Origin of the sequence: Micromonospora nigra, from assembly GCF_900091585.1 — a bacterium.
Classification (GTDB): Bacteria; Actinomycetota; Actinomycetes; order Mycobacteriales; family Micromonosporaceae; genus Micromonospora; species Micromonospora nigra.
Window position 1 is genome coordinate 747,723 of sequence record NZ_FMHT01000003.1, and the last position, 57,671, is coordinate 805,393.

General features: G+C 71.1%; 41 protein-coding genes and 2 pseudogenes (2 of these 43 cut by a window edge). 25 read left to right on the forward strand and 18 right to left on the reverse strand.

Annotated elements, in window-relative coordinates:
- The 11 genes and pseudogenes from GA0070616_RS02795 to GA0070616_RS02845 all read left to right on the forward strand — a co-directional run.
- A protein-coding gene (locus GA0070616_RS02795) for a saccharopine dehydrogenase family protein (RefSeq protein WP_091075716.1) crosses the window boundary here: on the forward strand, nt 1–555 show its final stretch. 594 nt of this gene lie to the left of the window's left edge; only the last 555 of its 1,149 coding nucleotides appear in the window; the start codon falls outside the window, past its left edge; its stop codon occupies nt 553–555.
- Between the two features lie 10 nt (nt 556–565).
- Nucleotides 566–1,867 (forward strand): lysine N(6)-hydroxylase/L-ornithine N(5)-oxygenase family protein, encoded by a 1,302-nt coding sequence (locus GA0070616_RS02800; protein WP_091075718.1) that lies wholly within the window; start codon nt 566–568, stop codon nt 1,865–1,867.
- A gap of 31 nt (nt 1,868–1,898) precedes the next feature.
- The gene (locus tag GA0070616_RS02805) at nt 1,899–3,881 is read left to right on the forward strand and encodes a class I tRNA ligase family protein (protein ID WP_091075720.1); all 1,983 of its coding nucleotides are present in this window, start codon (nt 1,899–1,901) and stop codon (nt 3,879–3,881) included.
- A gap of 12 nt (nt 3,882–3,893) precedes the next feature.
- Nucleotides 3,894–5,207 (forward strand): aspartate aminotransferase family protein, encoded by a 1,314-nt coding sequence (locus tag GA0070616_RS02810; protein WP_091075722.1) that lies wholly within the window; start codon nt 3,894–3,896, stop codon nt 5,205–5,207.
- A 68-nt stretch (nt 5,208–5,275) separates the two neighbouring features.
- On the forward strand, nt 5,276–5,869 hold the full coding sequence (locus GA0070616_RS02815; protein ID WP_091075725.1) for a sigma-70 family RNA polymerase sigma factor: 594 nt from the start codon (nt 5,276–5,278) through the stop codon (nt 5,867–5,869).
- Between the two features lie 20 nt (nt 5,870–5,889).
- On the forward strand, nt 5,890–6,924 hold the full coding sequence (locus GA0070616_RS02820) for a hydroxyacid dehydrogenase (RefSeq protein ID WP_091075728.1): 1,035 nt from the start codon (nt 5,890–5,892) through the stop codon (nt 6,922–6,924).
- A complete protein-coding gene (locus GA0070616_RS02825) occupies nt 6,921–8,189 on the forward strand; it encodes an adenylosuccinate synthase (RefSeq protein ID WP_091075732.1) in 1,269 nt (422 codons plus the stop codon). The genes GA0070616_RS02820 and GA0070616_RS02825 overlap by 4 nt, the downstream gene beginning before the upstream one ends.
- A gap of 22 nt (nt 8,190–8,211) precedes the next feature.
- Entirely contained in the window at nt 8,212–8,781 is a 570-nt protein-coding gene (locus tag GA0070616_RS02830) for a phosphoribosylaminoimidazolecarboxamide formyltransferase (RefSeq protein WP_091075736.1), read from the forward strand.
- On the forward strand, nt 8,778–9,746 hold the full coding sequence (locus tag GA0070616_RS02835; RefSeq protein ID WP_091075739.1) for a PfkB family carbohydrate kinase: 969 nt from the start codon (nt 8,778–8,780) through the stop codon (nt 9,744–9,746). Before GA0070616_RS02830 ends, GA0070616_RS02835 begins: the two co-directional genes overlap by 4 nt.
- Before the next feature lie 379 nt (nt 9,747–10,125).
- Nucleotides 10,126–10,572: pseudogene (locus tag GA0070616_RS02840) on the forward strand (amidohydrolase family protein); the annotation flags it as partial.
- 412 nt (nt 10,573–10,984) lie between these two features.
- Nucleotides 10,985–12,409 carry an MFS transporter gene (locus tag GA0070616_RS02845; RefSeq protein ID WP_175439965.1) on the forward strand — a complete coding sequence of 475 codons (1,425 nt, stop codon included), beginning with the start codon at nt 10,985–10,987 and terminating at the stop codon, nt 12,407–12,409.
- A gap of 58 nt (nt 12,410–12,467) precedes the next feature.
- Here GA0070616_RS02845 and GA0070616_RS02850 read toward each other — a convergent pair whose 3' ends face one another.
- Both GA0070616_RS02850 and GA0070616_RS02855 read right to left on the reverse strand, forming a co-directional pair.
- Nucleotides 12,468–13,511 carry a methyltransferase domain-containing protein gene (locus GA0070616_RS02850; protein WP_091075743.1) on the reverse strand — a complete coding sequence of 348 codons (1,044 nt, stop codon included), beginning with the start codon at nt 13,509–13,511 and terminating at the stop codon, nt 12,468–12,470.
- 51 nt (nt 13,512–13,562) lie between these two features.
- Nucleotides 13,563–14,873, reverse strand: coding sequence for a flavin-containing monooxygenase (locus GA0070616_RS02855; protein ID WP_175439966.1), 1,311 nt, complete (start codon nt 14,871–14,873; stop codon nt 13,563–13,565).
- Between the two features lie 202 nt (nt 14,874–15,075).
- Between GA0070616_RS02855 and GA0070616_RS02860 the strand changes: the two genes are divergently transcribed.
- Genes GA0070616_RS02860 through GA0070616_RS02875 form a run of 4 tightly spaced genes read left to right on the forward strand, consistent with a single transcriptional unit; the run spans nt 15,076 to nt 20,327 of the window.
- Nucleotides 15,076–16,503, forward strand: a complete 1,428-nt coding sequence (locus GA0070616_RS02860) for an aldehyde dehydrogenase family protein (protein ID WP_091075750.1) — start codon at nt 15,076–15,078, stop codon at nt 16,501–16,503.
- A 32-nt stretch (nt 16,504–16,535) separates the two neighbouring features.
- A complete protein-coding gene (locus GA0070616_RS27945) occupies nt 16,536–18,215 on the forward strand; it encodes a radical SAM protein (RefSeq protein WP_175439967.1) in 1,680 nt (559 codons plus the stop codon).
- Between the two features lie 19 nt (nt 18,216–18,234).
- The gene (locus tag GA0070616_RS02870; protein WP_091075754.1) at nt 18,235–19,545 is read left to right on the forward strand and encodes an FAD-dependent oxidoreductase; all 1,311 of its coding nucleotides are present in this window, start codon (nt 18,235–18,237) and stop codon (nt 19,543–19,545) included.
- Between the two features lie 47 nt (nt 19,546–19,592).
- The gene (locus GA0070616_RS02875) at nt 19,593–20,327 is read left to right on the forward strand and encodes a phosphorylase family protein (RefSeq protein ID WP_175439968.1); all 735 of its coding nucleotides are present in this window, start codon (nt 19,593–19,595) and stop codon (nt 20,325–20,327) included.
- A 97-nt stretch (nt 20,328–20,424) separates the two neighbouring features.
- Here the strand turns inward: GA0070616_RS02875 and GA0070616_RS02880 are convergent, their stop codons facing one another.
- The 5 genes from GA0070616_RS02880 to GA0070616_RS02900 are packed head-to-tail and all read right to left on the reverse strand — an operon-like array spanning nt 20,425 to nt 25,349.
- Complete coding sequence (locus GA0070616_RS02880) at nt 20,425–21,438, reverse strand: NAD(P)-dependent oxidoreductase (protein ID WP_175439969.1); 1,014 nt, start codon at nt 21,436–21,438, stop codon at nt 20,425–20,427.
- Nucleotides 21,435–22,832, reverse strand: a complete 1,398-nt coding sequence (locus GA0070616_RS02885) for a xylulokinase (protein ID WP_175439970.1) — start codon at nt 22,830–22,832, stop codon at nt 21,435–21,437. The genes GA0070616_RS02880 and GA0070616_RS02885 overlap by 4 nt, the downstream gene beginning before the upstream one ends.
- Nucleotides 22,829–23,545: a class II aldolase/adducin family protein gene (locus tag GA0070616_RS02890; protein ID WP_245712633.1), complete on the reverse strand. Its 717-nt coding sequence runs from the start codon at nt 23,543–23,545 to the stop codon at nt 22,829–22,831. The genes GA0070616_RS02885 and GA0070616_RS02890 overlap by 4 nt, the downstream gene beginning before the upstream one ends.
- Nucleotides 23,542–24,525 carry a zinc-dependent alcohol dehydrogenase gene (locus GA0070616_RS02895; protein ID WP_091075768.1) on the reverse strand — a complete coding sequence of 328 codons (984 nt, stop codon included), beginning with the start codon at nt 24,523–24,525 and terminating at the stop codon, nt 23,542–23,544. The genes GA0070616_RS02890 and GA0070616_RS02895 overlap by 4 nt, the downstream gene beginning before the upstream one ends.
- Nucleotides 24,522–25,349 carry a sugar phosphate isomerase/epimerase family protein gene (locus tag GA0070616_RS02900; RefSeq protein ID WP_175439971.1) on the reverse strand — a complete coding sequence of 276 codons (828 nt, stop codon included), beginning with the start codon at nt 25,347–25,349 and terminating at the stop codon, nt 24,522–24,524. Before GA0070616_RS02900 ends, GA0070616_RS02895 begins: the two co-directional genes overlap by 4 nt.
- A 120-nt stretch (nt 25,350–25,469) precedes the next feature.
- Between GA0070616_RS02900 and GA0070616_RS02905 the strand changes: the two genes are divergently transcribed.
- Entirely contained in the window at nt 25,470–26,684 is a 1,215-nt protein-coding gene (locus tag GA0070616_RS02905; protein WP_217628176.1) for a beta-ketoacyl-[acyl-carrier-protein] synthase family protein, read from the forward strand.
- Nucleotides 26,685–26,723: 39 nt separating this feature from the next.
- Nucleotides 26,724–27,752 carry a 3-oxoacyl-ACP synthase III family protein gene (locus tag GA0070616_RS02910; protein WP_139128834.1) on the forward strand — a complete coding sequence of 343 codons (1,029 nt, stop codon included), beginning with the start codon at nt 26,724–26,726 and terminating at the stop codon, nt 27,750–27,752.
- Nucleotides 27,753–27,855: 103 nt separating this feature from the next.
- Here the strand turns inward: GA0070616_RS02910 and GA0070616_RS02915 are convergent, their stop codons facing one another.
- Genes GA0070616_RS02915 through GA0070616_RS02930 form a run of 4 tightly spaced genes read right to left on the reverse strand, consistent with a single transcriptional unit; the run spans nt 27,856 to nt 31,870 of the window.
- Entirely contained in the window at nt 27,856–28,755 is a 900-nt protein-coding gene (locus tag GA0070616_RS02915; RefSeq protein ID WP_091075782.1) for an SDR family oxidoreductase, read from the reverse strand.
- On the reverse strand, nt 28,752–29,936 hold the full coding sequence (locus GA0070616_RS02920; RefSeq protein ID WP_091075786.1) for a cytochrome P450: 1,185 nt from the start codon (nt 29,934–29,936) through the stop codon (nt 28,752–28,754). The genes GA0070616_RS02915 and GA0070616_RS02920 overlap by 4 nt, the downstream gene beginning before the upstream one ends.
- A complete protein-coding gene (locus GA0070616_RS02925; protein WP_091075790.1) occupies nt 29,933–31,579 on the reverse strand; it encodes a class I adenylate-forming enzyme family protein in 1,647 nt (548 codons plus the stop codon). Before GA0070616_RS02925 ends, GA0070616_RS02920 begins: the two co-directional genes overlap by 4 nt.
- A 3-nt stretch (nt 31,580–31,582) precedes the next feature.
- The gene (locus GA0070616_RS02930) at nt 31,583–31,870 is read right to left on the reverse strand and encodes an acyl carrier protein (RefSeq protein WP_091075794.1); all 288 of its coding nucleotides are present in this window, start codon (nt 31,868–31,870) and stop codon (nt 31,583–31,585) included.
- 304 nt (nt 31,871–32,174) lie between these two features.
- Here GA0070616_RS02930 and GA0070616_RS02935 point away from each other — a divergent pair, with 304 nt between their 5' ends.
- Entirely contained in the window at nt 32,175–33,215 is a 1,041-nt protein-coding gene (locus GA0070616_RS02935; RefSeq protein ID WP_091075797.1) for an inorganic phosphate transporter, read from the forward strand.
- Nucleotides 33,216–33,250: 35 nt separating this feature from the next.
- Here the strand turns inward: GA0070616_RS02935 and GA0070616_RS02940 are convergent.
- The 4 genes and pseudogenes from GA0070616_RS02940 to GA0070616_RS02955 all read right to left on the reverse strand — a co-directional run.
- Nucleotides 33,251–33,406: pseudogene (locus GA0070616_RS02940) on the reverse strand (nucleotidyltransferase family protein); the annotation flags it as partial.
- Between the two features lie 992 nt (nt 33,407–34,398).
- Nucleotides 34,399–35,514, reverse strand: coding sequence for an McrC family protein (locus GA0070616_RS02945; RefSeq protein WP_175439972.1), 1,116 nt, complete (start codon nt 35,512–35,514; stop codon nt 34,399–34,401).
- Between the two features lie 73 nt (nt 35,515–35,587).
- Nucleotides 35,588–38,392 (reverse strand): McrB family protein, encoded by a 2,805-nt coding sequence (locus tag GA0070616_RS28430; protein ID WP_091075804.1) that lies wholly within the window; start codon nt 38,390–38,392, stop codon nt 35,588–35,590.
- A gap of 297 nt (nt 38,393–38,689) precedes the next feature.
- Nucleotides 38,690–39,553, reverse strand: coding sequence for an IS5 family transposase (locus GA0070616_RS02955; protein ID WP_091075810.1), 864 nt, complete (start codon nt 39,551–39,553; stop codon nt 38,690–38,692).
- A 380-nt stretch (nt 39,554–39,933) separates the two neighbouring features.
- On the opposite strand from GA0070616_RS02955, the gene GA0070616_RS02960 reads away from it, so the two are divergent.
- From GA0070616_RS02960 to GA0070616_RS02990, 7 genes are read left to right on the forward strand one after another with little or no spacing between them, the layout of a single operon-like run.
- On the forward strand, nt 39,934–40,539 hold the full coding sequence (locus tag GA0070616_RS02960; RefSeq protein WP_091075813.1) for a vWA domain-containing protein: 606 nt from the start codon (nt 39,934–39,936) through the stop codon (nt 40,537–40,539).
- Nucleotides 40,536–41,918 carry a protein kinase domain-containing protein gene (locus GA0070616_RS02965; protein ID WP_091075816.1) on the forward strand — a complete coding sequence of 461 codons (1,383 nt, stop codon included), beginning with the start codon at nt 40,536–40,538 and terminating at the stop codon, nt 41,916–41,918. Before GA0070616_RS02960 ends, GA0070616_RS02965 begins: the two co-directional genes overlap by 4 nt.
- Nucleotides 41,908–42,549, forward strand: coding sequence for a hypothetical protein (locus GA0070616_RS02970; protein ID WP_091075818.1), 642 nt, complete (start codon nt 41,908–41,910; stop codon nt 42,547–42,549). Before GA0070616_RS02965 ends, GA0070616_RS02970 begins: the two co-directional genes overlap by 11 nt.
- Before the next feature lies 1 nt (nt 42,550).
- Nucleotides 42,551–45,220, forward strand: coding sequence for a DEAD/DEAH box helicase (locus GA0070616_RS02975; protein ID WP_175439973.1), 2,670 nt, complete (start codon nt 42,551–42,553; stop codon nt 45,218–45,220).
- The gene (locus tag GA0070616_RS29100; RefSeq protein ID WP_091075824.1) at nt 45,201–46,808 is read left to right on the forward strand and encodes a hypothetical protein; all 1,608 of its coding nucleotides are present in this window, start codon (nt 45,201–45,203) and stop codon (nt 46,806–46,808) included. Before GA0070616_RS02975 ends, GA0070616_RS29100 begins: the two co-directional genes overlap by 20 nt.
- Complete coding sequence (locus GA0070616_RS29105; protein ID WP_091075826.1) at nt 46,744–49,173, forward strand: AAA family ATPase; 2,430 nt, start codon at nt 46,744–46,746, stop codon at nt 49,171–49,173. The genes GA0070616_RS29100 and GA0070616_RS29105 overlap by 65 nt, the downstream gene beginning before the upstream one ends.
- A gap of 1 nt (nt 49,174) precedes the next feature.
- Nucleotides 49,175–51,028: a DUF2357 domain-containing protein gene (locus GA0070616_RS02990; protein WP_091075829.1), complete on the forward strand. Its 1,854-nt coding sequence runs from the start codon at nt 49,175–49,177 to the stop codon at nt 51,026–51,028.
- A 422-nt stretch (nt 51,029–51,450) separates the two neighbouring features.
- Here GA0070616_RS02990 and GA0070616_RS02995 read toward each other — a convergent pair whose 3' ends face one another.
- From GA0070616_RS02995 to GA0070616_RS03005, 3 genes are all read right to left on the reverse strand, one after another.
- The gene (locus GA0070616_RS02995; protein ID WP_245712634.1) at nt 51,451–52,584 is read right to left on the reverse strand and encodes a TIGR02679 domain-containing protein; all 1,134 of its coding nucleotides are present in this window, start codon (nt 52,582–52,584) and stop codon (nt 51,451–51,453) included.
- 68 nt (nt 52,585–52,652) lie between these two features.
- Nucleotides 52,653–57,020, reverse strand: a complete 4,368-nt coding sequence (locus tag GA0070616_RS03000) for an SbcC/MukB-like Walker B domain-containing protein (RefSeq protein WP_091075836.1) — start codon at nt 57,018–57,020, stop codon at nt 52,653–52,655.
- On the reverse strand, nt 57,017–57,671 hold the 3' portion of the coding sequence (locus GA0070616_RS03005; RefSeq protein ID WP_091075839.1) for a TIGR02678 family protein. The gene runs 512 nt beyond the window's last position; only the last 655 of its 1,167 coding nucleotides appear in the window; the start codon falls outside the window, past its right edge — the gene reads right to left on this strand; the stop codon is at nt 57,017–57,019. The genes GA0070616_RS03000 and GA0070616_RS03005 overlap by 4 nt, the downstream gene beginning before the upstream one ends.

Consider the following 57,671-nt stretch of genomic DNA (forward strand, 5'->3'; position numbering starts at 1 on the left):
GAGGAGCGCCACTTCGACGGGATCGGCACGTTGCAGGCGTACCACGACGGGATGGTGCCCTGGCTGCGAACACACCCGGCGCTGAGCGAGGCGGACTGCACCCAGAAGACGGTGCGCTGGCCCGGGTTCGGCGAGGCGGTCACCCGGCTGGCCCAGCTCGGGCTGCTCGGCGAGGAACCGGTCGACGTGGACGGTGCCCGGGTGGTCCCGCGCCGCCTGGTGGAACGGGTGCTCGCCCCGCGCGTGATGGCCCGCCCGGCGGACACCGACCTGGTGGTGCTGGAGGTGATCGCCCACGGCGCCCTCGGCGGCCGGCCGCACGGGCTGCGCGTCCGGCTCACCGACACGCACGATCCAGCGACCGGGCTGGCCGCGATGACCCGGTGCACCGGCTTCGCCCTGGCCGCCGCGAGCCTGCTGCTGGCCGGCGGCGAGGTGGGCGGCGCGGGCTGGCAGATGCCGCATCTCGCGATCCGCGGCGCCGCCCGCGGGCGGCTGCTGGACACGCTACGCCGGCACGGCATCCGGATCGCCGAACTGTTTCCCGCCGCGTAGGAGGCACACGATGAGCGGACCCTCGCCGACGCTCGACCTCGTCGGGATCGGGATCGGGCCGGCCAACCTGAGCCTGGCCGCGCTGTTGGCCGACCGCGGCGGGCTGCGCAAGGTCTTCCTGGAACGCAAGAAGTCGTTCGAGTGGCACAGCGGGATCATGGTGCCGAACGCCCGGATGCAGGTGCACTTCCTCAAGGACCTGGTGACGCCGGTCGACCCGACCAGCCCGTACACGTTCCTGTCGTTCGCGGTCGAGGAGAAGCGGTTGTACCGGCTGCTGGTCAGCGGCCGGACGCACATCCCACGCCGGGAGTTCGAGCAGTACTGCCGCTGGGCCGCTGACCGCATCGACGACTTGCGGTTCGGGGTGGCGGTCGACACGGTGGAGTTCGACGGCGACGCGTTCCTGCTGCGCAGCAGCCACAGCACGATGCGGGCGAGGAACATCGTCATCGCCACCGGCTTGCAACCGTGGCTGCCGCCGTGCGCGGCCGGGCATGCCCCGGACCGGGTGCTGCACGCGGCGAACCTCCTGGACGTGCCGCGCAACCTGGCCGGCCGCCGGGTGGCCGTGGTGGGTGGCGGGCAGAGCGGCGCCGAGGTGGTGCTGCATCTGCTGCGTGCTGGCGAGCAGCGCCCGAGCCGCCTGCTCTGGGGCACCCGCCGCGGCAACCTGTTCCCGCTGGACGACAGCCCGTTCGTCGAGGAGCACTACCTGCCGAACTACAGCCGCTACTTCCATGCCCAGCCGCCGGAGCGGCGGGCCCTGCTCAACGAGCAGCAGCGGATGTCCAGCGACGGTGTCTCCGCCGGCCTGCTGCGCGAGATCTACCAGCAGCTGTACGACCTGGAGCTGGTCGAGGGCGTCGCCCGGCCGTGCGACGTGATGGTCGGCCACCAACTGCTCGGCATCGACCAGCAGCGCCACGACCTGCTCACCACGTGGCGCTCGGCGGACGGCGAGCTGGTGCGGCGGCACGTGGACGTGGTGATCTGCGCGACCGGCTACCGGCACGGGCTGCCGCCAGTGCTGCGCGGGCTGCGCGACCGGATGCCGGACGAGCTCCCGCCGGTCCGCGCCGACTTCAGCCTCGAATGGGACGGCCCGGCGGACAACCTCATCTTCGTGCAGAACGCGGCCCGGCGCGACTTCGGCGTGGCCGACCCCAACCTGAGCCTGCTCGCCTGGCGCAGCGCGACCATCGCGAACAGCCTGCTCGGCGAGAAGCGCTTCGACACCGGCCAGGTCAGCGGCGCGGTCGACTGGGTGCACGCGGACGACCAGCTGATGACCGGCACCCACGGCGACTGAGCCGCACACCAGGCACGGAGAGGAAATCTCGATGATCGTCACCGGCATCCCGCGTTCGGTCGCGGACCTGAACGCGCCGGACTTCATGCGCAGTGCCCCGCCCGGCTGGACCACGGACGCACCGCCGCCGTTCGCGGTCACCCGGGTCACGCTACGCCCCGGCGAGATCACCGCCGCGCACAGCCACCACGACACCGAGGTGTGGATCATGCTGGCCGGGCACGGAGAGGTACGGTCGGACGGCCGGGTCGCGGCGGTGACGGCCGGGGACACCGTCACGCTGCCCCCGCTGGAACGGCACACGCTGCGCAACCTGGCGGACGACGAGCCGCTCACCTTCCTCAGCGTCTACTGGGAGGACATGCCGCGGCTGGCCGCCGCCCACGCCCCGCGCCGGGCCGCGTCGGTGGCGCGCGACGAGCGGCCCGTGCTGCTACTGCCGTCGTTCCCCACTCCGAACGGCGAACTGCATCTCGGACACATGGCCGGGCCCTACCTGGGCGCGGACTTCGCGCGGCGGGCGCTGCTCGCCGCCGGCACCCCCGCGCACCTGCTGCTGGGCACGGTCGGCCACCAGAGCCAGGTGGCCGCCGCGGCGCGCGCCGCCGGCGTGTCATTCCACACCCTGGCGGAACGCAACACCGACGGCATCATGGCCGGGCTACGGGCGGCGGGCATCGAGTGGGACGTGTTCGTCCGACCCCGCGACGAGGTCTACCCGGCGCTGGCCCGTCAGGTGTTCGAGCGGTTGCGCGACACCGGGGTGGTCGTCCGGCGGACCGTGCCGACGAACTTCTGCCCGGCGTGCGAGGTGTTCCTGTTCGAGGCGTTCGTGGCCGGTGCCTGCCCGCACTGCGGGTCACGGGACACCGCGGGCATCGAGTGCGAGAAGTGCGCACTGCCGTTCGCGGACGCCGACCTGGTCGACGCGTCCTGCGGCACGTGCGGCACGGCCGCCGAACACCGGCCGCTGGAGCGCTGGCTGATGCCGCTGGAACCCCTGCGGGACCGGCTCACGGCCTATCTCGCGTCGGTGCGGACCGGGCCGCGGATCGCCGCGTACGTCAGCCGCATCCTTGCCGGGCCGCTGCCGGACCTGCCGGTGAGCGTGGTCGCCGCCGACGGCATCGAACTGCCGGACAGCGGCGGGCAGCGGATGTACTCGGCGTTCGAGCTGGCCGCCCGGTTCCTCACCGCGGTCGACCGGCTGGCCCGCGATTCCGGCGCGGACGGCTGGCAGTCCTACCTGGATGAGCATCGGCCACGGACCGCGCTGTTCTTCGGCTTCGACAACGCGTACCTGCGCGCGGTGGTGTTCCCGGCGGTGCTGGGCGCGTTCACCGACCGGATCGACCTGCCGGAGACGCTGATCGGCAACGAGTTCTATCTGCTCAACGGCGCGAAGTTCTCCACCGGCCGCGGGCACGTGATCTGGGGCCGGGACGCCTTCGACGACAAGACCCAGGACCGGCTGCGGCTGTTCCTGGCGGCCACCCGGCCGGAGCACCGGCGCCGCAACTTCTCCACCGTCGACCACGACGCGTTCGTGCAGCGCGAACTGGTCGGCCGGCTGGACGACTGGCTGGCCGGGGTCGGCAAGCGGGTGGCCGGGCGGTTCGCCGGTCGCGCGCCCACCGCCGGCACCTTCTTCCCGGCCGCCGAGGAGTTCGCCGGCCGGATCGCCACCCTGCACACCGAGATCACCGCCGCACTGGCCCTCGACCGGTTCTCGCCGGCCGGCGCGGTCGCCGCCCTGCTGGCCTTCCTGAAGCCGGCGCGGCGGTTCGCCGAGGACGCCGAGGACCTGCTCACCGCGCCCGCGTTGGACGGCCCGGCGCGGACCTGTGTCGCCCTCGAACTGATGGCCGTGCGCAGCCTGGCCCAGGTGCTGCGACCGCTGGTGCCGGCCACCGCGGACCGACTCGCCGAGCAGATCGGCACCGTCGGGCCCACCGCCGAGCCGCGCTGGGTCACGCCCGGCACCCCCGTCCGTGTCAGCCCCCTGTTCTCCTGAGGAAGGACCCAGATGACCACCTCCGCGTACGATCTGCCCGGCGTCGCCACCGCCAGCACCGTCGCCTCGGCCGAGCTGAACCGGCGGGCCCGCGCGGTGATGCCGGGCGGGAACAGCCGCACCGCGGTCTACAGCAGCCCCTATCCGATCTACGTGCGGTACGGGCACGGCGCCCGGGTCGTCGACGTCGACGGCACCGAGCGGCTGGACTTCCTGAACAACAGCACCGCGCTGATTCACGGGCACGCGCACCCGACGATCGTGCGGGCGGTAGCCGAGGCGGCGGCACGGGGCACGTCGTTCGGGATGCCGACCGAGACCGAGGTTGCGTTCGCCGAGGCACTGACCGCCCGCAACGAGACGTTCGAGCACGTGCGGTTCACCAGCACCGGCACCGAGGCGGTGATGATGGCGGTGCAGGCGGCCCGCGCACACACGCTACGGCCGAAGCTGGCGAAGATCGCCGGGGCGTACCACGGCGCGTACGACGCGACGGCCATCAACAACGACGGCTCGGGATCGCTGATCACGCACGCCACCCTGGGCATCCCAGCCGGGGTCTCCGACAACACGGTGATCATCCCGTTCAACGATCCGGAGGGCGCGCTGGAGGTCCTCGGCCGGCACGCCGGTGAGCTGGCCGCGATCCTGATAGACCCGCTGCCGTGGCGGATCGGCCTGGTGCCCGCGTCCGCGGAGTACCTGGCCGCGCTGCGCGGGTTCTGCGACGAGCACGACGTGGTGCTGATCTCCGACGAGGTCGGCTCGTTCCGGATCGGGATGGGCGGCGCGATCGCCGAGTTCGGGTACGCCGCGGACCTCACCGTGCTGGGCAAGGTGATCGCCGGTGGCATGCCGATCGGCGCGGTCACCGGCCGCCGCGACGTGATGGCCGTGTTCGACCCGAGCGCCGGATCGCCGCCACTGCCGCACTCCGGCTCGTACAACGCGAACCCGGTAAGCATGAGCGCCGGCCTCGCGTCGCTGGCGCTGCTGACGAGCGACGAGATGGACCGGATCAACGGCCTCGGCGCGGACGTGCGGGACCGGATGCGGCAGATCCTGGCCGACCACACGCCGGGCGGCTGGACGGTCAACGGCAACGGATCACTGTTCCGGGTGCTCGGCCCGAACGCGACCGGTGCCGACGGCCGCCCGGTGAACGCGGTGAACCTGTTGTCCCGCGCGCTCCTGCGGCACGGCGTGCACATCGGTGACTCGGGGCTCGGCTGCGTGTCGACGGCGATGGAGCCGGACGACGTCGACGCGTTCGCGCGGGCGTTCACCGCCGCCGCCGACGACGTCAGGGCCTGCCTCGCGCAGTAGCTGAAGTCCCGTTGGTGTTCGTCCGGCCCGGGACCGGGCGGTCGATTCCCCGAGGAGGAACAAGCCCCATGGGTGGGACAGTGCAGGAATTCGAGAGCCATCGTCGCCGGCTCCTGGCGATCGCGTACCGCTGGGTGGGTTCCACGGTCGAGGCCGAGGACATCGTGTCGGAGGCGTGGATCCGGTGGCACCGGGTCTGCGACGTACGCGATCACGGTGCGGTGCTGTCCACCATCGTCACCCGGCTGTGCAGCGACCACCTCAAGTCGGCCCGGATCCGTCGGGAGAAGTGCAGCGGCACGACCCTGCCGGAGCCGGCCGGTCCGACCTCGGCCAGCCCGCAGCACAAGCTGGAACGCGACGAGGAGATCGCCCTGGTCGCCCGGCAACTGCTGGAACGGCTGAACCCGGCGGAACGGGCGGTCGTGGTGTTACGGCACGGCTTCGAGTACACCTATCGGGACGTCTCGGCGATCACCGGCATCCGCGAGGCGTCCTGCCGCAAGCTCTACAGCCGCGGGCGGGCCCGGCTCGCGGGTGACCGCCGGTTCCGGATCGAACCGGAGAAGCAGGCCGAGCTGGCCCACCGGCTGGTCGCGGCGAGCCGGTCCGGTGAACTGCACGCCCTGGAGCGGTTGCTGGCCGCGGACATCAAGAACTGACTTCCGAAGGAGTTCTGTCGATGCGTCTGAACGTCCTGATCGTCGGTGCCATGTACCACCCCGAGGCCGAGGAGCTGCTGGAGCGGCACTTCGCCGTGACCCGGGTCGAGCCGGAGGAGCTGGCCGCGTCGCCCGCCCTGCGCACCGCGCACGGGCTGGCGGTGCGCTACCCCACGCAGATCACCGCGGAGATCTTCGACGCGGCGCCGGAGCTGGTCGCGGTACTCTCCAGCGGGCGCGGCGTCGACAACATCGACATCGCGGCCGCGAGCAAGGCCGGGGTGGTGGTGGCCAACAATCCCGGCCTGGGTGGCCGACCGGTCTCCGAACACGCGCTGGGGCTGCTGCTGTCGGTCACCCGGGACCTGGGCGCGGTGGCCCGCGACGGGATGCCCGGTGCGTGGGAGAAGCGGCTCAGCACCCGGCGCGTCGAGCTCGGCGGCAAGACGCTGGGCATCGTCGGCTGCGGCAACGTGGGCGGCTGGATGGCCCGGCGCGCGTCGGCCGGTTTCCTGATGAACGTGCTCGCCTACGACCCGTACGTGTCCGCCGAGACCATCGCCGGGCACGGCGCGACCAAGGTGGACGACCTGCACGAGATGCTGGCTGCGTCCGATGTGGTCAGCTGCCATCCCGAGCTGAACGACGAGACCGAGAACATGTTCGACGACGACATGTTCGCCCGGATGAAGCGCGGCGCCTACTTCCTCAACACCTCGCGTGGTGCGGTGGTGGACACCGCCGCGCTGGTGCGGGCGCTCCGATCCGGACATCTCGCGGGCGCCGCGCTCGACGTCTACGACCAGGAGCCACCGCCGTCGGACAGCCCGTTGCTCGGCATCGACAGACTGGTCCTCAGCGCACACGTCGCCGACTTCACCGTGGAGACGAAGCACGCGCTGGCGATGTCGGGGGCCGGGCAGCTCGTCACCGCACTGAGCGGCGAAGCCCCGCCGCACGCCCTGAACCCGGAGATCTGGGGGCCCGCTTCGGCCCGCCTTACCGGGATACTGGCATCGACATCCGCACATGCACATCGGGAGGATTCACGTTGATCTCCACGGTCGTCGGTCTCAACTGGGGTGACGAGGGCAAGGGGAGGATGGTCGACTATCTGGCCGCTGACGCGGACATCGTCGGCCGATACCACGGCGGCAGCAACGCCGGGCACACCATTCAGCTCGACGAAGGCAGGTTCACCCTGCACAGCCTGCCCAGCAGCGTCTTTCGCCCCGGGGTGCGCAACGTGCTGGGCCCCGGCATGACCGTCGATCTGGACGGGCTGCTGGCCGAGATCGACCTGGTCACCCGGCACGGTGTGGACCCGTCCGGCATCCTGCTTTCCGGCAACGCCTCGATCTGCTTCCCGTTCCACCGCGATCTGGACGCGCACGAGGAGACCCGGCTGGGCCGCAACCAGTACGGCTCCACCAAGATGGGCATCTCCCCCGCCTACGGCGACCGGGTGATGAAGAAGACCCTGCTGGTGCGGGAACTCTTCGAGACCCGCCAGCTCGCGAGCCGGCTCTCGGCGGTGGTCGGGTGGGCGAACGTCCGGCTCGAGAAGATCTACGGCGAGCCCGGTTGGGACCTCAGGGACGCCGAGCGGTGGGCGGCGGACGTGCGGGAGCGGATCGAGCCCTACCTGAGCGACACCACCGCCGTGCTGACCCAGGCTGAGCAGGCCGACGCCAGCGTGCTCGCCGAGGGGCAGTTGGGCGCGCTGCGCGACATCTACTTCGGCATCTACCCGTTCTCCACGTCGTCCACCTGCCTAGCCGCGCACGCGCCGGTCGGCCTCGGGGTGCCGTGGGCCCGGGTGCGGCACACCGTCGGTGTCACCAAGGCGTTCTCCAGCTGCGTCGGCGCCGGGCCGTTCGTCACCGAGTTCGACGACGAGCGGGCCGCGTTCCTCCGCGACCGGTGGGGGGAGTTCGGCGCCACCACGAACCGGCCCCGGCGACTGGGCCACTTCGACGCGGTGGCGACCCGTTACGGCGTCGTCATGCAGGGCGCCGACGAGGTGGCGGTCACCAACCTCGACCAGTTGAGCGGCACCGGCGAGCTGAAGATCTGCACCGGCTACCGGATCGACGGCCGGGTCACGCCGGACTTCACCCCGTCGGTGGCGGCGCTGTCCGAGGCGGAACCGTGTTACGAGACCTTCGCCGGCTGGGACGCCGACATCACCGGGATCCGCACATACGACGACCTGCCGAAGCAGGCCCGCGCATACCTGGAGGCGATCGAGGCGCTGCTGCGCGTACCGGTCACCTACGTGTCGGTCGGCGCGCACCGCGACGCGCTCGTCACCCGCTGAACCCCCGCACGGAAGGAATCCGATGCTCGCAGTTCTGGCAGTAAGCGACAAACGTGACGTCGACCGGCTGGCCATGGGTCTGCTCGGGCTGGGCTGGGACGTGGTGGCCACCGAGGGCACCCGGCGGCTGCTGGCCGAACATGGCGTCGAGGTCGGGGCGGTGGCCGACTTGGCCGGCGTGCCCACGCTACTCGGCGGCCGGGTCAAGACGCTGACCGTGTCGCTGATGGGCGGCATCCTGGCCCGCGACGACCCCGCCGACCTGGCCGAGGTGGCCCAGCACGGCATCAGCCGGGTCGACCTGGTCGCCTGCAACTACTACCTCCTCCCGGAGCGAGCACCCCGGATGTCGTTCGAGGAGTTCCGGGAGAAGATCGACGTGGGCGGCCCGGCGATGCTGCGGGCCGCCGCGAAGAACTGCGCGCACGTGGTGCCGCTGAGCGACCCGGACGACTATCCGGTGGTGCTGAAGGAGCTGGCGGAGGGTGGGGTGAGCCCGGAACGCCGGATCGCGCTGGCGCGTAAGGCCTTCGACATCAGCGCCGCGTACGACGCGTCGATCAGCCGCCTGTTCGCCGCGGCGGGCACGTGACCCGCCACCCGGTCCTGGTCGGCACGGTCACCCTGGACGTGCTGCACGAGGGCCCGATCGGCTCCGGCCGTGCCCCGGTCACGCTGCGCTGGGGCGGCGTGATGAACAACATGGCGTGCGCGATGGGTGCCCGGGGCGCCGGTCCCGCGCTGGTGACCGCCGACTACACGGGCGAGCTGGCGTCCGCGGTCGCCACCCATCTGGTCGGCAACGGGGTGCGGTGGACGCCACTGCCCTTCGCGGCGCCGCTGCCGCTGTTCCACGCCGAGCTGGCCGACGGCTCGGTGCGGGAGAAATGGTTCATCGGCGGGGCGGCGATCGACGGGCTGGACCCGACCGCGCTGGCCGCCGGTCGGTTCCTGTTCGACACCGCGAGCGTGCTGATCGGCGGCACCGACGCCACGGCGCCCGCGCTGGACTGGCTGGCCGCCGAGGCAGCGGAGCGGGGCGTACCGTTCTGGCTGCTGTCCGCCGATCCGACCGAGACCGGCAAACTGCGGCCCGCCCGCCGCGACAACGACCTGACCGCGCTGAATCTGCTCGAGCTCGGCCGCTGGGCCGGCCGTCCGCTGGACTCGATGGTCGACGTGACCGCAGCCGCCACCGAGCTCGCCGGTGCCGGGCACTGCCTGGTGACGCTGGGCGGTCAGGGCGCGCTGCTGACCGGCCCGGACGGCACGTTCCGGCAGGCGCCGCCGTCGATCGACGACCCGACGCTCACCGTGGGAGCCGGTGACGTGCTCCTCGGCTGCCTGCTGACGGCCCACCTCGGCGGGCAGGACTGGCCAGCCGCGTTGCAGGAGGCGACCGAGCTCACCGGGGCGTTCCTGGCAGAGCCGGCATCGGCGGAACGGCCCTACCGGGTGCTGCGCGACGACCCGGGCCGGCGACCGCGCTTTACCCGCCCACGGGAGGTGCGGACCGGCACCTCCGGCGACGGCGCGGTCGACCTCCGAAAATGGTGAAGCCCAGGTCGATGACCTGGGCTTCTTCACCGAGCCGCCTGACGGAATCGAACCGTCGAATTACGCTTACCGTACGTCACAGTCCAGGGCTTGTCATTGACCACCAAAAGTTGTCGTTACCTGCGCAAACATGGTCCACAGCTTGTCGACGCCTGTCACCGCTTCACAGGGGTTTTCGGGGGTAAGCTTCTATAGCTGTCAAGGGTGGTTCCTTCCGTGGGCGGCGGCCAGGGTCCGGAAGAGCTGCCTGCTGATGTAGCGCTTGAGGTTGCGCATGACCTCGCGTTTGGTGCGGCCTTCGGTGGTGCGGCGGGTGACGTAGGCGCGGGTGCGGGGGTCGTTGCCCATGCGGACAAGGGCGACGGTGTAGAGGGCTCGGCTGGACTTCGCCCGACGCACCCCCGGCTGCCTGCCCTCGGCGACGTTCTTCCCGGAGCCGGAGGCGGGTACGTCGCCGACGCGCTGAGGGCCGGCGCCCGCCTGTTCAAGGTGCACGTCCAGGGTCGGTGGCTTCGCCCCGACCGACCCGGCGCTGGACCCGGTGTGGGGACTGCTCGCTGAGGCGGGCGTGCCGGTGGTGGTCCACGTCGGGCACGCGCCGGTGGGCACCGCGCACACCGGGCCGGACGGCTTCGCCGCCCTGATGGCCCGGCACCCCCGGCTCGCCGCGATCGTGGCGCACCTCGGCGCGCCCGACCACACCGCCTTCCTGGCCATGGCGCAACGGTACGAGCGGGTCCGGCTGGACACCACGATGGCGTTCACCCCGTTCTCCGACCGGCTCGTGCCGTTCCCCACCGCCGAACTGCCCCGGCTGCGCTGGCTGCGGACCGTCCGCCCGGAGGTCGGTCGGCACCGGCGGGGCACCACCGCGCGCCGGATCACCGGTCCGGCAGGGGCGGCCGGGCTGGCACTCCGGTTTGCCAGGTGTCCGAACGCGATGGCGCGCTTGAATGGCGGTCACGGGTTCGATCCGCCGACCGGGCAGCGTGGGCCGGCAGGGACGGTCCAGCCGAGCGGGCCGCCCGCCGCGCCCCGTCACCGGCCGGGGACCGACACGCACCGCGGGCGGACGACGTCACCCGCCGCCGCGGCACGGGCGGGCCGCGCGGCCGTGCCGGCCCGCCGGAACACCGACCGGATGTGCGGCTGCCCGGTCCGGTCCACCCCTGCCTCGGGCCCCGCGCCGTCGGGCCCGGCGCGGGACCACCAACCCCTCCTATCCGACGAGGTAACTCATGACCGTGACGACCAGGCTCGACAGATCCTCCTGGCGACCGATCCACACCCGCATCCTGCTCGCGCTGGGTGTCGGGTGGGCCCTGGACTCCTTCGAGGTGCAGATCATCGGCAGCGTGATCCGCCCGCTGGCCAAGGAGTTCGGACTGACCGACGCCGCCGGTGCGGTGCTGCCCTGGGCGCTGTCCACCACCTGGGTGGTGTGGTTCGTCGGACTGATGATCGGCGCCTCCGGCTTCGGCTGGTTGGCCGACCGGGTGGGCCGGAAGCGGCTCTTCGTGGCCACCCTGCTGGTCTACTCCCTGGCCGCCGTACTGACCGCCTTCTCCCCCAACTTCGCGGTCTTCCTGCTGTTCCGCTTCGTCACCGCGATGGGGGTGGGCGGGGAGTACTCGGCGATCACCTCGGCGATCACCGAGTTCGTGCCGGCCCGCAAGCGGGGCGCCGCGACCGCGGCCACGCTGAGCTTCTGGTCCATCGGGGGCATCGCCGCCGGCCTGATCGGCATCGGCTTCCTCAACGGGCTCATCGCCCGTCAGGTCACCGTCGGCGGCGTCGACCTGGCCGGTTGGCGGCTCTGCCTGCTCGCCGGGGCCCTCGCCGCCGGGTACGCCCTGATCGCGCGGCGGGCGATTCCGGAGTCACCCCGCTGGCTAGCCGCCCAGGGCCGCCGGGTGGAGGCCGACGCCATCGTCACCAGGATCACGGGCCTGCCCGACGACGGCTCGGACCCGGTGGGCGTCGACGTGCGGCGGTCGTTCCGGTCACAGCTGGCCGAGCTGTGGCGGGGTTGGCGCGGCCGACTGGTCTACGGCATGGTGCTGGAGTTCTGCGCCACCGGCGCCTACTACGGCCTGTTCACCTTCTTCGGCGCGTACGTGCTGGTGAAGGGGCAGGTGGAGGTCGCCGACGGCACCGTGCCGTTCTACTACCTGATCGGCAACGTCGGCGCGCTGGTCGGCGGGCTGAGCGTGGCCGCCGTCATCGACCGGGCCGGCCGCCGGTACACGGTGCTGGTGGCGTACGGCACGGCTGCCGTCTCGGTGTTGCTGCTGGCCCTCGCGGCGCTCACGCGGTCGCCCGGGTTGACCCTGGTGGCGTTCACGCTCTGCGTCTTCGCCGCGACGTGTTCCTGGATCTCGGCCTACACCACCTTCGCCGAGCTCTTCCCCACCGAACTGCGGGCCACCGGGGTCGGGGTCTCGGTCTCCGCGGGGCGGATCGGTGGCATGGTGGGTGTGGTCGGCCTGTCGTACACGGTGGGGGGTCTGGGGCTGGTCACGGCCTTCGCGCTGCTCGCCGCCTTCTTCGCGCTCGGCGCCCTGGCCTCGGTGGTCTGGGGTAGCCTCCGGGGCCCGGAGGGCCGGGGGATGTCCCTGGACGACCTTTCCCCGTCGCTGGCGCTGCCCACCGCGAGGTCCTAGTTGCCGTCGCTGCCCTGCCGGACGTGCCCGGTGCGTACTGCACCGGGCACGTCCGCGTTCAGCAGCAGGCCGCTGCGGTGGACTCGCCGGACGCCGGCCCGGCGGGGGCGCAGGGGAAGAGCCCGAAGTGGGTCGTCCGGTCACCGATCACCTCGAAGTGGGCCGCGTAGCGCGTGCCGGCGAGCATGTCGGCGGTGTTGCCGCACACCGGCACCGGCTTGTTCGCGGGGAACCGGTGGTGGTCGTCGAGGTCGAACGCGTGCGGGTGGAGCGGCAGCGATCCGCGATAGGTGGCGATCTGCCCGTAGTCCTCGCAGCGGTCCTCGAAGGGCAGCTTGAAGGCGCGGATGGTCCGGGAGGAGAACGTGATGAAGCCGATCCGGTGTTCGATGTCCGGGTTGCTCACCGTGAGCGGAGAGCTGCTGACCGCCCGGACGTCGGCGCAGCCCACGTCGGCCATGATCCGCCGGAAGTCCTCGGTGTAGAGGGCTCCGCCCAGACACTCACCGAGGAGCACCGGATCGGTGGTGAGCGGCGCGGGAACGCGGCGGTCGGCGAAGACGTCGGAGAAGTAGAGTTCCCCACCGGGGCGCAGCACCCGCATGATCTCCTGGAACACGCGGGGCTTGTCCGGGGAGAGGTTGAGCACGCAGTTCGACACCACCAGGTCCACCGACCCGTCGGCGATGCCGACGTCGCGCAGGTCCTCGATGTAGCCTTGGCGGAACTCCACGTTCGCGTAGCCGAAACGCTCGGCGTGGTAATCGAGATGGCGGCGGGCCACGGCGAGTTGTTCGTCGGTCATGTCGACGCCGATGACCCGACCGCCCGCCCCGACCAGCTGCGACAGCACGTAGACGTCCCGGCCGCTGCCACAGCCGAGATCGAGCACGGTCAATCCCTCCAGGGCCGGCGGGATCGGTGACCCGCACCCGTAGAACCGGGACAGCACCTCGTCGTGCACGTTCCGCAGCGCCTCCGTGACGTGCCGCGGTGGCGCCTGATCGATGCAGCACGCCGACGTCTGCAGGTCGGCCGAGGACTTCAGCACCCTGCCGTAGTAGTCCTTGACCGACTCGGGGACGGACAGATCCGTAGGCAATGTGGTCTCCCATCGGTGGCGGCCGGGCCGTCGGACCCGGCCGGAGCACCCTTACCGGGCGGGTCCGCCGGCTTGGTGCAGCAGCTTCCGCAGCAACCGGGTGTAGCTGCGGTCCTTGAACAACCACTCGCGGTCCGGTCCGTTGCCCAGGGCCGGGGTGAACGGCCGGGGCATCAGCCCGTGCGTCAACGGAGAGGCGTCGCCGGCCAGCACCGACCGCAGGTGCCGGGCGACCAACTGGGCCTGGACGTCCAGGGTGGAGAAGGAGCCCAGGGCGTCGACCAGGCCGATGGCGACCACGTCGTCACGGTCCGGGTGGAACATGTTCAGCCACAACCGGGGCCGCCCCTGCTCGTCGCCGTTGAGTTGTGCGCGGACGTCGAGGAACGGCAGGCTCACCCGGTAGCCGGTACCCCAGATGACAACGTCCGCCTGGGTCTTCGTACCGTCGGTGAAGGCCACCGTGGAACCGCTCAGCTCGGTCACCGGGGGCACCACCCGGATGTCGCCGTGCCCGATGTGGTAGGGCACCAGCGAGTTGACGACCGGCTGCCGGGCGTAGAGCCGGTGGGTGGGTGCGGGCAGCCCGAACGCCTCGGGGGTGCCGGCGAGCTTGCGGATCAGGCGCTCCTCGATCCCGGTCCGCACCCCCTCCGGCAGCCGGGAGGTCAGCCACTCGGCACCGCCCTTGCTGAGCTGGTCCACCGGCTTGCCCATCAGGTACTTCGGGATGATCTGGTTGCCGGTGCGGACGCTGAGCATGACCTCGGCGCCGGCGTAGAGCGCGTCGACGGCGATGTCGCAGGCGGTGTTGCCCAGGCCGACCACCACCACCCGCTGACCGGCCAGGAACTCCGGGGTGTCGTAACTGGCCGCGTGCATGACTGTGCCGTCGAACCCGTCGTGCGGCACGTCGGGGCAGGCGGGCTCCCAGTGGTGTCCGCTCGCGATCACCAACGCCGCGTAGTCGACCTCCCGCCCGTCGTCGAAGGCGCATCGCCACCCGCCGCCATCGCGCGGTACCGCCGCGGTGACCTCGCGGCCGAACGTGACGTGTTCCAGCAGCCCGTGGTGCGCGGTGAACCGGTCGAGGTAGTCGAGCACCTGCCGGTGACCGGGATAGTCGGGGTAGTCCGCCGGCATGGGGAAGTCGGGCAGCGCCGTGCTGTACTTCGAGGAGATGAGGTGCGCCGAGTGGTAGACACCGCCGTACCGCGGATCGCGCCGCCACAGCCCACCCGCCGCGGCCCGACGCTCCACCACCTCGACGGCCAACCCCTCGGCCAGGAGCCGGCGGGTGGCGAGCAGGCCCGCGACGCCCGCTCCGACGACACAGATCGGTTCCCTCGACGCTGCCGGCACGCGTCCTCCTCCTCCGTGCGGGATCGATCGACCCAGCAAAGCCGTGGTCGGCCCATCTCGGAGCACTCGACCGGCTACCCCAATCAGCGCGGAACGAGTGCCAAGTGGCGACGCACGGCCACTGCCCGGCTGTCGGGGTGGCTGGACGCAGGCACCATTCGGTCACCGTCCGACCGGCACCGTCGTGTCAGTGTCGGCGGACATGGAAGCGCCAACACTGGACCACTTCGTCGCGGGCCAGCCCTTCCCCGGGGAGCCCGTCGAGGTGGTCACCCTGCACGACCCGGCGACCGGGCAGCCCTACGCGACCGCCCCGGTCGGCAGGTCCGCGGAGGTGGACCGGGCCTGCCGCTCCGCTGCCCTGGCGTTTCCCCGGTGGCGGGACACCACACCGGCCGTCCGGCAACGCGCCCTGCTGGCCCTGGCCGACGCGATCGAAGGCCGGGCCGAGGAACTGGCGATGGCGGAGGTCCGCAACACCGGCAAACCACGGCGTCAGATGATCTCCGACGAGTTGCCGTCCGTCGTGGACTGTCTACGGTTCTACGCCGGTGTTCTCCGGCACGGCGAGACGGCCGCCACCGGCGAGTACGTCCCGGACCACACCTCGATGCTGCGCCGGGAACCCGTCGGCGTCGTCGCGGCGATCACACCGTGGAACTACCCCCTGATGATGGCGATCTGGAAGGTCGCCCCGGCGCTCGCCGCCGGAAACACGGTGGTGCTCAAGCCCGCCGAGACCACCCCGGTCACTCCCCTGATGCTGGCCGAGATCGCCGCCGAGGTGCTGCCGCCGGGGGTGCTCAACGTCGTCTGCGGTGACCGCGAGACCGGGCGGCTGCTGGTCCGGCACCCGATCCCCGCGCTGGTCGCCTTCACCGGGTCGGTGGAAGGGGGCCGGGATGTCGCGACGGCCGCGGGCAGTGGGCTCAAACGGGTCCATCTGGAACTCGGCGGCAAGGCACCGGTCCTGGTCTTCGACGACGTCGTGCAGGACCCGGACACCTGGCGGCGGGTGGTGGGGGCGGCGTTCTTCAACGCCGGGCAGTCCTGCACCGCGGCGACCCGGGTGCTCGCCCCGCGCTCGTGTCACGACGAGGTGGTCTCACGGCTTGCCGAGGCGGCAGAAGCGACCGAGGTGGGCCCGGACGGCGTCTACGGCGCGCTCAACGGTGCGGAGCAGCTGGCGCGGGTGAGCGCGCTGGTGGACGGGCGCGGGCCGGGGACCGAGGTGGTCGCCGGGGGCTCGGCGCTGCGCCGCCCCGGGTTCTACTACGCCCCGACGGTGATCGCCGGGGTGCGCCCCGACGAGGAGCTCGCCACCCGGGAGGTGTTCGGTCCGGTGATCACCGTGGAGGCGGGCACCGACGAGGACGCGCTGGTGGAGCTCGCCAACGCCAGCCGGTACGGCCTGGCCGCCAGCGTGTGGACGGCCGACCACCGGCGCGCGATGCGACTGGTCCGCCGGCTGGACTACGGCACCGTGTGGATCAACTGCCACTCGGTGCTGGCCAGCGAGATGCCCCATGGCGGGGTGCGCGACTCGGGGTACGGCGTCGACCTGTCCGGCCACGCGCTGGACGGTTACCAGCGACTCAAGCACGTCCTGACGGCGCTCGGTCAGAGCTGAGACGTCGCCGACCAGCCAGCGGAGGGAAGACCATGACCAGGATCGCCATCTGTGGGGGTGTGTACTCCAACCCGTATGCGCTGCGGGCCTTCGTGGCCGACGCGCGCGCCAAGGGCGCCGACCGGTTGTGGTGCCTCGGCGACTTCGGCGGCTACGGCGCGGAGCCGGAGGAGATCTGGACGCTGCTGCGCGGGAACGACATCGAGTGCATCGCGGGCAACTACGAGGTGGCGATCGGACGCGGGGACCCGGACTGCGGCTGCGGCTACCGCGACCCCCGCGACAACGAGTACGCGCAGCTCATGTACGACTACACCCGCACCCACACCAGCGCCGGTTACGCGGCCTGGATGCGGTCGCTGCCCACCGAGCGGCGGGAACGCGTCGACGGCGTGGACGTGCACCTGGTGCACGGCTCGACGCTGCAGCTCAACGACTTCTGGTGGGAGTCGCTGACCGACCAGGAGCACCGGGAGCGGGTCGCCGCGAGCGGAGCGGACGTCATCTGCTGCACCCACTCCGGCATCCCGTGGACCCGGCGGATCGACGGGACCCTGGTGGTCAACGTCGGCGTGCTGGGCCGCCCGGCCAACGACGGCCGGCAGGAGGTCTGGTACGCCCTGCTCGACGTCGTCGACGGCGCCGCCGAGGCGACCCTGGTGCCGTTGGCGTACGACTGGCGGGCGCACGCCGCATCGATGCGCGCCGCCGGGCTGCCGGAGGCGTTCGTGGAGACGGTGGAGACCGGCTGGTGGACGACCTGCCTGGAGATCGTGCCGCCACAGGAGCGCAGTCACGGTCGATTCCAGCTCTACCGCAGTGCCCTGCCGGACGAGTTCGGAGCCGCGGAGGTCAGCTGGGCCGACGCGCCGGATACGGTGGACGACGGCCGGCCGGTGGTGGAGTTGTTCGGCACCGCCCTCTTCCCGCCCCGGCTCTGGCTCTACACCAACTTCCACTGCAACCTGAAGTGCTGGTACTGCTCGGTCGCCTCGCATCCGAAGGCCCGGCCTCGGGAGATCAGCGGGGAGCGCTACCGGGAGCTGGTGGACGAGGCGGTCGCGGAGGGTTTCACCGAGCTGTACGTCACCGGGGGTGAGCCTTTCCTGCGCGCGGACGTCGTGGAGCTGCTGGAGTACGCCAGCGAGCGGATCGCCACGGTGGCGTTGACCAACGGGCTGCTCTACAAGGGCCGGCGGCGTACCGAACTGGCCCGGCTGGCGCACCGGCCGAACCTGATCCTGCAGACGTCGATCGACGGCGCCCGGGCCGAGACCCACGACCGCAACCGGGGCGAGGGCAGCTGGGTGCGGGCGATGGAGGGCATCGAGATCGCCCAGTCACTGGGTATGCCGGTACGGGTCGGGATGACCGAGACGGCGCAGAACCAGGACGAGGTACCGCTGCTGCGCGAGCTGCTGCGCCAACGGGGGATCGTCGGGGCGAACTTCGCCGTACGGCCGCTGGTGCGGCGCGGACACTCCGACACCGGCGTGGAGATCGACGACCAGAACACGGTGCCGGAGCTGGCGGTCACCGCCGACGGCTGGCACTGGCACCCTGCCGGTGCCGACCTGGCCACCAGCCCGGACATGCTGCTCGGCCCGTCGGAGATCTCGATGCGCGAGGCCAAGCGCCGGGCGGTGGAACGTTTCCTGGTGCGACGGCAGTCCGACGGGTCGCTGCCGCAGATCTACCACTGCGCCGTCTGATTCCGCGAGGAGGCCGAGCATGAACGTCGACCAGCCGCACGACCTGTCCGCCGCCGAGCCGGGGGTGGTGGACACCGGCGACGACGCGCCGGCGGGGATGGACCCGGAGGTGGCGCTCGCCGCGGTACGCGCCGGAGTGGCGATCATCGGCGCCGGTCCGGTCGGGCTTGCCGCCGCGCTCGCCGCCGCCGACGCCGGCTGGCCGTTCACCGTCTACGAGAGCGGCTCGGGCGTGGGCGGCAACGTGCGCCGATGGGGGCACGTGCGGCTCTTCACGCCGTGGTCGATGAACGTGTCCGAACCGATGGCCCGGCACCTGACGGCGGCCGGGCACCCGGTGCCGGACGACGCCGACACCTGCCCGACCGGGGCGGAGCTGGTCACCCGGCTACTCGAACCACTCGCCAGCCTGCCCGCCCTGGCCGGGCGGATCGAGCTCGGCACCACCGTCCTGGCTGTCGGCCGGGAAGGGCTGCTCAAGCACGAAGAGATCGGCACCGACCAGCGGGCGGCACACCCCTTCCGGATACTGGTGCGGCGGGCCGACGGGACGACCGACGTGGTCCGGGCCGGGCTGGTGATCGACTGCACCGGCAACTACGCCACCCCCAACTCCACGGGCGACGGCGGGGTGCCCGCCCCGGGCGAGGAGGAGGCGGGCGACCGGATCGTCCGTCAACTGCCCGACGTCGCGGGTGACCCGGACGGGTGGGCGGGCCGGAGCGTCCTGCTCGTCGGGGCGGGCAAATCCGCTCAGACGGCGGCCCGTGACCTTGCCGCGCTGACGGCCGCGGCGCCGGACACCCGGGTCCACTGGGCGGTGCGCGGCACGCAGCCGGGCTGGGGGGCGGTGGACGACGACCCGCTGCCGGAGCGGCAGGCCCTGGTGGAGTCGTCGAACCGGCTGGCGGAGGGTGCCCAACCGGGATTCCAGGTTCTCACGGGCGTCCGGGTGGACGCGTTCCGACCGGTCGGCGACCGGTTGGGGGTACGTCTCACCGGTGCCGCCGACCTCGAGCTGCAGGTGGACCGGGTCCTCTCGCTGACCGGGCACGTACCGGACCCGACGCTGCACCGCCAACTCCAGGTGCACGAGTGCTACGCCACGGCGGCGCCGATCGCACTCGCCGCCGAACTGCTCGGCGAGGAGGCGGGTGACTGCCTCGCGCAGGCCAGTCACGGGGTGAACGTGCTGCGCAACCCGGAGCCCAACTACTTCATCCTCGGCGCGAAGTCCTACGGCCGGAACTCCCAGTTCCTGCTCCGGGTCGGCTACGAGCAGGTGGCCGAGGTGGCGGGCGCGTACCCTGCGCCGGCGAGGCTGGGATGACCCGACCGGCAGATCCACCGGGTGCGCCACCGAGAAGCCGGCGAACCATGGACCAGGACTGGTGGACGGTGCTGGGGCTGGCTCCGGCCGAGCTGCCCGCTCTGCTGGTCGTCGAGGGATCGTGGTGGCGGCGGGACCGGGAACGGCAGCGGTTGGCCCTGCTCGACGAGGTGCGGGAGCTGGCGGCGCCGGACTGGTGGTGGGGCCGCCACCGGGGTGTGCCGGTGGTGTACGCCTGCGTGTACGGAGCAGCCCGGACGGTCGAGCCGGTACACGTCCTGGGCCAGCTCGGTACGCCGACGGTGGTGCAGCTCGGCTCCTGCGGCGCGTTGCTTCCCGGGCTGGCACCGGGTCACCTGGTCGTACCGTCCCGGGTGCTGGTGGCGGAGGGTGCCTCCACCTTCTACGGTGGCTGGCACGCCGCCGTGCCGACGCTGGACCTGGCCGGGCGGCTCGCCAGAGTGGCGACGGCTGCCGGGCACACCCTCCACCGCGGGACCACGGTCAGCACCGAGGTGTTGCTGCGCCAGCCGATCGAACTCGTCGAAGGATGGGTGCGCCGGGGCGCCGTCGCGGTTGACATGGAGTCCTCGGCCACCCTCAACGCCGCCCGCTGGTGCGGCATGCGCGCGGCGGCGCTGCTGCACGTCTGGGACGACGTGGTCGGCGGACGGTCGTGGACGCAGCCGCTGCCGCCGCGTGAGGCGGCCCGCCGCGAGGCCGCCGAGCAGGCCCAGTTCGCGCTGGCCCTGGAAGCCGCCCTGGGCACCGCGTCGCGCTGACCGGTCGGCCGTCGCGCTGACCGGTCGGCCGTCGCGCTGACCGGTCGGCCGTCGCGCTGACCGGTCGGCCGTCGCGCTGACCGGTCGGCCGTCGGGATCAGTCCCGGGGGCCCGGTCGTGACCCGGTGCTCCACAGCTCGTCGACGTTGACGCAGTGCACGGGCCGTCGTCCCTGTGCCAGCCGAGCGAGGTCGGCGCAGATCAGCTCCGCGTGGTGCGCGGCGACGTCGGTGGCCGCGCCGGCGAGATGGGGAGTCAGCAACAGCCGGTCACAGCGCAGCAGCGGACTGTCCGGCGGGAGCGGTTCGGTGCCGAACACGTCGAGGGCGGCGCCGGCGAGCGCCCCGGACTCCACGGCGGCCAGCAGCGCGGCCTCGTCGACCATGCCGCCACCCGCCGTGTTGATGAGGTAGCTGCCCGGCTTCATCAACGCCAACGCCGCCGCGTCGATCAGGTTGGCCGTCTCCGGCGACCGGGTGCAGTGCAGGCTCACCACGTCGGCGGTCGCCAGCAGGGTGGGCAGGGTGACGCCGGTGCCGTCGGGTTCGGCGAGCCGGAACGGGTCGTGGTGGATCACCCGCATGCCGAAGCCGTCCCTCGCCCGGGCCGCCACGCGTCGACCGATCGCGCCGTAACCAATCAGCCCGAGCGTCCGGCCGGCCAGTTCCGGGCCGCGGAAGTGCAGGTAGGGCAGGTCGTCACCGACCAGCCAGCCGACGTCACGCAGGTGCCGCTCGGCCGCCGGGATCCGCCGCAGCCCGCAGATCAGCACGCCGATGACGAAATCGGCGACCGAGTCGGCGTTGCGCCCGGGGGCGGACAGCACCGGTAGGTTCCGGTCGGTGCATGCGGCGACGTCCACGTTGGTGGGGGTGCCCCGGGCGGTGCACACCACCCGCAGGTCGGGCAGCGCGGCCAGCAGCCCGGCGTCGACCCGTTCCACCTCGACCACGAGGACGCTCGCCCCCGCCGCCTCGGCGGCCAGCCGGTCCGCCGTGAGCACCTGCCCGGTCTGCCCCCAGCCGCCGGTCCGGGCCTGGTAGCCCAGGTCGGCCAGGGACGACACGGCGGCCTGCGGCCACTCGGCGGTGACGTACGCGATGGGGGTCATCGTTCCTCCTCCGCCAGCCCGGCCCGCAGCACACCGTGCGTCGCCAGGTAACGCTGGTAGGCGTCGGCGTACGGGTCCGGGCCGAGTCGTGGCGCCACGAGACTGGTCGGCACGCCGGCCGGTGCCGCTCCGGTGACCAGCGCCCATCCGGCCCGCGACGTGCCGTGTGCGCCGGGACAGATCTCCACCGACCGGCCGGACACGTCGGCGAGCAGCGGTGCCAGGCTCTCGGCACCGCCGCCGGTCAGCACCACCCGCCGCGCCGGCCGGCCCTGCACCTGCTCCAGGTCGGACAGGTTGGACCAGACCGCGTAGGCGTGTGCCTCGGCGAACGCCTGCGCCAGGTCCTCCGGGCGGGTCGCCGGGCCGAGACCGAGCACGGTCATCGGTGCCTTCGTCGACCAGTCGTGCTCGGTCCAGTGCGGGGTGGCGACCACGGCGGTCAGCCCGCCGGCCCCCGGCCGGCCCGACCGCTCGATCGGGCCGAGCAGGCGGCGCAACCAGTCGCCCATGGTGCCCGGGTAGCCGGCGTTGGTCTCCGCCGCCCACAGGTCCCGGCGGGCGTGCGTGGAGACCCACGGGCGGCACAACGGGTCGGCCAACGGCCGGTCGGTGGCAATCTGCACGGGCGTGCTCGAGCCCGCGACCACCGTCACCACACCTTCGGCCAGCCCGCCCGCGCCCATCGCGGCGAGCTGGGTGTCCCCGCAGCCGGCGTGCACCGGCAGCCCGACCGGCAGCCCGAGCGTGTCGTCGGTCAGCCCGCCCACCGGCGTGCCGGGCTCGACCAGGCCGGCCAGCTTGCCGGTGTCGAGGCCGAACCCGGTCAGCACCCCGACGGCCCAGTCGCGCCGCGCGACGTCCGCGAGCTGGCCCGCGCAGGCGTACGAGACCTCGGTGGCCTGTGCGCCGGTGAGCCGCCAGACCACCCAGTCGTGTACGAAGAGCACCCGGCGGGTGGCCGTCCAGCGTTCCGGTTCGTCGGCGGCCACAGCCAGCAGCTTGCCCAGCGTCAGTTCCGGTGCCGGCCAGTGCCCGGTCACCGGGTAGAGGTCGGGCCGCTCGCGGAGCCGGTCCAGTGTCGCGGCACCGCGGCGGTCGCTATTGAGGATGCCGTTGCCCAGCTCCCGCCGGTCGTCGATCAGGACGAACGCCTGCCGCATCGTGCTGACCACCAGCCCGAGCAGGTCACCAGGTCCGGCCTCGTCGATCAACGCCCGAAGCTCGCGACGGATCACCGCCCACCACACCGCCGGGTCGAACTCCGCGCGCGTCGGGGACGGTCGCAGGGTCGGCAGGGCGGCGACGCGGGTCCGCACCCCGCGCGGGTCGGCGAGCCAGACCTTCACGCTGGAACCGCCGACATCCACCCCGACGACCCGGTCGGCGGTCACGGCGCACCCACCGCCGCTGAACCGGCTTCCGCCGCGGTGATCCGCTCCAGGTACTCGGGCGGGCACTCCGGCACCGAACGGCCCAGCATCAGCGCCCGGTACGTCGCGGTGGCCGCCTCCTCCAGGTTGAGGGCTCGTTTGAGGGCGAGTTCGAGGCCGTCCCCGAGTACCGAGCAGCCGTGGTGGCCGAGGATGACGCAGTTGGCGCCGTCCCGCACCGCCGCCGCCGCGACCTGCGCCAACTCCGCGGTGCCGCTCTGTGTGAAGGGCGTGGAGCGCACCTCGCGCAGGTAGTAGGCGTGGTCGATGGTGACCAACCGGATCGGCTCACCCATGGCGTCGAGCAGTACCGACAGCTGCGGGTGCAGATGAATGAGCGCGTTGGCGTCCGGCCGGGCCCGGTAGCTGGCCAGGTGCAGGAGCACCTCGCTGGTGGGCCGACGGTTGCCGGCGAGCACCGCCCCCGTCTCGATGTCGACCAGGGAGAAGTCGTCCGGGGTGAGACGGTCGAGCCAGGTGCCGGTCGCCGTCACCCAACAGTTCCGCGTCCCGGGCCGACGGGCCGACAGGTTGCCGCCGGACCCCCGTACCAGGCCGGCGGAGACCACCGCCCGACCGCAGGAGATCAGGTCGTCGAGCAGTTCGGCGTCGGTCTCCGCACCATCGGTCGTCCCGGTCGTGAACCGGCCGTCGCGGGCGATCCCGTCGGTCACGGCACCACCACCTCCTTGATCCGCGGGCCCTGGGCCGGTCCGAGCGCCCGGGGCAGTTCGGTCAGCCCCCACACGCCGGTGACCAGCAGATCAGCCGGCACGTGGGGCAGCAGTGCGATGGCCTCCGGGAAGCAACCGGGTGCGAGGTGACCCCCCGTGACCGTCAACTCCTTGAACTCGGCGATCTGGTTGAGGTCCAGCGCGGCCGGGCGGGGGTAGACGCCGTAGAGGCAGACCCGCCCGCCGGGGGCGGCGAGGCGCAGCGCGAGCGCGGCGGCGTCCGGGTCGCCGGAGCACTCGATGACCACGTCCATCCGACCGTCGAGATCGTCCACGCCGGACCTCGGCGATCCGCCCTCGACCGGCCGGACGGGCACGGGTTCGGCGCCGAGGGCTCGGGCCACCTCCGCCTTGGCGTCGCTGCGGACGACCGCCACGACCCGGCCGGCCGAGCGGGCCCGGGCGGCGATCACGGCCAGCGCACCGACCGCACCGAGTCCGATCACGGCGACGGTGTCGCCGGCGGCGACGGCGGCCCGGCGTACGGCGTGCACCGCGCAGGCCATCGGTTCGGCGAGTACGGCCGCGTCGCGGGGCAGTTCCTCCGGGACAGGATGGGTCACCGCGGAGGCGGGCAGGGCGATCCGCTCCGCGAACCCACCGGGCAGACCGGATCCCAGGTGGGTTCCGTGAGGACAGAGGTTCGTCCGGCCGGCGGTGCAGAACCGGCACCGCCCGCAAGGGATCTTGACCTCGACGGTCAGCCGCTCCCCGGTGAGAATGTCCCGGCCGAGGATCTCGTGTCCGGGCACGAACGGCCAGCAGACCTGCCACGGCCCGGTGCCGTTCCAGAGCATGCGGTCGGCGGCACAGACGCCGGTCGCCTCGACCTGCAGGATCCGGCCACCTGGCGGCGGTACGGGTGCGGCCAGGTCGACCAGCTCGAACCGGCCCGGCCCGCGGGCCAGGACCGCCCTCACCGCCGGTTCCCCAGATGGGCCAGGGACTCGGCGACCGCCTGTCGACCGGTCTGCCCGCCGTCGCTGACCGCCCCGTAGAGGTCGAACGCGGCCACGCCGGTGAAACCGACCGCGTCGAGCGCGGCGAGCACCGGTCGGGCGTCGTGCAACCGCCCCAGCGGCAGGTCGTCGTCCTCCCGGCCGGGGGCGGCGTCCCCGAGGTGGACGTGCCAGAGTCGATCACCGAGCCGCCGGACGACGTCCGCCGGGTCCTCGCCGGCCGCGTACGCGTGGCCGGTGTCCAGCAGCACACCCGTGCCGGGCGCGGCGCGGACCAGTTCCAGCGCGGCGGCGGCGTCGGGCACCATTGTGCCGGGCTTGTACTCGACGGCCAGCCGTACCCCGAGCTCGTCGGCGGCGTCCCGGGCCTGCCGGACGCCGGTGACGAAGGAGTCCCAGGAGGCGGTGGACGGATCGGCGCCCGGCCACACTCCCAGCGTGCGCAGGCCCCAGCGGCGGCAGACCGACGCGCAGGACCGGACCTCTGCGGCGACGGCGTCGGGCCGGCCGGTGAAGGCGCCGCCCGGCCACCGCTGCGCAGGCAGCGAGAGCAGGACCGCCAGCACCGGAAGCCGGTGGGCCGCCACGAGCGACTGCCGTCGGGCGACCCGGTCGGCGGACAGCTCGTCCGTGGCGGCATAGACGCCGACCTCGACCCCGGACACTTCCAGCCCGGCCGCCAGGGGCCAGATCTCGTCGTCGCGCAGGCCGTCCGGCCAGTGGTTCCAGTCGCTGTCGGCGAGCTGCCAGCCGCTGGCCACGTGCACCTCCCGTGCGGGATCCACCCCGCCTCGCCGTCGATGCTCGTCGGCAGCTGCGGAGCCGACGAGCACCGATCGGGCAGCCCGAACGCAGCAGCGGATCAGGCAGCCGTCGACGGTCCGGACGGTGGCTAGCGTCGATGGATGCGTCGACGTGTCGTGATCACCGGGATGGGCGCGGTCACTCCGCTGGCCAGCGACCTCCCCGGTACCTGGCAGGCCCTGTGCGAGGGACGCAGCGGGATCCGCGAAATCGACGGGGCCCACAATGCCGTGCGCATCGCCGGGCAGGCCGTCGACTTCGACCCGAACACCGCGCTCGGCACCCGGACCGCCCGGCAGTTCGACCGGTACACCCAGCTGGCCCTGGTCGCGGCCCGGGAGGCACGCGCGGTCGCGGGCCTGCCCGGGCGCAGCGGCGACGAGCGGTGGGCCACGGTGATCGGCACCGGGCTGGGCGGCATCGGCAGCCACGAGCGGGCGGTGCTGGCCCTGGCCGCGGGACGCCGCTCGGGCAGCGCCTACACGGCCGTCGCCATGGTGCCCAGCGCCGCGGCCGCCGCGGTGGCGATCGAGTCCGGCGCCCAGGGGCCGGCGCTGGCCCCCGGCACCGCCTGTGCCAGCGGCACCGACGCGATCGGCCTCGGCGCCGACCTGATCCGGTTGGGTCGTGCCGACGTGGTGCTCGCCGGTGGCGCCGACGCCCCGGTGGGTCCGGTCGCGCTGTCCGCGTTCAACGCGGTCGGGGCGGCCGCCACCGGCGACGGCGACCCGGCGTCGGCGTGCCGTCCGTTCGCCGTCGACCGTACCGGCCTGGTGGTCGCGGAGGGCGCCGCCGTGGTCGTCCTGGAGTCGGCCGAGCACGCGGCGGGGCGTGGGGCCACCGCCCTCGCCGAGGTGCTCGGCTACGGGTCGAGCAACGACGCGCACCACCTGAGCGCCCCGGCGGCTGACGGCGTCGCCGCCACCCGGGCGTTGCGCGCGGCGCTGCGGGACGCGCAGGTGTCGCCGGAGCAGGTCGGCTACGTCAACGCGCACGGCACCGGCACGGTGCTGAACGACCGGGTGGAGGCGCGGGTGCTCGCCGGGGTGCTGGGCGCCCGGACCCCGGTGTCGTCGACCAAGTCCATGACCGGGCACCTGATGGGTGCCTGCGGCGCGCTGGAGGCGGCGGTCTGCGTGCAGGTGCTGCGTACCGGCATCGTGCCGGCGACGCGCAACTGCCACGAGCTCGACCCGGAGTGCGCCGGCATCGACGTGGTACGCGGCGACAACCGTGCGATGGACGTGTCGGTCGCCGTCAGCCCGAGCTTCGGCTTCGGCGGCTACAACGCGGTGCTGACGCTGGGTCGGGCATGACCGCTCGCTGGGAGCAACGGTGACGAGAGAGGGAGAACGGTGACCGGACAGGGTGGAGTGTCGGCGGTGGTGACCGGGATCGGGCACTACCTGCCGGACCAGGTCATGACCACCAGGGACGTGGTGAACCGGGTCAACGAACGCAGCGGACGTACGGTGGTGTCCCCCCGGGTGATCCACATGTTCAGCGGGGTGGAGGAACGCCGGTACGCACCCCCGGGCACCACGTCCTCCGAGTTGGCCGCCCGGGCCGGTCAGGCGGCGATGGCCGCCGCCGGCGTCGACCCCACGGACATCGACCTGCTGTTGTTCGCGGCGGTCACCCAGGACGTCATCGAGCCGGCCACGGCCAACATCGTGCAGGAGCGGCTCGGCTGCTGGAACGCGGCGGTGTTCGACGTGAAGAACGCCTGCAACAGCTTCGTCAACGCGCTCGACGTGGCCGCGGCGAAGATCAAGCTGGGGCAGTGCCGGAGGGTGCTGGTGACCACCGGCGAGGTCGCCTCCATCCATGTCGCGTGGCAGATCCGCGAGACGGACGAGATCGGGCTCAAGCTTCCGGCGCTCACCGTGGGCGATGCCGGCGGGGCGTTCGTGGTGGAGGCGGGTCCGGCGCCCGGGGTACTGCCGGGGGTGTTCCGCTCCGACGGACGGGAGTGGCGTCGGTCCGTCATCCTTTCCGGCGGCACCCTGAAGCCGCACGACGGCGACCACTTCACCATGGACTGCGACGGTTCGCGGCTGCACGAGCTGGGCGTCGAGCGGGTACCCGCCGTGGTGGGCGAGGTGCTTGAGGGCGCGGGCTGGACGACCGACGACGTCAAGCTGGTGGTCCCGCACCAGACGTCCGTCCAGACGATCGAGATGCTCCGGGTGAAGCTCGGCTTCGCGCCCGAGCAGGTGATGGTGACCGTGGACCGGCTGGGCAACACGGGCGCGGCGAGCATCCCGGTGGCGCTGAGCCTCGCGGTCACCGAGGGCCGGGCCGGGCCCGGCGACAAGATCCTGCTGGTCGGCGGTGCCGCCGGCTTCGGCGTGTCGGTGATCCCGCTGGTCCTGCCGGGTTGAGAACGCCGTCCGGTCGGCGACCGTGCGGCCGCGACCGGACGGCGTGCGCGCTGGTCGTGAGGACCTGCCGACGCAGCGTGCGGCATCCGCCGGACGCTGCGGCTCAGAAGAACCGGGACAGCAGGTTGGCGGTCACCCGCCCGGGGACGCTCTGCGGCTTGTGCAGCCCGGACCGCAGGCCCTTGACCCAGTCCAGCGCGGGCGTGGGCAGCACGGTCTCCAGCACCGAGCCGACCTTCACGTCGGTGCCGACGGGGTAGCGGGCGCGCGGGCGGTCGACGGTCAACGCGTGACGGACCGCGCGGGCCACCGGGTCCGGCTGGGGCAGTGCGGCGGCGTGCTCCAGCATGGCGTCGGCCAGGTTGTAGAAGCCGGCGTAGGCGGAGTTCTCGCGGGGCGGCGCCCCGTCCACCCCGCGCTGCCAGATCCCGCTGGAGAACCCGCCCGGCTCGATGAGCACCACCTGCACGCCGAACTGGGCGACCTCCATGCGCAGCGCGTCGCTGATGGCTTCGAGCGCGAACTTGCTCGCCATGTACCAGCCGAGGAACGGCTCGACGATCAGCCCGCCGAACGAGGACATGTTGACGATCCGGCCGGTCCCCCGCGCCCGCATGCTCGGCAACGCGAGCCGGGCCAGGCGTACCGGTGCCAAGACGTTCACCTCGAGCTGGTTGCGCACCCGGGCGTCGTCCACGTCCTCCACCGCACCGGCCTGGGCGTACCCGGCGTTGTTCACCACCGCCCACGGTCCGCCGTCGGTGGCGGCGGCCACCTCGGCGAAGGCCTCCGCCGTCGCGTCCACGTCGGTGAGTTCCACCACGACGGTACGCAACGTCAAGCCGACGCGGGCCGCCTCGTCGCGAAGCGCCTCGGCCTTCTCCTCGCTGCGGGTGGTGGCGAAGACCGAGAACCCGGCGCGGGCCAGCTCGAAGGCCGTCACCCGCCCGATGCCCTGGTTGGCTCCCGTCACCAGCACCGTCTTCCGCCACGACTGCGTCACCAGGTCACCCTCAGTTCCTTGATCTCGATGCCGAACATGGACTCCCGCCAGGGCAGTTGCTCGGGCGGATCCGCGAGGCGCAGGTGTGGGAAACGGTTCACCAGGCCGCGCAGCGCCTCCTGCAGTTCGACCCGGGCCAGCGCGGCGCCGAGGCAGTAGTGCGGGCCGTGCCCGAGCGCGATGTGGCCGACTCCCCCACGGTCGATGTCGAACCGTTCCGGGTCGGCGAACTGCGTCTCGTCGCGGTTGGCCGAGGTGTAGCAGGGGATGACGCCACTGCCGGCGGGGATGACCGTGCCACCGATCTCGACGTCGGCCACCGCGATCCGCAGGTCGCTCAGGTTCGAGCTGGGCGGGTTGAGTCGCAGCAACTCCTCCACCGCCGGCGCGATCAGCTCCGGGTCGGTGTGCAGCCGCGCGTACTGCTCCGGATGGGACAGCAGCATCAGCAGACTGCAGGACAGGGTGTCGACGGTGGTGGGGTAGCCGACCATCAGCAGGGTCATCGCCAGCACGATGAGGTCACCCTGGTCGAGGAATCCCTGCTCGTCCTGAACCGTGACCAGCGTGCTGAGCATGTCGTCGGCAGGCTTCTCCCGCTTGGCGTCGAGGAGGCCGTCGAGGTACGTGCCGATGCCCTGGTAGGCGGTGAGCACCTCCTCCTCCGGGAAGTCGCCGATCGCGAAGATCCGGTCCGACCAGGCACGCAGCTGGTCCCGGTCGGCGTACGGGACGCCCAGCAGCTCACAGATGAAGGCCACCGGCAACGGGAAGACGAACGACTCGATCAGATCCGCGGGCTGACCGGCGGCCTCGATACCGTCCAGCAGTTCGGCGGTGAGTTGCCGGACCCGGACCCGCATCCGTTCCGTCGCGCGGGCGGTGAAGGCGCGGCCGACCAGTGCCCGCAGCCGGGTGTGTTCCGGCGGGTCGGTGGTGAACAGCGCGTTCGGCGGCATCGGGATCGGGGTGACCCGGGGTGCGTCCGGCGCGGTGAGCGCCGCGCGGCTGAACCGGAGATCCGTCAGGACGGTCTTGACGTCGTCGTAGCGGGTGACCAGGTACACCACCGACCCGGTGGGGAGCACGGCGGGCGCCACCGGACGCTCGGCGCGCAGCTGGGCGAACTCCGGTGGGGTGACCAGCGGTGCGGTCCGGTGGAACGGGTAGCCCAGGGTCATCTCTGCTCCTTCGCGGGCGCAAGCATCCGACGCAGTGCGAGCTTGTCGGTCTTGCCGGTGGAGTTGCGCGGCAACTCCTCGGTGAACCTGACGACGGTCGGCGCGGCGTAGTCGGCCAGCCGGTCGCGTACCCAACGGCGCACGGCCAGGGGTGCAAGCCGGGTCCCCTCGTCGGTGACCACGACAGCGGCGACGGCCTCTCCCGCAACGCGGTCGGGTACGGCGACGACCGCCACGTCCGCCACCCCGGGGCACTGCCGGATGACCCGCTCCACCTCGGCGGAGAAGACCTTGTGGCCGCCACGATTGATCATGTCCTTCTTACGGTCCAGCACGTAGAGATAGCCGTCGGCGTCGACCCGCCCGACGTCGCCGCTGCGGAACCAGCCGTCGACGATGCCGGCGGCGGTCGCCTCCGCATCGCCCCAGTAGCCGGTGGTCACCAACGAGCCGCGCAGGAACACCTCACCGACCTGGCCGGTCGGAAGCGGCCGGCCCTCGTCGTCGCGGATCTCCACCGCCATGCATGGCAGAGCCCGTCCCACCGAACCGGGGCGGGTGGCGAACTCCTCGTCGAGGAGCATGGTGGCCGGCGAGTGCGTCTCGGTGAGGCCGTAGACGTCGATAAGCCGGGTGTCGGGAAGTCGTTGGCGAAACAGCGCGACGAGTTCGGCGGGGAACGGCGCGCCACCGGCCGCCGCCACGCGCAGCGCGGGCAGGCCGGCCGCCGTGAAGCGAGGTTCGCGGGCGACCAGCGACCACCACGACGGTACGGCGTAGGCCCAGGTCACCTGGTGCCGGGCCAGCAGGTCGAGCCAGCGGCCCGGTTCGTTCGTCTCGACCAGGACGCTGGTGGCCCCGGCGAGCATGGCGGGCAGGACGTGTGCGTGCATGGCGCTGATGTAGTAGAGCGGGAAGAGCACCGCCGTCCGGTCGCCGGGCCGCAGCCCGAGCACCTTCTGGTAGGACATGGCCGAATGCACGCTGCACCGGTGCACCACCTTGCTGGCCTTGGGCCGGCCGGTCGTGCCGGAGGTCCACACCACCTGGTACGCGTCGGCCTCGTCCGGTTCGAACGCCGACCTCCCGGCGTCGGCGACGGGGTCGGGCAGGCGGAGTCGCTCCACCCGATCGGCCGGCAGGCCGGCGATCTCGGCTGCCTCCGTGAGGGCCGGTAGCAGTTCCGGCTGGCCCAACACCAGCCGCGGGGTGCTGCGCCGGATCATCCAGGCCCACTCGTCCCGGGCCAGCCGCAGGTTCAACCCCACCAGCACCGTCCCGGCGGCCGCGCAGGAGAAGATCGCGACCGCCATGTCGAGACGGTTCCGAGCGGCCACCACCACCCGGTCGCCGGTTACCAGGCCCCGCCGCCGTTGCTCGGCGGCGCCGCCCCGGACCAGATCAGCCAGTTCGGCGAAAGTCGCGCGGGCACCGGTCTCGTCCACCATCGCCAGCGCGTCGGGCCATCGTCGCGCCGCCTGCTCCAGCACCGCCACGATCGAACGCGGGCGGCGGGGATAGCTGCGGGCCGGAGCGCCGAGCCAGGTTTCCGTGGTCACCGGACCGTCCAGCGAGAGGTCCGCCTCGGTCAGTTCCCCGTCGGCCGCCTCTGTCGCCGGCAGGGTCGTCGGCCCGCCCGCCATGTCTCAAGCCACCGGGGCGCGTTCGCTCACCAGGCGCTTGAGTTCGCCGTAGGTGACATGTTCCCGACCGGCGAGCAGGTTGGCGTCCAACGCGATCCCCATGTCCTCCTCGATGACGACGAGGAGCTCCGCGGCGGCCAGCGAGTCCATGCACAGGTCGTCGGCGAGGTCCAGGTGGTCCTTGAGATCGTCCGGGTCGACTTCCAGGTGGGCGGCGACCACGCCGTGCAGCCGTCGGGTGAAGTCGTCGTCTCGCCCGGCCGGTGCCGGGTGTTCCGGTGTCGATGGCATGGCGTCCTTCCTCTGCCGTGTCCCGATGGCCCTTCACGCCACGGGGTGCTTCGAGTTTCGACGCGGCCTCCATCGACGTACACCCACACGTTCGGTGGTCGGCCGGCCACCTCTGGTCGGGCACCCCGAACGGACAGCCGGCGATGCACCGACGAGGGGTCTCGGCACCCAACGTGAGAGGCAGCATCCGTTGCGTGACCGGAGTTGCCGCCAGGCGGGAGGTTGCATTGATCGATATTGATCTGAGTACCGAGCGCCCGAGACCGAGCGTCCGACGAAGTCCACGGAGAGCGGAGGGTGCCGCATGACCGCCGTCATTCTTGCCATGTTGATCGGTCTCGCCGCCGTCAACGGCGCCAACGACGTCTCGAAGGGCGTCGCGACCCTCGCCGGCGCAGGAGTGGCCGCCTACCGGACGGCGATCATCTGGGGCGCCCTCACCACCCTCGCGGGCGCGCTGCTCTCCGTCCAGCTTGGCCAGGGCATGGGCAAGCTCTTCTCCAGTGGCATCGTCGACACCGACCCGACCGAGGCCTTCGCCTTGGCGGTCCTGCTGGGCACCACGTCCTGGGTGGCGCTCGCGAGCGTGGCCCGGCTGCCCGTCTCGACGACGCACGCGATCGTGGGCGCCCTCGTCGGCGGGGGGCTCGTCCTGGCACCGGAAGCCATCCAGTGGCAGGGCGTACTACGGAAGGTCCTCCTGCCGCTGCTGTTGAGCATCGTGGTCGCCTACGCGATCTCGGTCGGGCTCGCCCTCCTGACCAGAGCCTTGGGTCGGCCATCGCGGGCCAGGCCCGAGCCGTTGCGAGCCACCGCCGCGGTCGGCGCCACTCGCGGCGGACGGTCGACCAGGGCGGTGACTCCGATGAAGACAGCCAGCACCAACGACAGAGGGCTGACGCTCCTGCACTGGATCTCCAGCGGGGCCACCAGCTGCGCCCGTGGACTCAACGACACGCCGAAGATCGCGGCGATCGGCGGATTCGCCCTGCTGCCGCACGGATACTCCCCTACCGGAATCAGCATCCTGGTCGCCGGGGCGATGGCCGTCGGCTCGCTGGCCGGCATCCGGGTCGCCCGTCGACTGGGGGACAACGTGCTCAAGATGACGCACACCGAAGGATTCACCGCCAACCTCACGACGGCCGGCCTGGTCACCTCGGGCGCCCTACTGGCATTTCCGATGTCGACCACCCACGTGTCGACCGGGGCGATCGTCGGCGCGGCGGGCGGCCAGCTGCACCGAGTGTCCGGGCGTACCGTCCGCGACTTCGTGATCGCCTGGACGGTGACCCCGTTCTGTACCGCGATCGTCGCCGCACTGGCGATGACCGTCGTCCGATGACTCGACCGCGACGGTGACGCCGGGTGCCGCGACCGTCAGACGCCCACCCGCTGCTCTGGGACGCTGAGGCCGTAGAGGGCCATCAACTCGGGGGTGTCGACCCGGCTGCCGTCGGCGACCGAGTCGCAGGAGACATCGACGATGTGGTCCCTGTGCGCCAGCAGGTAGGGTCGGGCCCCCACGTCCGCGCTGAGCTACCCCGGACGGTCAACGCGCTGATCGGCGGCGGGTTGGTCTGCTGGTCGTGCTGGTGCTCGCCCCGCTGAACCCGATGCGCACCCTACGCCGGGGCGCCGACCCGGCGCTGGACCTCTTCTCCCGACAAATGACCGCCTCGGCCGAGGCATTCTCCGTCGTCCAGACAAGTGCGTGGATGATCGGACGATCGGCGATCCGACCACTGACGTCGATGGCGGCCAAGCCGTACACCATGACTCCCGTGCAGGGTGTCGGGAGATCTGGCAGCGGCAGCGGCGGACGACGTAACGACCTGTCTGATCCTGGACCGCCTCCGCGGATCCGCTCCGACAGCGTCGCGGGAGCACGAGGGCGGGAACCGGCGCATCAGCCATGGCGGCCAGCCTGACCGTGCACTGCCACCCTCAAGGCCGCTTCAAGGCCGAGATTCCGGTGCTCAAGCGGGCTTGACCACCGGTACGTCAGGTACAGCAGGGATGCTTCAAATCTGTGTCCGAGGGGGGATTCGAACTCTTGTACGTATCATCTGTGCTCCGTTACGGGTGCACATGCTAATAGATTACGGCACGGTCAGCTTTGACTCAACCTCGCGCGCTCATTACCGTGCGTGAGCATGAATCGAAGTTGGGACGCGTAGGGTCCAAGCTTGCCAGCCAGCTGGCTCGGTTATCGACCGGCCGAAATGACCGTGCAGGCATCAAGCTGGAGCCCACCGCTTGGGTCCTGGTGAGCTTCAGCCGGCCGGCGTTGACCGCAACCCGTACCGCTCGCTTTCTTTGGTAGTGAGCGCACGAGGTTCACCGCCTTCGTCAAACTCTGAAATTCACCACAACCGGGCGCAGCGCCAGAGCATCCAGGGCCGATCAGCGCGATGTAACGCGGTGCTCCTGCAACGCGCGGATCTGCGCTCGCACTGCCACCGCGAGGGTCTGAATCCGGATGAGTCGCCCGACCGCCCCGGTCATCTCGAGTTCCGTGTACGCCGTCAGGCCAGCTTCCTGATCGAATCCGCGACCACGTCAAGCGCCTCGGCGACCATTTCAGGCGACCCACTCAGATCCACGGGATGGGTGTGCAGCCGCTGGTTACCCCCGACCACTGTGATGACCCGGTCCGGAGCGAGGTCGGCACGGCAGTAGATGAGCATTCCGCGCGGTAGTCGCAGGGCCGTGGTGTAGGCCAGCAACTGGTAATAGTCGCTGGTACGCGCTAGACCTCCCCCGGTCAGCTTGTACTTGACGTCCGCAACGAAAACGACCTCCGCGCCCCGCAGGAAGAGCAGGTCGGGGTTCATGGTGACGCGTGGCGAGGCGCTCAGGGGAACAGCCATCTGCTCGAGGACCTCGATCGTGGGGTAGAGCCTCGCACGTAGCTCGTCCCCGATCCACTTCTCGAATAGCTTGTTCATGTCGACCAGGAAGCTCTGCGCTGTCAGGCCACCCGCGCCCTGGGTGAGGCCGAAGCCCTCGAGGACCAGTCGAGCAAGTGCAAGAGCCGGTTGGTAGTGCTCATTGAGCGGCGTGCGTCGGATTAGGTCGCACTCGGTCAACGCGATCGGCGAGTCACCCACCCCTTCGAGGCGCTGAAGCAGCTCACCGGCCATGCGACGCAGGACGGGGCCTACTGGCCACCGCACGACATGCCGAACGGCCGCCAGCAGAACCCGGTTCTCGGGTATGTCCGCGGTGAAGTCGTCGAAGCGGCACGGCACTGGCCAGGAGTCCCACGGCCGTGCGACCAGCTGCTGGACGTCCATGCGTCCACGGATCACCGGGAGTCGCTGGTCAACGGCACGGTAGCCGTGGACGAGCCCTCGGCGGGTCGCCCCGTTGATCGCTCGTAGTAACAGTCCCGCGACGCCTTCGACGAAGTCGCTTCGGTCGTACGCCGCCGCGTCGGTTCCCCACTCGACCAGGCCTGCGCCGGAGGTGAACATGGTCAGAACGGTCCGCAGGTCCCGCACCTTGGGCAGGATCTGGATGGTCAGCCGAGGTAGGACCACGGCGCCTACCCAGGAGGTGGCCTGGAGGAAGTACGAACCGGGCTCGTCCGACGGGTTGAGTTCGAGGCGGCCACCGGGGATGCCGCGGAGCAGGGACACCTCCGCGACGTTGAGAGCTACGGGCCCCGAGGTCTCGTACTCGCGAAGCCTCACTACGCCGGCGACCTGGGATTCAGAAGGAAGACTCATCGGAGTCGTCCGAGGTGGCATCCATGGCCTCGCTCCCCGAAGCGGAGGACGGCCCGTACGCGGCATGCACCTTCGCCCAGGCGAACTGCTCCAGCTGGTCGGGCCGGCCGTACAACTGGTCCTCGATGAAGGGGTAGACGTCGTACTCCCAGATGCGTGCGAGTCGCTCGTCGGTGAGGCCCTGTCTCATGAAGTGGCTGTGACCGACTTGCAGGTGCGGTCCTTTCAGCAGGACCCGGAGCCGCTCGTTTACCTGATCTACCAGTCCGGCGACCCACACCGGCTCCCCGTTCTTCTTTAACCAGTCGGCGAGCAGCGACCGCATCGCTCCCTCGTGCGGCATGAACGGGATGAAATGGAACCGTCGGCGCAGGGCCGCGTCCACCATCGCGATCGACCTGTCGGCGGTGTTCATGGTGCCGATGAAGAAGAGATTGCGCGGCAGCTCGAATGGTTCGTCGGGTCGATAGGCGGTGCGTACGGCCTTGTTCCGGTATTCCAGCAGGAACAGCAGTTCGCCGAAGACGCGCGGCAGGTTGGCGCGATTGATCTCGTCGATGATCAGGTAGTGCGGCACTCCGGGGTTACTTTCCGCCTTCTCCGCCATCAGCGCAAGCGGCCCGGAGCGAAGCTCGTAGGTCAGCTGCCCCCGTTCATCGGTGCGTGGCCGGTAGCCCTCGAAGAAGTCCTCGTACGAGGTGGACGGATGAAACTGGACGAGCATCCGCCGTTCTGGGTCCTGCTGCAAGGCGCTGGCCAGCCGGTCCGCCAGATAGGTCTTGCCCGTGCCCGGAGGGCCGTAGAAGATGATTTGCCCCTTTTCGTGGAGCAGTTCAGCGAGCTCGTGCAGGAACAGTTCGGGCAAGAGGAGATCCCGCGCGGTCCGGGCGATATGGTCCTCCTCCTCAACCGGCTCCACGGCGTCGTGGTTGAGCATCCAGTAGGCGAACTGACCCTGCCCCCAGGGATCGCCGGGCAGCATCTGCTCGAGGGTTGCCCGCAGCCGATCGTTCGCCTCGACGTGCTGCTGACCGCGGCTCAGTGCGCCGTCCGGCTCCGCGAGCCCGAACCGGCGCAGCATGGCAATCTTGCCCATCGGACCCGTCAGCGGGAAGATCGGCAGGAAGCGCCGGGGGTCGGTGACGGCGAACAGCTTCAGCAGCACGCTCTCGCCCAGCCCCTTTGTGCCGAGGTCCTTCCAATCCAGGCCTCGGTCGATGCGGGCGGCAACCTCTCCATCACCGAAGAGGACCTCACGAAGTTTGTTGGCGAAGGCGTCGAGGGCGACCGAGTCCATGCCCGAAAGGCTGGCGTTGAGCACCGACTGCGGACCCGGGTTGCCGTAGCGCTTGCCGTTGACGAGCAGCCGGAACTGGTCCAGGTCGAAGATGGTCAGGTTCTCAGGTGACAGAGCCTCAGCGAACTGCTGCCGCTGTTCGGCATGCCACTCGTCCTTGTCGTTCGGGTAAGGGCGCTCAGCCTTGAACCTGGCGAGCGCCGCCGCCAGGTTCTCCCCCTCGGGGATCGTCGCCGGCACGGCCTCGCCCTGGCCGGCGACCAGCCTCACCAGAGGCTTGAGCCGACCCACCTCTTCGAGTAGGGCGCCCCGCAGGGCGAGGCCCGGGGGAACCTCGGACCAGGGCCACCACTTCCCCACTAACGTGCTCCCACCCGGATCGGCGTCGACCGGAACGAGCCGGTCTCCGGTGAGGTGGGGCCGGATCTCGAAGAACCGGTGACCGGAGGGGAGCGGACCCATGGCAAGCGCCGCGCCGGCGCCTGGGTTCCGCCAGTCGTACAGGCCGAGCGCAAGCCCCGAACGCGTGGCCCACAGGCGTAGGCCGGCTGCGGACACCGCCCCGGGCAGCGACCAGGTGGCATAGGCATCCGCGCGATACGCGGCCGCCTTGTCCGAAGCGATCCGGTCCTGCGGTTGCGAGGTCTCCAGCTCGAGTCCCGTGGCGGCCCGTAGGTCCGCCAGAAGCCCCTTGGCGGCGATGTGCAGCTCGCCCTTGAGTTGGGCGGCGAGAGCGGCTGCTCGACTCGAACGTTCCTCGTCCGGATAGCGCGCGCCCACCTCGTAGGTGGCCATGATGCCGGTGGCCTCGTCGCACATCTCCCGCACGGCGGGGTTGACTCCCACGAACCCCTGTCGCTCGGATAGGAACCACATCAATCGCTCGAACCGGTGGACATCGTCGGGATAGAACGCGCGTGCCGCTTCAACCACCGCTAGGTAGCGGTCGGCGTTCTCCCACGTCCGCAGCCAACCCAGCGCCCACATCCGCTCCGGCGCGCTCTTCCACATCACCGGCCAGCCCGGCCGCACGCGGTCCGTCGACCAGAACACTGACAACACGTACGGGATCCGCCCGACGGCCGGTTGCCCCTTACTCGCCAGGTCCCGGGTCACCCGCTCGACCTCGGCGAACCGGGAGCGCGCCTCATCCACGGTGGCCGGCGTGGTGAAGGCGCGGACCAGCACGTTCAGCGCCTCGGGGTCATCGGGCAGGTTGTTGGCGACCTGGTTGAGCCACATCTGACCGAAACCCGAGAAGGCGTTGTACGGACCCTCCTGGCGCGACCACTTGTCCGAGCCTGCCCGGAATGCCGCGAAATCCCGCGTGGCGATGAGCTCCGAAACCAGATTGCGTGCCTCGGCATCCCGGGTGGGCCGCAGCGCATCCGCCTTGGCCCAGCGCTGCTTCACTTCCTCGTCGAGGTCCACGGCCGCCTCGATCTGATCGAGCTTGTGCCGCCAGCGGGGCAGGTCATCGGGATGAATCACCAGAGTTCACTCGTCCCTGTCATCGGCTCCATGCCGCAACCACGGCACGCGACAGCATCCCACGATCGATCCACCAGCTAACAAAGGAAACCAATCGAATTTGGAAGGGCCATGCCGGAACCAGCAACAGGAGAAGATCGCCAACGGGCTTAGCGTTCTGGCTGCCCTGGATCAGGTTGGCGGCAGCACGCTCAAGGCGCTCAAGATAGCCCGCTGGTTGTCGGTATCCCGACACAGTCCACTCTCGGCACGTTCGGGATATTGACCTGTCGGAAGGCACCTGAGAGGACGTCTGATTCACGTATTTTGTGTGTGTTGTGGTTGTAGGGGTTCTCGCCAGGTTGGGGTGGTTTCGGTGGTGAGGCGTTTGGCGAGGTTGTCGATCATGGCGAGGGTGATCATGCTGGCGGAGTTGTCGGGGCGGGCTTCGTAGTCGCGGACGAGTCGGCGGTGGTGCATGAGCCAGCCGATGGTGCGTTCGACGACCCATCTGCGCTTGACCACGCTGAAGCCCTTGACCTGCGGGTCCTTGGTGACGATCTCGACGTCGACGCCGAGGTGGGCGCCGTGTTCGATGACGCGGTTTTTGAATCCGGCGTCGGCCCAGGTTTTGGTCAGGGTGGGGTAGGTGGTGGTGGCCTGGTCGAGCAGGTCTGCGCCGATGGTGTTGTCGCTGGTGCTGGCGGCGGTGACGATGACGGCGAGGAGGAGGCCGAGGGTGTCGGTGATGATGCCGCGTTTGCGGCCGACGATCTTCTTCCCGGCATCGGTGCCCTGTGTGGACAATGGGACGTTGGTGGAGGTCTTGACGCTCTGGCTGTCCATGATGGACGCGGTGGGTGCGATGGTGCGGCCGTGGTGGTCGCGTACGAGGCCGGTGAGCTGGTAGTTCAGTTCGGTGAAGATGCCTTCCTTGCTCCAGGCGGCGAAGTAGCCGTAGACCGTCGGGTGGGGCGGGAAGTCGTGGGGCAGGTAGCGCCAGGCGATGCCGGTGCGGTTGACGTACAGGATGGCGTTGAAGATCTCGCGCAGGTCGTGAGTGGGGGTGCGGCCGCTGACTCCGGCATCGGTGCGGGCCTGTCGCCAGGCTGTCAGGCGGGGTGCGATCAGGGCCCATCGGGCGTCGGACAGGTCGGACGGATAGGCTCGTCGCGCGGTCATGATTCAGGCGTACGGCGTCTGAGGGCCGGATCGACGGACCTCATGTACGTCGATGTCGGGTGAAAGTGAATCAGACACGATCGCGGGCTGAAATGCTCTGATTCTGGTCAAGGTAGAGCTGGCCAGAATGTGCGCCTTCCGGGTCAGGTCCGGCATATTGCCCTGACGAGGTCGAGGCGTAAATCGGTCACTACTGACGCGAACGCGAAACAAACGTCCAGTGAGAGCCTGACTGGCTCGGTCGCGTGACGAGCATACGTACAGAGCGATTTTGGAGAGGAGCCGGTGTATTGGCGCCGGAGAACCTGACGGCATATGGCTCAACCCTCGACGCCGAACAGCAGGTGTTGGCGAACCAATCGCGACGCCCGCCTCGGCCGATGCCGGTGATCGTCCTCGCCGACATCAGCGGAAGCATGGACGGCGAGAAGATCCACGTGCTCAATCGCAGTATTCGGAGCATGCTGCACGCGTTCGCTGCGGAGGACTCCGCGCGGGGAGAGATACACGTTGCGGTGATCGCCTTCGGCGGGGACGAGGCCGTCGTGCACCAGCCGCTGGTCCGCGCCTCACAGGCACAGTGGACCGAACTCACACCGCGGGGCCGGACTCCGATGGGTGGTGCGTTCGACCTGACCCGGGCGCTGCTCGACGACCCGACCATCGTGCCGAAGCGGGCATTCCCGCCCACCCTGGTCCTGGTCTCCGACGGGCTGCCCACGGACGACTGGCAGGCTCCGTTGACGGCATTGCTCGGCACCCGTTGGGGTGCGCGGGCACTGCGGCTGGCCATCGGGATCGGCGTCGATCGGACCTCGGAGGCTGACGAGGTGTTGGCCCAGTTCAGCACTCCCGGCACCGACGTGCTTCGGAGCGACCAGGTGCACGAGATCCCGGCGCAGTTCCGGTGGGTAACCGCGACGGTGACCGAACAGCTCCACCAGCGCACTGCAGCGAGAGCCGTCCGGCTGGAGGATCTGGATTGAGCACGGAAGGCTCCGCGTGGCCGAGCAGTGTCCGAGCCGCGAGCAACAACCTGCACCTCGATCTCCTGCTCGACAACCAGTTGGGAAGCGGCGGCGAAGGGGCGGTCTTCCGTACCCGGTACGGCGGCCTGGCAGTGAAACTGTGCGCCCCCGACGATTCCAGCCGGGACCGGATGACCGAGCTCTTCGCCCGCCTCCGGTGGCTGCCACTGGACGGCATTCCCCTCTGCCGCCCGCTGGAGCAACTGGCACCGCCGCATGTCGGCTACGTCATGGAGCTGTTGGAGGACATGGTTCCGCTGCGGGAGCTGTGCGACCCGCCGCAGCAGGACGAGGACGCGTGGTATCTGGGCGGTGGTGGCCTGCGCCGCCGGCTCGTCCTGCTCGCCCGGTGCGCCGATGTCCTCGCCACCCTGCACGATCGGGGAATCGTCTACAGCGATGTCTCTCCGGGTAACGTACTGGTTTCCTCCGACCTCGGTCACGACGAAGTCCGGCTGATCGACGCGGACAACCTGCAGACCGAGAGCAGTACGGCGACCCGTCGGCTCGGGACGCCCTTTTACACCGCACCGGAGCTCCTGCGGGGGCAGAGCGGCAACACCGTCTTCAGCGACGTCTACTCGTTCGCCGTGCTCGCGTACGAGGTCCTGACCATGAATCACCCGCTGATCGGCGACTACGTCAACGAGGGCGAGGTCGAACTGGAGGACGACGCCCAGCGCGGGCTGGTGCCCTGGATCGACCACTCGACCGACGATCGCAACCGGACCCGGTTCGGCTACCCGGCCGACCGGGTGCTCACACGGCGCCTGCGGGATCTGTTCCGACGTACCTTCGAGGAGGGGATGACCGACCCGTGGGCACGCCCCGGCGCCGGGGAGTGGGCGGCGGCCCTGCACGCCGCCGCCGACCGCTGCCTGGTCTGCCCGTGCGGCCAGAGCTTCCTCGCCGCGCACCCCACCTGCCCGTGGTGCCGGGCCGCCCGCCCGCCCGCGCTGACGGTCACCGTGCTCGAACAGTTCCCACGCCTGACTGAAGGGCCACCACCGTTGCTCCCCCAGGACGACCTGACGCTGGTGCTGCAGGCGCACCGGCCGCTCCTGGTCACGAATCGCACGGCAGTACGACACCCGGAGGACCCAACCGTGGCGCTGCTCCGGATGGAGTGGGACGGCGGCGCCGAGGTCCGGGTGCGCAACTGCGGACGGTCGATAGTGCGCCGCGTGCCGCCGCAGGGCGGCAACGGACTCCAGCTCATTCCCGGCTCCGCCGCGGTCGAGCACCTGCGCGCTCCGTGGTGGATCCACTTCGACACCGAATTGCGGCCACACCGGATCCTGGTCCTGCAGTCGATCGAGGCGCCCGATGCGCGCTGACGAACTGACCGTGGGCGACACCCGGCTGATCCGCGTCCACCCGGTGATGGGCGCCGTGGTACCGCCCTGGCTGAAGGCGCTCGCGGAGAAGGATCGCCAGGACCGTGAGATCGAGGTACGCGTGCCTGCGGCGACGGCCGCGTTCGACCTGGCGGTACACCAGGGCCGCCAGTACGGCCCTTTCCGAGCCCAGGTGGCGGATCCGGATGCGCGTGACTGGGTCGCCGCAGCCGGACACAGCGTCGTGGCCTGGGTCGCCCACGCGACCGACCGCGAGGTAGACCTCCAGTGCCACGGCTTCGCCGGTGCCGACCTCGGCCCGCGGTTGGAGATCGGTGTCGACGACCGGGTCGCCGGACAGGTCCGCGTCGCAGCCCGGGTACACACCACAGGCTTCGACGAGGTGCGGGACTGGCTGCGACGGGAGTTCTGCTTGCCTCCGCCGGCTGAAGGCGCGCGGGACCGAATCGTGCACAGCGGTGGGCCCCGCGAGCAGCCCGCCGGGAGCGCGTTCACACTGCACGGCACCCGCTGGGTCGCCGACGTCGCGCTGGTCGACAACGTACTTCGGATCACCCGGATGACCGGCGCGGATGCCCCGGGGGCGAGGCCGCTGGCACCGGCTGAGTGAGGTGGACGTACGGTTCGTCGACCGAGGCGCGGAGGCGGACGCGTCGGAGGCGATCCGGGCCGCCCTGCTCGGCCTCGAGTCCGACGGACGCACCTACCTCGACTTATGGCAGGCGTACAACAACATCGAGCGGGAGGCCCTGGTTGAGGACGCCAAGCGGCTGCGGTGGGCGAGGTTCCAGTCGTGCAAGGTGACCGCCCGGGGTGACTGGCGGTTCGAGCTACAGCCCGGCGAGCGGGCCGCACGGTTTCTCGGCACGGTGGCCGCGTACCCGGGGCGGCTGGAGCTCGAAGCGGCCGGGGAGCTTCCCCCGGAACTGGCGGAGAAACGCGGCCGGGCCACCGTGGGGGTGCACGGCGAAGTCCGCGGCGCGGCGGTGGGAAACTGGACGGTGGACCTCGCGGTCGCCGGGGACGAGCCGCCACCCGTGACGGGCTACCTGTTCCGCTCCCTGTCCGGGGACCGGTCCCGGTTGCGGCGGCGGGACACCGCCCGCGAGCGGATCGAGAACGACCAGGCCGAATTGCCCGGCCTGCGACTGCTCATCGAGGGACTCCCGCGTCCCGGCGCGCAGCCACGCGCCGACCCAGCACACGACCGGGCGGTGAACCGGGTCATCGGCGCTGCTGCCGGCGAGAGACCGACGGAGGTGCAGCGGGCCGCTCTCCGGATGGCGCTGCGCACACCGGACATCCTCCTGGTGCAGGGTCCGCCCGGCACCGGCAAGACTCGCTTCATCACCGATCTCCTGCGCTGCCTCGACGAGCTGGGGGACCGAGCGGTGGCGGTGAACCGGACGTTGCTGTCCAGCGTCCAGCACGACGCGGTGGACAACGTGGCCCGCCGGGCCCGACGGCTGGGCCTGCCGCCGACCCGGGTGAGCAACAAACCAGAACGGGACCGGCAGAACACCCGACAGTGGCGGGACGAGACGGTGGCCGCGGTCGACCGCCACCTCGACCGGCACCGTCCCGAGGTGGCCGGCTGGGACCGCGTCGTACGGCTGCGTCAGCTGGCGGCCGCCTACAGCCGGCACCCCGTCGCCGGGCCCGATCTGACGAACCTGCTGACGGAGACGAAGCGGCTGGCCGGGGCGGAACTGCCGGCCGGACTGCGCAGCCGGTTAGACCGGACGTTGGCGGAGCTGCAGGTGACCGGCACGCTCGGCCGGAGCCTGACGGACGAGGAACGGGCTGCGGTGGCTCGGGTCGTCCGGTCGATCCGCGTTACCCCGGTCTCCTTCGCGGACGACGGCCCGGAGCGGGCGGGCGGCGCGCTGCGGCTGCTGACCGACGTGCTCGACGAACAAGCCCAGCTCCTGCTGGGGCGGGCCGCCACCGGGGACGCGGACCAGGCAGCCCTCCTCCCCGACCTGGCGGAACTGCGGTTGGCGCTGCTCGACCGGCTGGCAGCGACCACCGGCCTGCTGCACACCCCGCAGCACGATCCGGCCGTCGAGGACCTGCTGATCGAGGTCGCGGAGGCAGTGCACCAGGTCCACGCGGCGTCCACCGACAGCGCCGCCGAGGTGCTTCGCGCGTACCAGGACGACCTGCGGGAGGACCTTGACCTGGTGGAGCGGACCCTGGCTCGGTATAACGCGGTGCTCGCCTCGACCGTGCAGCACGCCGATTCCCGCGAGATGTCCCGGGTGCTCGACGCGCCGTTGCCGGTCTTCGACACCGTCGTCGTCGACGAAGCAGCCCGCGCCAACCCGCTCGACCTGATGATCCCGATGGCCTTCGCCCGCCGGCGGATCATCCTGGTCGGCGACCACAAGCAGCTCCCGCACATGCTGGAGCAGAAGGTGGAGCGGGAGCTGCGCCGCAATCGTTCACTCGACGGGTCCGAGCTGTCCCAGAGCCTCTTCGAACGGTGGTTCGACCTCTTCGCGAGCGAGCGACCCGCGGTGCGGACGATCCGGCTCGACACCCAATTCCGCATGCACCCCGCCCTGGGGCGGTTCGTCAGCTCGGTGTTCTACGGCGGCCCGGACGTGGTCAAGTCCCACCCCTCCACCCAGGAGCTGACCCACGACCTGAGCCCATGGGCCAGGAAGGTCGCGGGCTGGATCGACGTCCCGCGGGGGGCGGGTGCCGAGGAACGGACCGGATTCAGCCGGACCCGGCGGGTGGAGGCGATCCGGCTGGTGCGGGAGCTGCGGGAGCTGGCCGCACGGGACGAGGCGCGGCAGCTCACCTTCGGCGTGATCACTTTCTACCGGGAGCAGCAGGTCCTGCTGGAGACCGAACTGGTCGATGCAGGCTTGGCTGTCGTGGACGACGAGGGAGGGTTCGCACCGGTACCGGCGATGGCCTACACCGCCGAGCCGGTCCCCCGACAGCGGCTCCGGGTGGGCACCGTCGACGCCTTCCAGGGCATGGAGTTCGACGTTGTTCTGCTGTCGGTGACCCGGAGCAGTTCACCGCCTAGGTCCACCCCCGACCCCGCCGAGGCCGTCCGGCGGTACGGGCACCTGCTCAGCGACAGCCGCATGTGCGTGGCGATGAGCCGGCAACGCCGGCTGCTCATCGCGGTGGGTGACGCCGCAATGGCGGAACGGTCGGCGACGCCGGAGGCGCCGGGACGTCCCGGCCGGTCGGTGGCCGAGGGGCTGGTGGCGTTCCGGGAACTCTGCAAGGGGGTGGACGGTGGCGGGATTCGACGTTGACAGCCCGGTGGTCCTACCGGACCACGTCCGGTATCGGGGCGACCAACTGTGGCTGCTGTGGCCAGCCCTGCGCTACCGGGTGGTCGCCCCGCTCGTGCACGAGGAACGGCTGAACGTCTTCCAGTCGGCGGTGCTCGGGCTGGCCCGGTCCGGATACCGGGAGGTGGGCGAGATGGCGGCGCTGCTCGGCCTCCAGGGTGACCTGGTGGAGATGGTCCGGTCGGACCTGCGTGCGCTGTCCTACCTGGACCGAAATGGCGCGGTGACCGACACCGGGCTGCAGGCGTTGCGGGACGGCTTCCCCGACCCGACCCGGACCATCACTACGTATGTCTACCAGGACGTCTTGACCGGATCGCTCTGGCCGGCGTCGACCCTGCAGGCCCGGCTGGCGCAGGCCGATTGGCGGGCCCGGCAACAGGTCTCGCTGCAGCTGCGGACTGCCGGTGCGCCGTTGCGGGTCACCGCATTCCCGGTGCTGCCGGAGCGCTGGACGGGCACCGAGCAGCCCAGCCACGAGGAGGTTGTCGAGGCTGTCTCGCGTGGTGAGCGGGCCAAGCAGGAGCGGGGCCGGGCCCGACGGTGGGACCGGGCCGCCCCGGATCGTGTGGTCTCACGGGTGGCCTTGATGACCTCGGGTGTGCCGGTGTGGATTCCGGTCCCGCTCGTGTCGGATCGCCACGAACCGGCGAGTACCGAGACCGTGAGCTGGGACGCGTTCAGCCCGTTCACCGGCCGGTCCAGCACCTACCTGCGGCGCCTGGTGGCGACCCGGCTGCAACAGGTGCCGGCGCTGCGCGAGCAAGTCGAACGGTTCATCGGCCGGCGCAGCGAAGCGGTGGTGCTGGAGTACGACCGGCTCGACATTGCGTTGCGCCGACGGATCGGCGAGGTCCTGGAGGACCGGTTCGCCGGTCTGGTCCGGGCGCACCGCGACCTCTTCGAGCTGCTGACCCTGCTGGAGCGGGACATGGAACGGGCCCGCCTGACCGGGGACGGCTGCACCGAAATCGGCGACGTGGTCCGAAACGCCTGGCGCCTGCACGAGGTCGTCCTGCGCGACATCGTCGCCCGGCACCCGCCGCCGGCCGACGCGCCCGAACTGACTCCCCACGGGAACCGGTTCGCCGGTCCGCTCGGACGATGCTGCCGGCGACTCGGGATGCCGTTCGGCGAGCACCTCCAGGTCCTCGGGTTCAAAGCGGACGAGTTCCGGAAGGCGGTTCGTCGTCCGGAGAAGGTCTCCAACACGCCGGCGATGCTCGCCGCGGTGCTGGTCTCGGGCGCGCACGGCGGACCGGACCATCCCGTCCGACGACTGGCCGAGGTCCGCCCACACCTGTTCACCGAGCTGAGGCGGTTGTCGAGCGACCGGAACACCGGCGGTGCGCACGCCGCGGTGGTGCCGCTCAACCTCGACACCGGCGAGGCGGCCTGGGCGCTCGCCCAGCACACGACGGCCGCGTACCTGGGCGTCGACCTGCCCGATCTGTCCCGGCCTTCGCGAAAGGACAACCAAACCCATGGGGAAGAGCAAGTCCCGGTCGCCGTACCGCAACCTCGGGGCCCGGTCCCGGCCCCGCGCTGACGAGGTCCAAGCCGATCTGGCGCTCGCCGCGCGCCGCGCGGAGGACGGCTCCGAACTCGTCAACGCGCTGACCACCGAGGCCCTGACGCCCGCGCAGCGGTCCTCGGAGGAGGTGCTGACCACCTACGACAAACTCACCCTGCAGATCGAGGAGTACCGGCGCTGTGCCCTGGCCGCCACGGCGCGGGAGGAGGCGGCACGGACCCGGGAGGAAGCGGCACGGGCCCGCGAGGAGGCGGCACGAGCGCGGGAGGAGGCGGCCGAGGCGGACCGGCAGCGCATCCGGACAGACCTGAACCTCGCGGCACAGGCCCAGGCCGAGGCGGAGGAGATCCGTGGCCGGCTGGCCCGGGCGGAGGCCCGGCTCGACGAACGGGATGCGCAGCTGCGGGACCGGGAGAAGGCGGCCGAGGCGGGCTTCGTGGCGGAGGCGGAGCGGGCCCGGGCGGCGCTCGACGCGGAACTGGCGGAGCTGCGACGGGCCGCGTCGGCGGAGGTGGCCGCCGAGCGCGAGCGGTGGGTGACGGAGCGGACCGAGGCGCTTGCCGAGATCGAGCAGACCCGGCGGGATCGGCTGGCCGACGCGGAACGCGTCCACGCCGAACTCGCCCAGGAACGCCAGCAGCTCACGACCCGGGCACAACAGCTCGACTACGACCAGGGTGCCCTGCGGGGACAGGAGATCCAGCTCGAGCGGCGGGAGCGCGACCTGGAGAGGGAGGTGACCGCGCGGGCCGCCGCGGAGGTGACCGCACTCGACCGGGACCTGCAGGTCCTCCGGATTCAGTACGCGGCGGCCGAGGAGGCGGTCGCCGACCTGCACGGCCGGCTGGCCGAACGGGAGCAGGTGCTACTCAAGATCGGCTCTTCGGATCCCGCTCACGTGCTGGACGAGATGGAACGGCTCCGCGCCCAGAACGCCGAACTGCGGGACAAGCTCGCCGCCCGGATCGGCGACGAGGACCTAGATCGGCTCCGCTGGTTGGAGCAGCAGAACCGCGAGCTGAACACCGCACGCGAACAGCTCAGCTACGAACTCCAAGAACTCCGGGGCGCGGCCCTCGCCGACCGGATCAACAACTTGCAGGTGAAGCAACTCGCGGACGCCGAACGGCACTTCGAGGTCCTCACCCGCGGGTACGAGGGGCGGATCGCGGAGTTGCGGTCGGCCATCGACGCCCTGTACCAGGACCGCCCCGACCCGGGTACGCCGCTTTTCCCCCGGTGCGTGGCGATGGACGACGACCCGGCGCTCGACGAGCCGGGCGAGGTGTCCGGCGACCTACCGGACCTGGCAGGGTTCGCCCGCTCGCTGCAGACGACGATGTTCGCCGAGCACGACCGCGCGTATCGCCTGAACGACATCTGCGTGCTGCTCGGCGGGCTGGCGATGAGCCGCCTGCATCTGTTGGAGGGGATGAGCGGCATCGGCAAGACGTCCCTGCCGAGGGCGCTGGCCGGTGCGCTCGGCACCGACTGCGCGGTGATCGAGGTGCAGGCCGGCTGGCGTGACCGCACCGACCTCTTCGGCCACCACAACACCTTTGAGCGACGGTTCGAGGAGACCGAGTTCCTGCAGGCGCTCTATCGGGCACAGACACCTCGGCACCGGGACCGGCCGTTCTTCATCGTGCTGGACGAGATGAACCTGTCCCGGCCCGAGCAGTACTTCTCGGTGCTCCTGTCGAAGCTGGAGAATGACGACGGGGTGCCAATCCAGCTGGTGACCCGCGGGGACGGCCGGGCGCCGCGCCAGCTGGTCGGCGGCACGAGCATCGTCTTGCCGCCCAATGTGTGGTTCATCGGCACCGCCAACCAGGACGAGTCCACGTTGGAGTTCGCCGACAAGACGTACAACCGGGCGCACCTGATGGAGTTGCCGGCGCAGCGGCCCCGGCTTGACCGGAGGCCGGTGCCCGCCCTGCCGCCGTACGGGACGGACACCCTGCGGCGGGCCTTCAAGCAGGCGCGGCGGGCACATCGCGAGGACGAGAAGGCCGTCCTGGCGTTCGTCGAGTACCTCACCGGCGACCTCCAGGAGCACGGCCGGGCCCTCCTCGGCCCTCGCGTGGAGAAGCAGCTGCGCGCGTTCACGCCGGTGGTGGTGGCGGCCCGGCAGGGTGACCCGACAGGCGAGCAGCCCGAGTACGGCGACGCCGACCAGGACGGGCGGTCCCTTGCAGCCGACCACTTCCTGGCGATGAAGGTGCTCCGCACCGTCCGGGGCCGGTACGACGTCACTGTGACGGGCCTCGGCAAGCTGCGGGAGGCGATCCGCACGGCGTGGGACCTGCACAAGATGGCGGGTGAGCCGGTTCGCTGCGTCCGGTTGCTCGACGACGAAGTGCACCGCCGGGAGAGCTGACGTGGCCGATCGGACGGGTGCTACCGACCCCCTGGTTGTGGGCTCGGTCATCGATACCTCGCGGGTTCTCGCCCGGGCCAGCGACGTCAGCGCCTGGATGGCGACGAACATGTTCGTCCCGGACACCGTCGAGCGGGCTTCGCTGCGGGACTTCGACCGGGAGGTCCAGCGCGGCCTGGACAGCCTCGCGCACGTCTGCCTCCGTCCGCACGACCGCCTCGCGCGGACGGAGGAGGTGGTGCGGGCGGACGTTGCCCGCCGGGTGCCACCGGCCGGGCTAGCCCGGCTCGCCGGGCATCCGGAGGAATGGGCCGGGGTCGAGCACGGACGCATCCATCCGCTGCGAGTGCTGTCCCTTCGCTACGTCGAGGACGTCGACTTCTACGAGAATCGGGTCGCGGCGCAACTGGTGGACCGGTTGGACGAGTATCTGACCAGGCGGATCCACGAACTGACCCTGCTCGGCGCGGGCCTCGCCGACATGAGCGCGTTCGTGGGCGCGCTGCACGGCACCAGCTCCTGGCGGCGGCGCGAGCGGATCGCCGAGCTGGTGGCGGTGGCGGTGGCGGACAAGGCGGCGTCGGCCGCCGCCATCGAGGCGACCCACGCGGCACTGGCGAACGCGCGGGGCCGGCTACGTGCTCTGCGCCACTCCCCCGCACTCACCCACGCCGATCGGCGGGCGCGGGTACCGATGCGGCTCAGGTGGACGAACCTGTTCACCAACGACCGTCGGTACCGGCGCGTCGGGAAGCTCTGGGAGCGCTGGGCGGTGCAGCAGGCGGCGGATACGGACCAGGCACGGGCCGACAGCCGGGAATTCCCCGCCGCCTACCGAGCGTACGTCGCCGCGCTATCGCTGCGTGCCCTGGCGCTGCTGGGGTACCGGCCGGACGACCCGGATGCCCCGGCTCCGGCAGCGGGCAACCAGCTCCGGCTGCGCGGCCCGGCGGAGGAGTTGACGTGGTCGATGAGCGAGGACGGTTCGGTCGGCGTTCACTTCGGCGGGACGGAAGTGACCCGAATCGTGACCGACCCGCGAGACCTCGGCGCGGAGGTCCCCGGACCGGTCCGGCAGGGCTGGCTCGCCGATCTGGCGGCACTTCCCGGTCCGGTCGTTGTGGTCTATCCCGGCCTGCGGGCCACCCGGTCATCGCTGCCCCGTCCGGTACGTCGGGGCTTGCATCCGGCGGGTTTCGGGACGACGGCCTGCCTCGTGCCGATCAGCCCGCTGGAGGTCGAGGGCGAGGAGCGGCTGGGGCGGGCCCTCCGGTGGACGTTGCAGGGCCGGTGGTTCAGCCACGGATACCCCCTGCCGCTGGCGCTGCCCGCTGGGGTGCCGACGCTGCCGGCGAGGAACTGGCTGCGTCCGGTGGGCGGCGGGCGGGTGCTGCTGCTCCGCCGACCCACCCCCGAGGAGCGGTCGCACCTGCTCCGGGAGGCGGTGGACCGGCACCAGGGCCCGAGCCGGGACAGTCAGCTTCTGCCGGCAGAGCTGACGGCCGCCCTGGATGCGGCGGGGGCGGCCTTCGGTCGGTTCGACACCTGCCCGCTCTGCCAAGAGCCCGGAGCGCGGCTGCACATGCGGGACCGCGACACCTTCCACGCCCGGTGCGGCAACTGCGAGGCCATCTGGGGCAGCCGGGTCTGCTCCTGCGGTGCTCGGTACCCGGTGCTGTGGCCGCACAATGCCATCATCGACACCACCAACGGGGATCGCGTCGACCGGACAGCCGGCGCGGATGTGCTGGCGATGCCGTGCACCGCCGCAGAAAGCGTTCCCGGATCGCGGTTTCGATGTCCCGAGTGCCGGGAGTGTGCGGGGCGATCGGGATGCACCTGCCAGGACGGCTGACTCCGGCGGGCGTCACAACGAGAGGTGGCCGATCTCGTCCGCTGGCGATCCTCGTCCTACGTAACCGCAGGGTCCGGTGAAGTTCCTCGAGGGCGTGGCCTTTGCGCTTCGCCTATGCGGAGCTGCTGTACGAACGGGCGGCCCGCTCGGGCCGGAGCGTTGCCAATGAAGCTCGGGCTCCGGCTCTGGGTGGCGCAGGGGCGGCTCGCGGACGTCAAGGTGCTGGCCGCGGGCGGTGACCTGAACGCGCACCACGGCGCTGGCCCCGACTGTGGCAGCGGTTGAGGTGCTGCGTGCGGCCGTTAACGCAGGCTGTATGGACCTGGCCGGCGATCTCGGCGATGCACGGTGGGAGGCACGTAGCGCGAGGCATGGCGCTGTTAGGGTGTCAGCCGCCGGCGAGTAGGGCCGCGCGGGCGACATCAGATCAGTCCATTCGAGCGAGCAGGGCCCGGTATGCGGCCAGGATCATCTGTCGTACGCATGGCGGCGACGCTGAGTGCCGGGGTCAGGTCGGTGATCAGCGCGTCCAGGCGGGCCTCCTCGTACACACCGTCGGCGTCCGTGAGCCATTCGGTGGCGCCGGGGAGAGAGAGCATTTCCGTGAGGAACCGATGGCCGGCGTCGTCCCTGTCGGCAGTTACCAGCAGCCGCACGCCGGCGCCGGCCAGGCCGCGCAGGAGTGTCCAGGCCGCCGACGATGGCCGGCCGTAGATGCATACCAGCGGCAGACAGGTCTGGCCGAGACGCTCGGCAGCGGCTTCCGCTACTGCCGGGTTTTCGCAGACCCGGACCCTGTCCACGTCTGGGCAGGGTGCCCAGTCGCCGCGTAGTGACCGGCTGGTCAGCCACACTGGCTCGCCGCACCCGGCGGCCGCTGCCGCGATCCTCGTTGCCGGCGCGGTCCCGGTGAGCGGGAGATTGAGGACCAGGACGGTGGCCGACACTTCGTCGCAGCTGACCCCGTGTTCGGCCCACACCTGCCGCCACCGGGCTGCGCCGAGCGCCGTGTCAGCGGCGGCTGCGGCGTCGGCGGGTAGGGCGGTGGCGGCGGCGAGGAGGCGGGCGGAGATACGGCCCAGGTCGGTGTCGCGGTCCAGCCGGTGAGGGTCGGCGAAGAGGCTGTTCGCCACCTCCGCCAGGGGTCGGCCGGTGCCGGGCAGCGTCTGCCACAGCCGTGTGAGGTCAGCGGCTCGGCTGGTGGCCAGGTCCGGGTTAGGGCGTTCAAGCCATCGCCGGGTCCGGGCCAGTTCCACTGCGTGCGTGGGCAGCCCGGCTTTGTCGAGGGTGGTATAGGCGGATTCGACGGTGGCGGCCGCCAGCGCGGCGGCCTGCTCCCTGCGGCCGCGGACGTCGACGATTGGGCCGCCGGTGCGGGTCAGTAGGTCGAGCAGGTCGTCACCGGCGCGGGTCAGCGCGGCCCGCAGCTTGCCGAGGGTGATCGGTCGACCGGATGTTTCCCAGTCCAGGCCGAGAATCCGACCGACCTGCGCCCGTTCGGGCTCGGTCAGGGCTACACGGATGGTGACCCCGGTTCCTGTGCGGTGCTCTTCCAACAGCTTACGGACTGCCGCGAGTACCTTCTGCGGGCCGGCCTGAGCCGCCCATCGATCCGTTGCGGCGGTCATGCCGGCCCGCCCGTGTCCACGGCGACGATGCTCGCTGGCACGCCCATGTCGTTGCCGGTGTGGTTCGGCCCGGCTGGGCCGCCTGTTTCGGCAATGGTGGTGAACAAGTCCGGACCGGCGTCGTCGGTTGGGCGACGCGGCGTGAGGATTCGGATTGCGTAGTCGCCGACCGGAACCTGTTTTAGGTTTTTCCCGGCCCACAGCATCAGGGACAGGTCAACGCCGTCGGCCGGTGCTGGGGCGCGGGTGATGATCCATAGCGCGGCTGTCGGGACCTGCGCGACCGCGACGAGCGGCGCCGGTCCGGCGAGGAGGAAGTCCAGGTCGAAGTCAGTGAGCATTCGCATCATCGTGGCCCGGTTGCTCGGGTCGACGCCTTCGAACGCCTCATCGAGCCACAACGGCCGCGGCGCGTCCTCCGATTCGGAGTACAAGGCGACCAGCGTCGCCAGCAGCGGCTGCAGGAGAGTGACCACCTTTCCGCCGCCGGAGTCGACGCCGTGGACCTTCCTCGTCAGGTCTTTCCAGCGGGTCTCGTCGTCGCCGTCACCCACCTTGTATTGGGCGACGATGTCGAACCAGGCCCGGTAGTCGAGGAGTTCCGCGAGACGGTCGGTCCAGTCTTCGGTGCCGACCAGGCCGGCGTCCTGCGCCTCGCGCAGCCGGGCGCCGAGGAACAGTTGGATTTGCTGCTGTGCGCTTTCGGATTCGATCGATCCTTCCTGCAATGCCTTGAGGATCTTGAATCCGGGCTCCTGCCCTTCGGCTGGAACGCGGCGCAGCCGCAGCGTGGTCTTGTTCGCCCCGGTCGGATGCTTTCTGAGTACGTCGTTGACGACGTCGAGGAGCTTGATGACTTTCTTCATCCGGTCGGCGAGATGGTCGATGAAAGTCGATGACAGCAGCTCGGTGTACATCTGGTGCAGCTTCTCGTCGTGGGTGCGCGACAGATCCTCGACCAGAATCTGCAGATGCCGGATCGCATCAGCGGGATCGAGCTGGGCGCCGGAGGCGTCCACGATCAGAGTGACCGATGGCAGGGGATGCTGCTCGTCGGCCTCTGTGGTGATCACCGACCGGCCGCCAGAAGTTTCCAGAACTGTGCGAAGGTCGACTAGCGACGAGCCGAGCATGCGCGACAACGCCGCCTCGGCTCGCCTGGCCTTCTCGTCGAGCAGCTCCGGCCACATTTGAGGTCGTAGCTGGTCGACAGCCGTGCGAGCATGCGCGAGCGCGGCATCCAGATCCCGGCTGTCCGGAACGGTGAGGTTGCGGGCTGCGGCCAGGCCGGCGTCGACCGGCACCCACCATGCCGCAGCTGCGATGTCCCGACGTTCGAGAGCGGCGGTGAGGTCGTTGCAGCGCTGCTGCCAGCTGGAGTTCGCCTCCCCGGCCGCTGCCGAGCGGGCGAGGCCTTCGCGTTTGCTCGCCGAGATCGACGGCCCGTACTCCTCAACCTGGCGTTCCAGGCGTTCAGCCTGGGCGAACAGTTGCTGGGCGTCAGCGTCCACGGACTTTTCGGCCAGCGTCGCGTTCACGTCTGCGGTCTGCGCTGCTTGCGCCTCGTCCTCGGCGGTGCTGGCGGCCTCATGGACTCGGCTGTCCTCGATCGCGACCCGTCCGGCTGCGGCCATGACCGCCGACATGGCCGCCTTCTGCGCGGAGAGTGCGAGACGAAGACCGCCGGAGGCGGTCGCAGTCGCATCGAGGGCCCCCGTGAGGTTGTCGAGTTGCTCCTCGCCGGTCGTCAGCAGGTTTTCGGCGGCGTACCTGGTCACCTCTCCGGTCGCCGCGTCCGAGACACGTCGGGCTTCCTGTTCGCGGCCGCGAGCATCACGGTAAGCGTTGGAGGCCTTGTCCGCCTCGCCAGCCGCAGCAGTGTGTGCAGCAGCGGCTGCAACGACATCCGCGTCGGTAGGCGCTTGATCCGCTGCCGCCCGCAAGCTCGTAATCTGCTCACCGACCAGGTCCGCTTCACCGGCCAGTTGCCCAAATTCGGCCCGGAACACGGTCGCCTGCGCGCGCAACTCGGTGATCTTGCGGCGGCGGGCAGCAGCCCGAGCGGCGGTGCCGATGAGCTCGGCACCATGCGTCGCGGTTCCAGCCCGGCCCGCCGCGGCGGGGGTCTGCCAGCGTCCGTCGGCGGCCAGGCAGGTCGGTGCGGTCAACGGCCCGTCGGTGGTGTATCCGATGCCGGCGAGGATCCGCAGTACCGCGGCGGACAGGTTACCGGCGTCGTCGGCCGGTTGCAGCACCTGCGCAAGGTTTCCCGTGCCGGCCGGGACGGTGCCGGGGACGATGATGAGTTCGTCCCCGTCGCGGTCCGGTGCCCAGACACCGTCGGGAGTCACCCAGGCGTCCAGCAAACCCGCGGCCGACAAGCTGGCCTCCACCTGGTCGAGGAATACTGGGTCGAGGCCGTCGACCGGGTCGACCAGACGCCACAGCGGGGCGCCTGCACCGGACGGAAATGATGGCCGGTCACGACGGATCCACCGCACTGGCGGATCGGGCGTCGGGTCGCCGGCGCTTTCGAGTGCGTCAGCGTCGCGTTCGGCTTCGGCGGCGCGGGCGGCTGCAGTTCTTGCCGCGGCCCGTAGTTCAGCGACGCGGGTGGTGAGGGGCCCGGTTGCTGGGTCGAGCCACTCCCGGGTCAGCAGGCCGGTCAGTACCTCCCGTGGCCGGAGCGTTCCCGTCTGGGCCGTAACGGCGGTGATCCACGCGTCGCGGACCTCGACCGGCGGGCACACATCGCCGAGTGTTGTTGCCCACCGCTCCAGCTGGTCGGACAGGATTTGCAACGCCTGCGCCAGGGCGTGTTCGGTGGCCTCCGCTGCCTCGGTGCGTTCGTCGAGCTGCTCCTGCGCCTTCTGAGCCACGTCGTCGAGGGCCTGCCATGCCGAGGACGCTTTGCTGGCGGAGCGGATCAGTTTCCGCAACGTGCCGACCTGGGCGCGGCGGGCGGCAATCGCTGCGTCGAACCGGTCGACGTCGCCGGATGCTGCCCACTGCGGAACCTGGTCGCCGAGCCTGGCAACCGCCGCTGTCTCGACCGCACGGCGGAGGGCGACGTTCAGCTCCTGCTCAACGTTTCCGTGTTCTTCGTCGGCTTTCTCCTGCTCGGACTTGGCCGCTTCGAGGTCAGCGCGGGTCCGTTCTAGGCGAGCGACGGCTTTCTCCGCGCGGCGTTTCGCCGCATTCGCTTCCGTGCGCAGCCGCTTGGCATCGTTGGCCCGCTCTACCGCGGTCGTGTACGCCGCGGAGCGCAACAACTGCATCAGTTCCGTGCGCGTACGGTCGCGAGCTTCTTCGAGGTGCTGGGTGTTTCTCGCCTCCTCGTCCAGGCGTTTGCGGGCGTCGTCCAGGTCGGTCTTCGCGGCGCCGACCTGCACACGTGCCTCTGTGACACAGGCGTCGGCGGCGATCAGGGTGTCGGCGTGCAGACGAAGGACGGCGTCAGCCCACGGTCGCCATGCCCTCGTGAGGTAGACGGCGATTGCTTTGCGGGCCTCCTCGGCCGAGTCCCGATCGCGGGCCAGCTGTTCGAGCTCCTGCCAGCCGTGGGCGAGTTCGGTCACCTCGCTCTTTGCAACCGGTGGCAGCGCCGAGCGGATCTGGGAGGTGAACCAATCGGGGTCGAGTTTCTGCCCCAGGTGTGGAGTGCGCAGCACCTTCAGCATCTCGATCACGGTCGCGTACCGGTCGGTGTCGTCGAACCCGAACAGGTCAGTGGCGAGCCGCTCGGCGTAGGTCTGACCCCTTGGATACACAGTGACGCCGTCCACGGCTTCGAGGGCTTTGGGTTCGGTGACCGCCTGGCCTGCGGCCAGGTCTAGGCCGGCGCGGACCCGGGCGGTGCCGTGGCAGACGACCCATGCGCGGGTCATCTGCGCCACGCCGCGTTTGGTCTGGGTGTACAGCATGGTGGTGAAGAACTCCGGTGTGCCGAACGGGCCAATTCGGCCGTATTCGACCCACGCCCAGCCGCGGTTCGTGGAGGCGGAGGCATCCCGCCGGTCGCGGTCGTCGGCGACCGGTTCGACGTAGTAGCGGTACTCCTTGTCGGACTGGCCGAACGTGTCCACGTATCTGCGGTCGAGGCTGCCGGCGAGCATGAGCAGGGTCGTCAGCGCCATCAGCGTCGACTTGCCGGACTGGTTCTGCCCGACGAACTGGGCGCGGCCGTCGGCGAACCAGTACTCGGCCACGTCAAACTCCCACAGGCCGACCACCCCGGCGCGCAGTACCTGCCATCGGGGGCGGGCCGGGTCGGGCAGGCCGGCGGTGGTGACCGCGTCGCGCCACGCGGCCAGCTGCGCGTCGGTGGCGGCCGGGCCTGGGGTCGGCAGGTCGGTCGTGGTCATCGGGTCGTCTCCGATGGGTCGATGAGGGTGATGTCGGGGTCGCGATACCGGCCCGCAGCCGGGGACAAAGTCCATGACTGGTCTGGGCTGACGTGCAGCAGGCCGAGCTCGGTCAGGATCGTTTCCGCGTCGGCGCGGACCGTTCCGGGCACGGTCTTCTGGTCCTTGGACATGTACTCGCCGCGCCAGCCGATCAGGTCTTCGACGACCTCGTCCACCTGCCTGTCGGTGAGTACCACCGTGCCGGACGCGGTACGGGTGCCATGCCGTCCAGCAAGGTCAGCCATCAACAGGGCCACCCAATCAGCCGCTCGCGCTCGCGGCCAGTCGGCCACGGCCGGCGACCGATCGGGGTCGTCGGGCAGCACGAGGACGAGACCTTCGGCGCGGGCCTCGACCGTCCCGCCGGTCATCTGCGCGAGGTCGGCGGTGCGCAGCCCGCGGGCCTTACGCAACGCGTCCGCGTCCTGCTCGTCCAGATCCGCGTACATGACGGCTGGAGTTTCCAGCAGGGCGCGCAACTGCCGGACTGTACGGGTTGCGGCGATCTGCTCGGCGTCGGTGTCCTGCGGTTGCACGGCAGCGGCGAGCACATCAGGGCTGGTCAACAGCAGCAGCGCATCCCGGTCAACCTCGTAGCCGGCACCAGGC

What these genes read in the sequence shown, in the direction of transcription:
- GA0070616_RS02800 (WP_091075718.1), top strand. Translation starts at nt 566, where the DNA reads ATGAGCGGACCCTCGCCGACGCTCGACCTCGTCGGGATCGGGATCGGG.
- GA0070616_RS02805 (WP_091075720.1), top strand. Translation starts at nt 1,899, where the DNA reads ATGATCGTCACCGGCATCCCGCGTTCGGTCGCGGACCTGAACGCGCCG.
- GA0070616_RS02810 (WP_091075722.1), top strand. Translation starts at nt 3,894, where the DNA reads ATGACCACCTCCGCGTACGATCTGCCCGGCGTCGCCACCGCCAGCACC.
- GA0070616_RS02815 (WP_091075725.1), top strand. Translation starts at nt 5,276, where the DNA reads ATGGGTGGGACAGTGCAGGAATTCGAGAGCCATCGTCGCCGGCTCCTG.
- GA0070616_RS02820 (WP_091075728.1), top strand. Translation starts at nt 5,890, where the DNA reads ATGCGTCTGAACGTCCTGATCGTCGGTGCCATGTACCACCCCGAGGCC.
- GA0070616_RS02830 (WP_091075736.1), top strand. Translation starts at nt 8,212, where the DNA reads ATGCTCGCAGTTCTGGCAGTAAGCGACAAACGTGACGTCGACCGGCTG.
- GA0070616_RS02845 (WP_175439965.1), top strand. Translation starts at nt 10,985, where the DNA reads ATGACCGTGACGACCAGGCTCGACAGATCCTCCTGGCGACCGATCCAC.
- GA0070616_RS02860 (WP_091075750.1), top strand. Translation starts at nt 15,076, where the DNA reads ATGGAAGCGCCAACACTGGACCACTTCGTCGCGGGCCAGCCCTTCCCC.
- GA0070616_RS27945 (WP_175439967.1), top strand. Translation starts at nt 16,536, where the DNA reads ATGACCAGGATCGCCATCTGTGGGGGTGTGTACTCCAACCCGTATGCG.
- GA0070616_RS02870 (WP_091075754.1), top strand. Translation starts at nt 18,235, where the DNA reads ATGAACGTCGACCAGCCGCACGACCTGTCCGCCGCCGAGCCGGGGGTG.
- GA0070616_RS02875 (WP_175439968.1), top strand. Translation starts at nt 19,593, where the DNA reads ATGGACCAGGACTGGTGGACGGTGCTGGGGCTGGCTCCGGCCGAGCTG.
- GA0070616_RS02880 (WP_175439969.1), bottom strand. Translation starts at nt 21,438, where the DNA reads ATGACCCCCATCGCGTACGTCACCGCCGAGTGGCCGCAGGCCGCCGTG.
- GA0070616_RS02905 (WP_217628176.1), top strand. Translation starts at nt 25,470, where the DNA reads ATGCGTCGACGTGTCGTGATCACCGGGATGGGCGCGGTCACTCCGCTG.
- GA0070616_RS02920 (WP_091075786.1), bottom strand. Translation starts at nt 29,936, where the DNA reads ATGACCCTGGGCTACCCGTTCCACCGGACCGCACCGCTGGTCACCCCA.
- GA0070616_RS02925 (WP_091075790.1), bottom strand. Translation starts at nt 31,579, where the DNA reads ATGGCGGGCGGGCCGACGACCCTGCCGGCGACAGAGGCGGCCGACGGG.
- GA0070616_RS02930 (WP_091075794.1), bottom strand. Translation starts at nt 31,870, where the DNA reads ATGCCATCGACACCGGAACACCCGGCACCGGCCGGGCGAGACGACGAC.
- GA0070616_RS02935 (WP_091075797.1), top strand. Translation starts at nt 32,175, where the DNA reads ATGACCGCCGTCATTCTTGCCATGTTGATCGGTCTCGCCGCCGTCAAC.
- GA0070616_RS02955 (WP_091075810.1), bottom strand. Translation starts at nt 39,553, where the DNA reads ATGACCGCGCGACGAGCCTATCCGTCCGACCTGTCCGACGCCCGATGG.
- GA0070616_RS02960 (WP_091075813.1), top strand. Translation starts at nt 39,934, where the DNA reads ATGCCGGTGATCGTCCTCGCCGACATCAGCGGAAGCATGGACGGCGAG.
- GA0070616_RS02970 (WP_091075818.1), top strand. Translation starts at nt 41,908, where the DNA reads ATGCGCGCTGACGAACTGACCGTGGGCGACACCCGGCTGATCCGCGTC.
- GA0070616_RS29105 (WP_091075826.1), top strand. Translation starts at nt 46,744, where the DNA reads ATGGGGAAGAGCAAGTCCCGGTCGCCGTACCGCAACCTCGGGGCCCGG.
- GA0070616_RS03000 (WP_091075836.1), bottom strand. Translation starts at nt 57,020, where the DNA reads ATGACCACGACCGACCTGCCGACCCCAGGCCCGGCCGCCACCGACGCG.